This window comes from Rhodoferax sp. (genome assembly GCF_010365055.1).
In the GTDB taxonomy this organism is placed as follows: Bacteria; Pseudomonadota; Gammaproteobacteria; order Burkholderiales; family Burkholderiaceae_C; genus Rhodoferax.
Genome location: NZ_JAAFHA010000007.1, coordinates 1 through 57,481 on the forward strand (window position 1 = coordinate 1; position 57,481 = coordinate 57,481).

Consider the following 57,481-nt stretch of genomic DNA (forward strand, 5'->3'; position numbering starts at 1 on the left):
TAAAGGTTGCAGATTGACTTCCAAACCCAATCTTGGCACTTGATGCCGTTACCGGGAAGCGGGAAGTCCCTTCGTATTCGTGCAATAAGCATATTTAGCTATCTTTAACGTAGCATATTGAGACCCCCTGCAGTGCGCCCCTATTCAGTCGTCGCTTGAACAGGGCTTGGCATCCATTGACCCGGCGCTCAATGCCCCAGAATCTTCGATAAGAAGTCTTTGCTGCGCTCGTTTTGCGGGTTGTTGAAGAAGTCATGCGGATTGTTCTGTTCCACGATCTGGCCCTGATCCATGAAGATCACGCGGTCAGCCACCGCCTTGGCAAAGCCCATCTCGTGCGTGACGCACAGCATGGTGATGCCCTCGTCGGCCATGGCGATCATCACGTCCAGCACTTCCTTGATCATCTCGGGATCCAGCGCGCTGGTGGGCTCGTCAAACAGCATGATCTTGGGCTTGAGGCACAGGGCGCGCGCAATCGCAACGCGCTGCTGCTGGCCGCCCGAGAGTTGCAGCGGGTATTTCTGCGCCTGCTCGGCGATGCGCACCCGGTTGAGCTGGATCATGGTTTTTTCTTCGGCCTCTTTTTTGGGCATTTTGCCGACCCACATGGGGGACAGCGTCAGGTTTTCCAGAACCGTCAGATGCGGGAACAGGTTAAATTGCTGAAACACCATGCCAACTTCCTTGCGCACCTGGTCGATGGCCTTGACGTCGTCCGCGAGTTCGATCCCGTCCACAATCAGACGCCCTTGCTGGTGCTCTTCAAGTCGGTTGATGCAGCGGATCAGTGTGGATTTGCCCGAGCCCGACGGCCCGCAAATGACGATGCGCTCGCCTTTGGCCACGCTCAGGTCAATGTCGCGCAGCACATGGAAGTTGTTGCCGTACCACTTGTTGACCTTGTCAAAAATGATGATGGGGGAGGTGGTCTGAGTTTGAGTTTGTGGCATGTTTTTCCTAATCAGTTGGGGACAGTTCTCGCGTGTTGCATGTAGCTGCGGTCGGTCCCACAAGATTTCTTTTTTTATCTTGATTTGCTTTTGTTGACCTGCTTTTCAACCCAGTGGCTGTAGCGCGACATGGAGAAGCAAAACACAAAGTAAATCAGGGCGATAAAAATGTAGCCCTCAATCGTGAACGGGCGCCAGTTGGAGTCGGAGTTCAGCGCCAGGCTCATGGCCCCGGTCAATTCATACAGGCTGACGATGGTGACTAGCGATGTGTCCTTGAAGGTGGAAATGAAGTTGTTCATGATGCCCGGCACCACCATCGCCAGCGCTTGCGGCAGCACAATCTTGCGCTGGGTTTGCCAGTACGACAGTCCCAGCGTGGCGGCCGCCTCAACTTGCCCCTTGGGAATGGCTTGCAGTCCACCGCGAATCACTTCGGCCGAATAGGCCGCCGCAAACAGCGTGATGCCCACCAGCACGCGGATCAGCACGTCGATCTTGAAACCCTGCGGCATGAACAGCGGAAACATGAAGGACGCCATGAACAGCACCGAGATCAGCGGCACGCCGCGGATGAGCTCGACATAGATGGTGCAAAAACTGCGGATGGCCGGCAGATCAGAGCGCCGTCCCAGCGCCACCAGCAGGGCAATCGGAAACGACATCACCAGTGAGAGTGAGGCCAGCAAAATGGTCAGCGGCAAGCCACTCCAGCGGTCGGTCTCAACCCGGCTCAAGCCCAGGGTGTTGCCGTACATCAGGGCAAAGAAGACCGCCAGCACCCCCAGCCACAGCAGCGGCAGCCAGGCTTTCCAGAACATCCGAATGCAGCTGGCCACTAGCAAGCCAATCAGCAACGAGGTGGCGATGAGCGGGCGCCATTGTTCCTCAAAGGGGTAGCGACCAAACAGGATGAGGCGGTATTTCTGGGTGATCACGCCCCAGCAGGCGCCAGCACCGTCGACCCGGCAGGCCTCATAGTCCGGCCGCCAGACCGCTTTGAAGAGGGCCCAGTTCAGCAGTTGCGGTACCAGCCACAGAAAGACGGCGCCAATGACCAGCGTGGCCAAAGTCGTCTTCCAGTCGGCCAGCAGGTTGGCGCGGGTCCAGGCGACCGGGCCTTCGGTGTTGACCGGGGCAGGGCGCGCGGCGATCGGCTTGAAAGTGGTTGCAGTCATGGTGTGCAGGCTTGGGTTCATCGTTCTTTGATGGCGGAACGGCTGTTGTACCAATTCATCAGCAGCGCGGTGCCCAGGGAGGTCGTCAGGTAGACCGCCATCACCAGCGCGATGCACTCGACCGCGCGCCCGGTCTGGTTGAGCGCAGTGTTGGCAATGGAGACCACATCGGGGTAGCCAATGGCCACCGCCAGCGATGAATTCTTGGTCAGGTTCAGGTATTGGTTGGTCAGCGGCGGGATGATCACGCGCAAGGCTTGCGGCAGCATCACCAGGCGCATTTCCTGATGGCGGCCCAAGCCCAGGGCGGCCGCCGCTTCACTCTGGCCCAGCGGCACCGACTGGATGCCCCCGCGCACCACCTCGGCAATGAAAGAGGCGGTATACAGCGTCAAGCCCAGCAGCACGGCCAGAAACTCGGGTGTGAGCGCACCGCCGTTCTCGATCGAGAAGTCACCCTTGAAGGGTCGGTTCAATTCGGTCGGCGCGCCACCGAGCAACCAGCCCAGCAGGCTGGCCGCGACCACGATCACCAGCGGTACCCAGATCCGGCTGCGGACCTGGCCCGTGGCCTCGAACTGACGCTTGGCCCAACGGCGGTAAAACCAGGCCAGCGCCAAACCGGGAATCAAGCCGTAAGCGGCCCACAATTGCCCGATGGACCAGACCGGAATCGGGTAGTTGAGCCCGCCTTTGCTCAAAAAGAACGAGCCCAGCACCCAGGCGTCAGCGGCAGCGGGCAACACCTCGGTCAAGATCACGTACCACATCAGCAGTTGCAGCAGCACCGGGATGTTGCGAAAAAATTCGACGTAAGCCAGGCACAGCCCGCGCACCAGGGCGTTGCGTGAGAATCGCCCCACGCCCAACAAGGTGCCCAGCACGGTCGCCAGGATGATGCCCAGCACCGCGACGCGCAGCGTGTTGGTGACGCCGACCAAGAAGGCTTGCCAGTACGGTTGGGCCGAGTCAAAGGGGTACAGGCTCTCGCCAATGTCAAAGCCGGCCGATTGCGTCAAAAAGTCAAAGCCGCTCTTGATGCCGCGCACCTGCATGTTGAGCAGCGTGTTGTGCGCCAGAAACCAGACCGCGGCGCCAATGGCCAGCACGGCCATGATCTGGTAGATCAAGCCTCGGAAAGCCTGGCTGCGCCAGGACCAGTTGTTCTTCTTGGGGGGAGTTTTTGAATTCATGGTGCTTGACGTCCTGCAGCGCTTCCTGAAACAACTGGCGAGGCACCCGCACAGAGCGCCAAAAAAAAGCGCCGCTTGAATCGCCAAAGCGACATCAGGCGGCGCCGGTCAGCATGGAGCGCCGCGAATCAACGCACCGGGTAGGCGTACATCAAGCCGCCCTTGTTCCACTGGTTGTTGAGGCCACGGGGCAGGCCCAGCGGCGATGTGGGGCCGACATTGCGTTCAAAAATTTCACCATAGTTGCCGGTGGCCTTGATGGCACGCGCCATCCACTCTTTGTCAAGACCCAGCAATTTGCCGGTGTCCTCGGAGGTGCCCAGAATGCGCTGCACCACGGGGTCTTTGCTGCTGGCTTTCAAGGCGTCCACGTTGGCTTGGGTGATGCCATATTCTTCCGATTCGAGCAGGCCGTAGATCACCCACTTGACGATAGCAAACCACTCGTCGTCGCCTCGGCGCACCATCGGGCCCAGTGGCTCCTTGGAGATCAGCTCGGGCAGGATGATGTGTTCTTTGGGGTCTTTGGCTACCTTGTTGCGAGTTGAGGCCAGGCCCGACGCATCGGTGGTGTAGGAAATGCAACGGCCGGTGAAGTAAGCGTTTTCGGCGGCTTCCAGCTTTTCAAACACCACCGGTTTGATGTTCAGGCCGTTGGCTTTGGAATAGTCGGTCAGGTTCTTTTCGGTGGTGGTGCCGGACTGCACACATACCGTTTGGCCTTTGAGCTGTTTGGCGCTCTTGATCTTGCTCTTGACCGGCACCATGAAGCCTTGGCCGTCGTAGTAGGTCACCATCGTGGCGTGCATGCCCAAGGAGGCGTCGCGGGTGAGGGTGAAGGTGGTGTTGCGTGAAAGCACATCAACTTCGCCAGACTGCAACGCCGTGAAGCGCTGTTGCGCATTGAGCGGGACATACTTGATCTTGTCGGCATCACCCAAGGTCGCCGCCGCAATGGCGCGGCACACATCGACATCCAGCCCGGTCCATTTGCCAGCTGAGTCGGCAGCGCCAAAGCCGGCTAGGCCCGTGTTGACGCCGCATACCACCTGGCCACGGGCTTTGATGCCGTCCAGCGTCTTGCCGGCATGAGCGGGCGCGGCCATGAAGGCACCCAAGGTTGCCACGACAGCGGCCAGCGTTTGTAATTTGTTCAGATGCATTTGCAATACTCCAGTGGAAAATGGTGAATCAGACCAAGGATGGCGGCAGTTTTGTGCGGATTTATCCTCGACGGGAACTTTAGTCCCCCGGGCGATGGCTTCCCATCAGGGTTTACGCTTGCACCCCATGCAGAAACTCAATGACCTGATTCAAGCTTCTCGCGCGGCTGCAACTGCAGTTAAGCAAATAGTATGCCCGTGGATGTGTGATCGGAACACTTGCACCTGGATTGGCCCGTGCCCGACAATGTTCAACTTCTTGAAGGAAACCCTGCCATGTTGCTAGATACCGCCCAATCCCAACTCGTGCTGGTCGATTACCAGACCCGCCTGATGCCGGCCATTTTTGAAGGTGCGCTGGTGCTGGCCAACGCGCTGCGCCTGGCGCAAATCGCGCATCTGCTGGAAGTTCCCATTTGGGGCACCGAACAAAATCCGTCCAAATTGGGCGAGAACGCGCCCGAATTGCGTGCACTGTGCGCGCAGACCTTGAGCAAGATGCACTTCAGTGGGGTGGAAGAGGGTTTGGGCGAGTGGCTGCGCCCCCCGGCCAAGCCGGTGGCGGGCAACGCGCGCAGTCTGCCCAAGCACCTGCAAAAGCCAGTAAGCGACCCCGCAGAGCGCAACACCATCGTGATTGCCGGCTGCGAGGCGCATGTCTGCCTGCTGCAAACCGCGCTGCATTTGCTGGAAGACGAGTTTGAGGTCTGGGTGGTGACCGACGCGTGCAGCTCGCGCACCGAGCGCAACCGCGACGCCGCCTTCGACCGGCTGGCCGGCGCAGGCGCGGAGTTGGTGACGACCGAGATGGTGGCTTTTGAATGGCTGCGCAGCGCCGAGCATCCACAGTTCAAAGCCGTGCAGAATTTGATCAAATAGGGCTGCAGCCCCCGTCGCTATTGCGTGAGCAGCTATTGATTTGATATTAGTTGCAAAACGACCTCTTGAGTGACTCAACTGGCCTGCGCCAGCAACTGACCGTCTTCAATCTGGATTTGCCGCTGGCAGCGCGCTGCCAGGCGCGCGTCATGCGTCACGATCAGGCAGGCCGAGTGCTGCTGCTGATTGATGCTCTGCAATAACTCAAAGATGTTCTTGGCGCTGTGGCTGTCAAGGTTGCCGGTGGGCTCATCGGCCAGGATCAGCCGGGGCGACAAGCTCAGCGCCCGCGCGATCGCCACGCGCTGTTGCATGCCGCCCGAGAGTTGCGCCGGGCGTTTGTGGGCCGCGTCTTTCAAACCGACCTGATCGAGCAGTCGCAGGGCTTGGTCCTGCGCCTTGGCCGTGGGCCAGTTGGCGTCGATGATGGACGGCATCATCACGTTTTCCAGTGCCGTGAAGCCCGGCAGCAGGTGGTGAAACTGGAAGATGAAGCCAATGCTGCGCCCGCGCAGCGTGGTGACGGTCGCCTCATTCAGGTCGGCGGTGTCGCGGCCATCAATCAGTAATTGGCCGCTGCTGGGCCTCTCTAACAAGCCGATGATGTTGAGCAAGGTGCTTTTGCCCGAACCGGACGGTCCGGTCAGCGCGGCGAACTCGCCCCCTGAAATTGTCAGGTCAATGCCATGCAGCACCTCGGCTTCAACCGGCGTGCCTTCGCCATAGCGCTTGCGAATTTGTTTGAGTTCAACAATGGTGCCCATGCTGCTAAACCCGGATCGCCTGCACCGGGTCGAGCCTGGCCGCGCGCCGGGCTGGCAAAGCCGCCGCCAGCAGTCCGACCAGCAGCGCCAGTGCGCACGCGCCCAGCACCACCGACACATCCAAGTCCGGGCTGACGAGCAGCGAGCCGTCCGCGTTGCGCGTGATTTTGGAAAAGAATTGCAGCAGCGCCAGCGCCAAGCCCACGCCAAGGCCTGAGCCAACCGCGCCGTAAATCCCACCTTGCAACAAAAACACCGCCATGATGCGCCGCGGGCTGGCGCCCATGGCGCGCAGGATGCCAATTTCCTTCTGCTTCTGCACCACCGACACCACCAGCACACTGGCAATGCCCACGGCCACGATCACTGTGACAAAAAAGCGGATCAGGTTGTTCGACATGCTTTGGCTCTTCAAGGCGGTCAGCAGTTGCGCATTGGTTTGCATCCAGCTGTCAGCGACCAGGCCGGTCTGCGCCGCCAGTTGGCGCGCGGTTGTCTCGGCCTGAAACAGGTCCATCACACGCAAATCAATTTCGGTGATGCCACCGGGCAAGTCCAAGAGCGACTGCGCCAGCTTGATGCTGGTGTAGACCCAGCGCTTGTTCAGGTCGCGGTTGCCAATGTCGAAAATACCGGCAATTGTGGCCAGGTCGTTGCGCCCGTCCATCGCGATCAGGCGCAGTTTGTCACCGACCGTCACGCCCAGGTCTTTGGCCAGTTCCACCCCGATCACGGTGTTGGCGCCGCTGACGTCAAAGCGGCCCAAGCGCAGGTATTTGGGCATTTGCACAATGCGTTGATAGGCCTGGGCGTCGACCCCGAGCAGGTTGATGGCCTGACTCGCGTCCGCCCGCGCTGCAAAACCGGCTCCCGACAGCAACGGCGAGACGGCGAGCACACCGCTGGTTTGATTGGCCAATTGCGCCACCGCTTCCCACTGATCAATCGAGCGCAGGCGCTGCGCGCGCGGTTGCACGATGGCCGCCGTGCTGCCTGGTGGCAGCAGCGGGCGGTTGACCAACAGCGGCGGCTTCAAAACAATGTGCGCCTGGCTGCCCAGCGTGCGCTCGATGATGGAGGCCTGCAACTGGCTGATCAAGGTGGTCAGGAAGATGATCACCGCCACGCCGCCGGTGACACCGGCGAGGATCAGCACGGTTTGCATGCGGCCTTCGCGCAGGTAGCGCAGGCACACCAGAGCGGCAAACGGGAGGCGAATCGGCACGGCGAAGCTCAGCTGGTGAAGCCAGGCATGGGCGGTACGCCGGTCAAAGGCGTGCGCGTGCTTTGCTCACGCACCCGGTCGCCGTCGCGCACGTTGCTGGCGGGCAGGATGACGCGCTCACCCGCAGCCAGTCCCTGGGTGATCTCGGTGCTGCCAATGCCCTGCAAACCGGTCTGTACCCGCACTTCTTTGGCGCGGCCGGCGCGGTTCACCAGCACAAAAAGGGCGCCGTTGGCATCACGCCGAATCGCATCGGTCGGCAGCATCAGGGCGCTCTGCACCTGCGCCGTGACGATTTCGACCGACACCGTCATATCGGGGAGCAGGTAGTCCACTGTCGGCGCTACCCGCAGCTTCAAATCAACCGTGCCGCGCTGCGCATCGACCGATGGCGCGATGTAAGTGAGTTCGGCGCTGAAGTGCTGCTGCGGGTAGGCGTCGGCGCTGGCGCTGGCGGTCTGCCCCAGTTTCAGGAATTTCAGGTTCTTCTCATCCACACTGGCCTGGATGCGGGTTTCGCCGCCGCCCACCAGTATCAAGATCGCTTTGCCAGGCTGCGCAGTGTCGCCCGGGTCGGCGGCGCGGGTGATGACGGTGGCAGCTAAGGGTGCGCGCAGGCTCAACTGGTCCAGTCGGGCCGCGGCGGCTTTTTGGGCGGCCAGCGTCTGGTCGAGTCCGGCCCTTGCCAAGGCGAGTTGCGCGCCGCCGGGCGTGTCGCCCTGCGCCTGGGCGGTAGCGGCTAAGAGTGCGGCGGTGGCTGCGTCTGCCGCGCGCCGTGCTTCATCCAGGCGCGATTGCGAGACAAAGCCCTGATTGAGCAAATCTTGTGTGCGGCCCAGTTCCTGTTGCGTCTGCAAATTGGCGGCACGCGCTTGCGCCAGTTGCTGGGTGCTGACGGGGCCCTGCACGGTTTGAATCTGGCGCACACGCGCTTGCGCCTCTTGCACGGCGGCATGGGCTTGAGCCAAGGCGGCCTGCGCTTCATCGGCGCGCAGCTGCACCAGAATCTGCCCGGGTTCAACCTGATCCCCCTCACGCACGGTGATGCGCTCGATGCGGGCAGTGCTCTGGCTGGCAAGCTCGGTGCGGGTGATGTCCACAACGCGGCCGCTGGTGACCACCGATTGCTGCATCTTGCCTTGGGTGACCACCGCCACTTCGACCGGCTGCCCGCGTAGGGCAAAGGCCAGAACCCCGAAAGCAATTACAAGAAGAATACCTGCCCAGAGCGCGTGCGTACGAGTCAATTTCATGGGCCGATTGTGAGGCAGGGTGTCAAATCGCAGGTATCAGGACATCACCACAGGCCCACCTTTGGCCACGGCGCGCTGATAAGCTGGCCGTGCCTGCATACGCGTCCTGTAAGCGGCTAGATGCGGACGCCGCGCCACTTCGGCACCCCGCGCCAGCGCTGCTTCAACCGCAAAACTCATTTGAAAGTCGGCGATGCTGAGGTGTTCACCCGCAAACCAGAGATGGCGACCCAAGTGCGTTTCCATGAAGGCCAAGGCCGTTTCAATATTGGGATCGATCAGCTTAGCCTGCACTTGCGCGCACAACTGGCGGGCAATCGGGCGAACAAAAAAGGGCATGGGCTGCGTTGGAATCGTCACGAACACCAGTTTCATGACCAGCCAGTTCATGAATGAGCCTTCAGCGTAGTGCATCCAAAAACGTGCCCGGCGGTGTTGCGCAGTGCCTGGCGTGGGTTGCAGGTGGGCCAATTCGCCGTGCGCCTGCGCACCATAGCGTTCGGCCAGATACTCCAGGATGGCACCGGACTCGGCAATGGTCTCGTCGCTGTCTGTGATGACGGGCGACTTGCCCAAGGGATGAATCGCTTTCAGTGCGGCAGGCGCCAGTCGCGTCTTGGGATCACGCTGGTAGCGCTGGATCTCGTAGGGCACGCCCAGTTCTTCTAGCAACCACAGCACGCGCTGTGAACGGGAGGTTTCAAGGTGATGGATGGTAATCATGAGGACCATTATCCAATTCCAGCGGTGACTACAAATAGGGCGGGGCAAATCGGCACATCGATGCTGACGCCCGAAGTCAGTTTGTAGCAAGTTCAAAGTCCATAATTATGAATTCAGTTTTAAGACCCCCTGGAGACAAACAATGACAAACTATGCCGAATTCCACCGCCGTTCTCTCGAGGACCGTGACGCGTTTTGGGAAGAACAGGCCCAACTCGTGGACTGGAAAGTGCAACCAACTCAAATTTGCGACTACAGCAACCCGCCCTTTGCCAAGTGGTTTGTTGGCGGCAGCACCAATTTGTGCCACAACGCGGTGGACCGGCACTTGAAAGACCGGGCGGAGCAAGCGGCGCTGATTTTTGTCTCGACCGAGACCAACCAGGAAAAGGTCTATTCGTTCCGGGAACTGCATGCCGAGGTGCAGCGCATGGCGGCGGTGCTCCAGGACCTGGGGGTGCAAAAGAGCGACCGGGTGCTGATCTATATGCCGATGATTGCCGAGGCGGCATTTGCCATGCTGGCCTGCGCGCGCATTGGTGCGATTCACTCGGTCGTGTTCGGCGGCTTCGCCTCGGGTTCGCTCGCCTCGCGCATTGAAGACGCTTCGCCCAAAGTCATCATCAGTGCCGACGCCGGTTCGCGCGGCGGCAAGCCGGTTGCCTACAAGCCATTGCTGGACGAGGCGATTCGCCTGTCCAGCCACAAGCCAAAAGCCGTTCTGCTGGTCGATCGCGGCCTCATGACCATGAATCTGGTACCGGGTCGGGATCACTTGTGGGCGGCGCTGCGGCAAAAACACATGGCGACGGTGGTGCCGTGCGAGTGGGTTGATGCCACGCACCCGAGCTACACGCTCTATACCAGCGGCACCACCGGCAAGCCCAAGGGCGTCCAGCGCGACACCGGCGGCTATTGCGTGGCGCTGGCCGCCAGCATGAAGCATATTTACTGCGGCAACGCCGGAGAAACCTATTTCTCCACCAGCGACATCGGCTGGGTCGTGGGCCACAGTTACATCATTTACGGCCCCCTGATTGCGGGTATGGCGACCATCATGTACGAGGGCCTGCCGACGCGACCGGACGGCGGCATCTGGTGGAGTCTGGTCGAGAAATACAAGGTGACGGTGATGTTTAGCGCGCCGACGGCGATCCGCGTGCTGAAAAAGCAGGACCCGGCCCTGCTCAAGAAATACGACCTGTCATCACTGCGTGCACTGTTCCTGGCCGGCGAGCCCCTGGACCAACCCACCGCCCAGTGGATCGCCGAGGGCCTAGGGCGCCCGATCGTTGACAACTACTGGCAGACCGAGACCGGTTGGCCGATCCTGAGCATCTGCAAAGGCGTCGATGATTCGCCGACCAAGTTCGGCTCGCCCGGCAAGGCGGTGTACGGCTATGACGTCAAGCTGCTCGACGAAAACACCGGCGAGGAGCTGAAGGGTCCGAACCAGAAAGGCGTGGTCGCGATCGAAGGCCCGTTGCCGCCGGGCTGCCTGCAAACGGTGTGGGGCGACGATGCGCGCTTCGTCAGCACCTACTGGACCACCATCCCCGGCAAGATGGTTTACAGCACTTTTGACTGGGGTATTCGCGATGCCGACGGCTATTACTTCATCCTGGGCCGCACCGATGACGTGATCAACGTCGCCGGGCACCGCCTGGGCACGCGCGAGATTGAAGAAAGCATCTCGGCCCACCCCAACATTGCCGAAGTGGCGGTGGTCGGCGTGGCCGATCAGCTCAAGGGCCAGGTGGCCATGGCCTTTGCCGTGGTCAAGGACACGAGCCTGGTGGCAGACGAAGCAGGACGCCTGAAGCTCGAGGGCGAAATCATGAAACTGGTAGACGGCGACTTGGGCGCGGTGGCCCGGCCAGCGCGGGTGCGCTTCGTCACGGTACTGCCCAAAACTCGCAGCGGCAAGCTGCTGCGCCGGGCCGTGCAGGCGGTCTGTGAAGGACGCGACCCGGGTGACCTGACCACAATGGAAGACCCGGCAGCGCTGCAACAGATCAAGGACTTGGTGACGGCGTAAGTCCACTTTGGGGTCAGTGCCGAATGCCGGCAGCCCGGCCCAAGAAATTCTCAGTGGTGGCACAATTGCGCCCTGTCACCGGGCCCTTCCAGCCACAGTCGCATCCGCCAAACGGTCAAGCCGTGACGCGGAAGGTTTTTAAAAAATAGCTTTAACCAGCTCATGTTTCCCAAAGGGAAACGGAGGTCAGCGCAGTATGAGTGAAACAACGTCTCAAGGGGCGAATTCGGCATCGTCGGTCTATCAGGCCTATCAGGCCAATACCTTTCTATTTGGTGGCAACGCACCGTATGTCGAAGAGATGTACGAAAACTACCTGGCCAACCCCGGCGGTGTCCCTGACAGCTGGCGTGATTATTTCGATGCCTTACAGCATGTGCCTGCCTCTGACGGCAGCCAAGCCAAAGACGTGCCCCACCTGCCGGTCATCAATGCCTTTGCCGAGCGCGCCAAACAGGGCGGCACCAAGGTGGTGGTGGCCAGCGTCGATACAGAAATGGGGCGTAAGCGGGTCGCGGTGCAGCAACTGATCGCGGCTTATCGCAACGTGGGTGTGAGTTGGGCTGATCTGGACCCCCTCAAGAGAATTGAGCGCGAAGATATTCCGGAACTCCAGCTCTCTTTCTATGGTTTCAGCGACGCTGACCAGGAAGCCGTGTTCAACACCAGCAACACCTTCTTTGGCAAAGAAACGATGAGCCTACGCGAGCTGATGAACGCGTTGCGCCAAACCTATTGCGGCACGATTGGTGCGCAATTCATGCACACCACCGACCAGAACCATAAACGCTGGTGGCAGCAAAAGCTAGAGAGCATTCGCTCCAAGCCGAGCTTCTCGGTGGAGCAACAAAAGCACATTCTGGACCGGCTCACCGCCGCCGAAGGACTGGAACGGTTTTTGCACACCAAGTATGTTGGGCAAAAGCGTTTTTCCCTTGAAGGCGGCGAGAGTTTCATCGCCTGCATGGATGAGCTGATTCAGTCGGCCGGGGTCAAAGGCATTCAGGAAATCGTGATTGGCATGGCGCATCGCGGACGCTTGAACGTGCTGGTGAATTCTCTGGGCAAGATGCCCGCCGAACTGTTTGCCGAGTTCGACCATACCGCGCCCCAAGAATTGACCAGCGGCGACGTCAAATACCACCAGGGTTTCAGCTCTGATGTGACTACCGCTGGCGGCCCGGTGCACCTGAGTCTGGCGTTCAATCCCTCACACCTGGAAATCGTCAACCCGGTGGTCGAGGGCTCGGTGCGTGCCCGCATGGATCGCCGCGCCGACCCCTACGGCAAGCAGGTGTTGCCAGTGTTGGTGCATGGCGATGCGGCCTTCGCGGGCCAGGGCGTGAACATGGAGACTTTTGCGCTGTCTGAAACGCGCGGCTACTCCACCGGCGGCACGGTTCATATCATCATCAACAACCAGATTGGTTTCACCACCAGCGATCCGCGCGACAGCCGCTCGACGCTGTATTGCACCGACGTGATCAAGATGATCGAGGCGCCGGTCTTGCACGTGAATGGTGACGACCCGGAGGCCGTGGTACTGGCCACCCAGCTGGCGCTGGAGTTCCGGCTGGAGTTCCGCAAAGACGTGGTGGTGGACATCATTTGTTTCCGCAAGCTCGGCCACAACGAGCAGGACACGCCCGCGCTGACGCAGCCCCTGATGTACAAGAAGATCGCCGCCCACCCCGGCACCCGCAGCCTGTATGCAGCCAAGCTGGCAGCCCAAGGTTTGGGTGACACGCTCGGCGATGACATGGTCAAAGCCTTCCGCGCTGCCATGGATGCGGGCAAGCACACGGTGGACCCGGTACTGACCAACTTCAAGAGCAAATTCGCCGTCGATTGGACGCCATTTATCAACCAGAAGTGGACCGATGCTGCCGATACGGCGATTCCCATGGGCGAGTGGAAGCGTCTGGCTGAAAAAATTACGACCATTCCCGCCACCGTGACGGCTCACAACCTGGTCAAAAAAGTCTATGACGACCGCGCCGCCATGGGGCGTGGCGATATTCCGGTGGACTGGGGCATGGGCGAGCACATGGCTTTTGCTTCGCTCGTGGCCAGCGGTTACCCGGTGCGCCTGAGTGGCGAGGATTGCGGCCGCGGCACCTTTACCCATCGGCATTCGGTGATTCACGACCAGAATCGCGAAAAGTGGGATGTCGGCACCTACATTCCTCTGCAAAATGTGACGGCGAATCAGGCGCCATTTGTCGTCATCGACTCGATCCTGTCCGAAGAGGCGGTGCTGGCGTTCGAGTATGGCTACGCGTCCAACGAACCCAATACCTTGGTGATCTGGGAAGCCCAGTTTGGCGACTTCGCCAATGGCGCGCAGGTGGTAATCGATCAGTTCATCGCCTCCGGCGAGGTCAAGTGGGGCCGTGTAAACGGCATCACGCTGATGCTGCCGCACGGCTATGAGGGCCAAGGTCCCGAGCACAGTTCGGCGCGGCTGGAACGCTTCATGCAGCTCAGTGCCGACACCAACATGCAGGTGGTGCAGCCCACCACAGCGAGCCAGATTTTCCACATCTTGCGCCGCCAGATGGTGCGCAACATTCGCAAGCCCCTGATCATTCTGACGCCCAAGTCGCTGTTGCGCGCCAAGGATGCGGCCTCACCCTTGTCTGAATTTACCAAGGGTGGCTTCCAGACCATCATTCCAGAGCAAAAGGCGCTGAAAGCCGACAAGGTCAAACGCATGGTGGCTTGCTCCGGCAAGGTCTATTACGACCTGGTCAAAAAGCGCGAGGAACTCGCTGCCGACGACGTGGCGATTATTCGCGTTGAGCAGTTGTATCCGTTCCCGCACAAGGCCTTTGCGACCGAGCTCAAGAAATACCCGAATGCCACTGAGATCGTCTGGTGCCAGGACGAGCCGCAAAACCAGGGCGCCTGGTTCTTTGTGCAGCATTACATCTATGAAAACATGTTTGACGGGCAGAAACGGGGCTACTCGGGCCGTGCCGCATCGGCGTCCCCCGCCGTGGGTTACGCCCACCTGCACCAGGAGCAGCAAAAAGCGCTGGTTGAAGGCGCATTTGCCAAGCTCAAAGGCACAGTCCTGACCAAATAACGAAAGAAATACCATGGCTATCGTAGAAGTTAAAGTCCCGCAGTTGTCGGAATCCGTGGCTGAGGCCACCATGCTGCAGTGGAAGAAAAAAGTGGGCGACGCTGTCGCCGTCGATGAAATCCTGATCGACATCGAAACCGACAAGGTGGTGCTGGAAGTGCCCGCGCCCTCAGCCGGTGTGATTGTTGAAATTTTGGTGCCTGACGGCGGCACGGTGGCGGCTGAGCAGCTGATTGCCCGCATCGACACCGAAGCCAAGGCGGGTGCGACGGTGGCGCCCGCTGCAGTTGCAGCTGCCGTGGCAGCACCCGTGACCACTGCGTCTGCAGCGGTGGCGACCGGTGGTGCGATGGCCGGTGTGGCGATGCCAGCGGCTGCCAAGCTGATGGCGGACAACCAGCTCGCTGCAGGCTCGGTAGCCGGTACCGGCAAGGATGGTCGCGTCACAAAGGGCGATGTGCTGGCCTCTTTGAGTGCTCCAAAAGCAGTAGCTGCTCCGTCAATGCCAGCGCGGGCTGCGGCCACTTTATTGCCTCAAGTCGCGGCACCGGCCGTGAATCTGGGCGAGCGCCCGGAGCAGCGTGTGCCCATGAGCCGCCTGCGCGCCCGTGTCGCCGAGCGACTGCTTCAATCGCAGTCCACCAACGCCATCCTGACGACCTTCAACGAAATCAACATGGCCCCGGTGATGGACATGCGCAAGCGCATGCAGGAGCGATTCGAGAGAGAGCATGGCGTGAAGCTCGGCTTCATGAGCTTCTTCGTCAAGGCCGCGGTACATGCCCTGAAGAAGTTTCCGATGCTCAATGCCTCGGTCGATGGCACAGACATCGTTTACCACGGCTTCTTTGACATTGGTATTGCCGTGGGATCACCGCGCGGTTTGGTGGTGCCGATCTTGCGCAATGCCGATCAGATGAGCTTTGCCGATATTGAGAAAAAGATTGCCGAGTACGGCGCCAAGGCCAGAGACGGCAAGCTGGGCATGGAAGAAATGACCGGCGGCACCTTCTCCATCAGCAACGGCGGTACCTTTGGCTCGATGATGTCCACACCCATCATCAACCCACCGCAGTCGGCCATCCTCGGGGTGCACGCCACCAAGGACCGCGCCATGGTGGAAAACGGCCAGGTGGTGGTGCGCCCCATGAACTACTTCGCCATGAGCTATGACCACCGCATCATCGACGGCCGCGAGGCCGTGCTGGGGCTGGTGGCCATGAAGGAAGCGCTGGAAGATCCGGCGCGCCTGTTGTTTGATATTTGAGTATCAATTCATCCTACCCAAATAGTTCGCTTTGACCCGCAGCGCGCATTGGGTGTCTGATGCCGCGAATGTCCCCCGGCTTGTGCTTCGCCCAAGCCTCCTCCTTGACTTCGCTGCATCAGACACCCAACGCACGCCGCTAGGCGCGGTCGGGTCTTTTCAGTAATCAGCGTGGCGTTTAGTCATGGAAATTAGAAAGAAAAAATGAGCAAGCAATTTGATGTGATCGTGATCGGTGGTGGCCCTGGTGGCTACATTGCGGCCATTCGTGCTGCCCAACTTGGCAAAAACGTGGCCTGTGTGGATGAGTGGAAAAATAGCCAAGGCGGTCCGGCCTTGGGTGGCACCTGTACCAACATCGGCTGCATTCCGAGCAAGGCGCTGCTGCAGTCGTCGGAACATTTTGACCATGCCAGCCATCACTTTGCCGACCATGGCATTGCCGTCAAGGGCCTGAGCATGGACAGCGCCAAGATGGTGGCGCGCAAGGATGCCGTGGTCAAGCAGAATAACGATGGCATCTTGTACCTGTTTAAAAAGAACAAGGTCAGTTTCTTCCATGGCCGCGCGTCGTTTGAGAAAGCAGTGGATGGCGGCTACGAGATCAAGGTGGCAGGGGCCGCTGAAGAAACGCTGGTGGGTCAGCACGTCATTGTGGCCACGGGTTCCACCGCCCGGGCGCTACCGGGTGCGCCCTTTGACGAAACCCAGATTCTGTCGAACGATGGTGCTCTGGCCATGACGGCCGTGCCGAAGAAATTGGGTTTGATTGGCTCTGGCGTGATCGGCCTGGAAATGGGCTCGGTGTGGCGTCGCTTGGGCTCGGAAGTGACCATTCTGGAAGGTCTGCCGACTTTCCTGGGCGCGGTGGATGAACAGATTGCCAAGGAAGCACACAAAGCGTTTGTCAAACAAGGGCTCAAGATCGAGCTGGGCGTAACCGTTGGCGAGGTCAAAGTGGGCAAAAAGGGCGTCAGTGTCGCCTGGACCAATGCCAAGGGCGAAGCGCAGAAATTGGACGTGGACAAGCTGATCGTGTCGATTGGCCGCGTCCCCAATACCGTTGGCTTGAACCCGCAAGCCGTCGGCCTGCAACTCGACGAGCGCGGCGCCATCGTGGTTGATGGCGATTGCCGCACGAGCCTGCCCGGCGTGTGGGCGGTGGGCGACGTGGTGCGCGGCCCGATGCTGGCGCACAAGGCCGAAGAAGAAGGCGTGGCGGTGGCTGAGCGCATCGCTGGTCAGCATGGCCATGTCAACTTCAACACCATTCCATGGGTGATCTACACCAGCCCGGAGATTGCCTGGGTCGGCCGCACCGAACAGCAACTCAAAGCTGACGGTGTGGCGTACAAGGCGGGGACGTTCCCGTTCCTGGCCAATGGCCGCGCCCGCGCGTTGGGCGACACCACCGGCATGGTCAAGATGCTGGCCGACGCCAGCACCGATGAAATTCTGGGCGTGCACATCGTCGGCCCGATGGCCAGCGAGTTGATTGCCGAGTGCGTGGTGGCGATGGAATTTCGCGCCAGCAGTGAAGACATTGCACGCATTTGCCACGCCCACCCGACTTTGAGCGAATCGACCAAGGAAGCGGCGCTGGCGGTGGCTAAGCGCACGCTGAATTTCTAGATTTATAGGAAATTGGCTGCTAGCCCTCGTCCTATTTGCATAACTAGCTATCTATACGATAGCGGTTCAGGGTTGAGTTCGTGACTGTCAAACAAGCCTACCAAGCCGAGATTGCCGCCCGTGGCTACAGCGCTGACCCGGCGCAGTGGCGCGCCGTGGACGCGCTGGGGCGTTGTGCCCGTGAGTGGAGCGCGTTTCGGGCGCAGCGCTCCAATTCGCTCAAGAAACTGATCAACCGCCCCGCCATTCCGCGCGGCGTTTATCTGTACGGCGGGGTCGGACGCGGAAAAAGTTTCCTGATGGACTGCTTTTTCAATGCGGTACCGCTCAAGCGCAAGACCCGCTTGCATTTCCATGAGTTCATGCGGGAAGTGCATCGGGAACTCGCCGAGCTTCGGGGAACGGCCAATCCACTGGATGTGCTGGCGCAGCGGATGGCAAAGAAATACCGACTGATCTGCTTTGACGAGTTTCACATTGCCGATATCACGGACGCCATGATCCTGCACCGGCTGTTGGCGGCCCTGTTCAGCAACGGGGTCGGCTTCGTCACAACTTCCAATTTCAAGCCGGATGACTTGTACCCGAATGGCCTGCACCGGGAGCGCATTCTGCCCGCGATTGCCTTGCTCAAACAGCAACTCGAAGTGGTCAATGTGGACAACGGCGTCGACTACCGTCGTCTGATGCTGGAGCAGCTCGATTGCTACCATGTTCCGCTGGGTGCGCGGGCGGATGCGGCCATGACGGATGCCTTTGAGCGCCTGGCGGAAATGCCGGACGAGCATCCCCTGCTGCACATTGAGGCCCGGCAAATTCAGGCCCGGCGCAAGGCGGGCGGGCTGGTCTGGTTTGACTTCAAGACGCTGTGTGGTGGGCCGCGCTCCCAGAACGACTATCTGGAGATTGCCAGCCGCTTTCACACGGTTTTGCTCAGTGATGTGCCGCAGATGCCACCGCGCATGGCGGCCGAGGCGCGGCGTTTCACCTGGCTGGTCGATGTGCTCTATGACCGCCGGGTCAAGCTGATCATGTCAGCTGCGGTGCCGCCGCAAGAGCTGTATCTGGAAGGGCCGCTGTTGCATGAATTCCCGCGCACGGTGTCGCGCTTGAATGAAATGCAGTCTTCGGAATTCCTGGCGCTGGAGCGTCGTCTGGTCGACACCTGCTTGACCTGAACAGGCATCGGCCTCGCCCCGTGTCTGGCTTGAGGCGTCCCGCGAGTCAGCACCCCAAGGGTTCGAGCTTGACCACCACCAACGACAGATTGTCACCGCCGCCCTGACCGCGCGAGCGCGCCTTTTCAATCAAGAATTCGGTCGCTTCCCGGGCCGACAGGCTGGAAAGAATCGAACCGATTTCGTCACTGGTGAAGTAGTGCCAGACGCCATCGCTGCAGGCCATCAGAATATCCCCGGCGTGCAGTTGGCTGATAAAGTGGGTGCTGATCGGGGGGTCGCTTTCAGTTCCCAGGCATCCTAACAAGATGTTCGATTGTGGATGGACATTGGCCTGCTCCTCGGTGAGCTCGCCCCGGTCGACCAGCGCCTGCACATAGGAGTGGTCCATGGAGCGCTTGATCAGCTTGGCGCCGCGATAGTGGTAGATTCTTGAGTCGCCCGCGTGCGCCCAATAGCAGTCACCGCCCGGATTGATCAGAAAGGCGGCGATCGTGCTGTGCGGTTCTTCTTCCGACGAAACGGCGGTCAGTTTGATGACCGTATGGGCTTCCTCCACCAATTGCTTTAACGCGGCCACGGCATCATCGGTCTCGGGCGCATAGCGCTCAAACAGCTGCCGGGCCGTCATCATGACCTGGTCGGACGCCTTGCGTCCGCCGCTGCGTCCGCCCATGCCGTCCGCCAGCACGGCCAGCACACAGCCACTGACCCGCGGGTGGCTCAGCAACAGAACCTGGTCTTGCTGGTAATCGCGGTCACCCTTGTGGATGCCGGTTGATGCGGTGAGACGATAGCCTTTGGGCATAGTGAACGATCAAAAAGGAGATTTCCCCGGAGATTTTTATTAGACCGGTATTATCAGGCCTGCCCCTGCCCCCCATGTCTGCCCCATGAATCTGCAAAACCTGACCCGTGAGACCTTTGCCCCCGGTGGTTTGTTGTCGCGCACGGTTGAAGAGTTCACACCCAGAGTTGGGCAAACCGACATGGCCGTGGCGGTTGCGCGAACGATCGAGGACGGTGGGGTGCTGGTGGTCGAGGCCGGTACTGGCATTGGCAAGACATTCTCGTATCTGGTGCCGGCCTTGTTAAGCGGCACGCGGGTGATGCTGTCGACCGCCACCAAGACCTTACAGGATCAGCTGTTTGGTCGCGATCTGCCGCGTTTGATGAAAGCCCTGGGCCTGCCGGTTCGTACCGCCTTGCTGAAGGGGCGGGGCAGCTATTTGTGTCTCCATCGCCTGGCCGTCGCCCGGCAAGACGCCAGTCCTTCTGATCCCGTGCTGGCACGAACCTTGGCCAAAATCGAGGCCTGGGCGCAGCTGACGCGCAGTGGTGACCTGGCTGAGTTGCCGGGTCTGGATGAGCGCTCTCCCGTGATTGCGGTGGTGACGTCATCGCGGGACAACTGTCTGGGCTCGCAATGCCCGGAGTTTCGAGGCTGTCATGTCAATCAGGCGCGACGCGATGCCTTGGCCGCCGATGTGGTCGTTATCAACCACCATCTGTTTTTTGCTGATTTGGCGATTCGCGAGTCGGGGATGGCGGAACTGCTGCCGTCGGTGCAGACCGTTATTTTTGATGAAGCGCATCAACTTAATGAAACGGGCGTGCAGTTTCTGGGTCGGCAGTTGACGACCGGGCAGCTGTTGGACTTTGCCCGTGATCTGCTTCTTCATGGCCTGCAGCATGCGCGCGGCTTGCAAGACTGGCAGACCCTGGCATTCGATGCGGAACACGCCGCGCGCGATTTGCGACTGGTCGCGGGCCAAGCCAGCCCAGGTGCCAAACTGCGCTGGGTCGGGGCGGCACCGGACCAAGTGGATGAGTCGGCCTGGCAGGAAGCGCTTGGCGCTCTGCAGGCTGCGTGTGCCCGGGTCATGTGGGCGCTCGACACAGTGAGCGCCATCGCCCCGGATCTCATGCGTTTAAGTGAAAGGGTGAGCGTCTTTAGCGAAAAGCTGGTGTTCTTCTCAGGCCACTGCGCGCCGGACTCGGTGCGCTGGCTTGATGTTGGGGTGCAACTGCGGCTGGTTGAGTCACCGTTGGATATTGCCGACGCCGTTCAGACGCGATTGATCAAGTCGACAACCGAAGATGCTTCACAGCGTGCCTGGATATTTACGTCCGCCACCTTGGGTGCGGATGCCAAGTTGAGCTGGTTCACAGAGCCCTGCGGTTTGGCTGATGCTGAAATTCTGAAAATTGACAGCCCGTTTAACTATGGCGAGCAAGCGGTCCTGTATGTGCCACGCCATTTACCCAAACCAAGTCAGCCGGGGCACAGTGCGCAAGTGGCCGATTTTGTGGCCAGCGCGGCGTCCGTGATAGGCGGTCGCACACTGGTCCTGACAACCACCTTGCGCGCGCTGCAAGCCGTGAGCGCGGCATTACAGCGTCATTTTTCCGAGTCAGGGGCTCTGGCTATCCTGGTGCAGGGGCAGCAACCAAAACGCGAACTGATGGAACGCTTTCGCCAGGGCAAAGGCGATGGGCCGGGTTGTATCCTGGTGGCGTCAACGTCTTTTTGGGAGGGCGTAGACGTACCCGGCGACGCCTTGCAGATGGTGGTCATTGACAAACTTCCGTTTGCGCCACCCACCGATCCCCTGGTGGAGGCGCGCTCCCGGCGGCTGGTGGCCGCTAGTCGCAGCGTGTTCAAAGACTATGCATTGCCTGAGGCGGCCATGGCACTCAAGCAAGGTGCGGGGCGCCTGATTCGGCGCGAATCTGATCGAGGAATTTTGGTGGTGTGCGATACCCGTCTGGCGCTCACGGGCTACGGGAAAAAACTGCTGTCAACCTTGCCGCCGATGCGGCAAATCAGTTCAGAAGAAGAACTGGCCGACGTGCTTCAGGCGCTAGAGGCGCTTACCAGACCTTCCACCAAGGATCCGTGCTGGCTTTAAAGCCGCGGGTCAGGTACTCGGTCTGGGGATAGTTCTTTTCAAGTACCCGTTTGGCGTCGTCCCGGAGCTGGGGCAGCCCGAGTGCGTCATAGGATTTGACGATGATGAACAACGCTTCTTCAACGGCAGGCACGCCTTGGTAATCCGTGACGGCCACTTGCGCCCGGTTGATCGCTGCCACATAGGCGCCGCGGCCATAGTAATAGCGCGCCACATGCACCTCGTACTGGGCCAATGAGTTCACGATGTAGGTCATGCGCTGACTGGCGTCTGGCGCGTAGCGCGATTGCGGGAAGCGGGTAACCAGCTCCTTGAAAGACTCAAATGATTCTTTGGATGCCTTCTGGTCGCGTTCTGCCAGATCTTGCCGCGTCACGGCGGAGAACATGCCCAGATCGTCATTGAAGTTGATGATGCCTTTGAGGTAGAGGGCGTAATCAAGTGCCGGACTGGCTGGATGCAGCTTCATGAAGCGATCAAGGGTAGCCAGGGCTTGGGCCGATTCGCCGGATTTGTATTGGGCATAGGCTTTGTCAAGCTGGGCTTGTTGCGCCAAAGGCGTTCCGGCGGCACGCCCTTCAAGCTTCTCGAACAGCACGACGGCCTTGTCGTAACCGCCTGAACTCAATTCATCCTTGGCTTCGGCATAAATCTTGTTGGGACTCCAGTCAGCGGTTTGATCCACTGGCGTGAACGAACACCCGGGCAGCAGCAAAACCGCACCCGCCAGTGACCAAGCGCAGACCACCGATAATTTAGCTCGAAGCATGAGGAACAACTTTCTTGAAAATGACCGAATTGATTATATCGGGCGGGCTTGATGACGACGAACCCGAAGACCGGGCCGACTCCGGGCCTGACGTCGAGTTGCGTCAACTGTCTTTTGGTCCAGCCCAACATGGACAGCGGCTTGATCGGGCGCTGGTTGAGTTGGTGCCAGAATTCTCGCGCAGCTACTTGCAGCAATTGATCGACTTGGAGGGCGTCACGCTCAATGGGATCGTGATGACCAAGCCGTCAACGCGGGTCAGGGCGGCAGACGTTGGAATGATTGAATTGCGACCCACGCCCCAAAGTCAGGCGTTCAAGCCAGAAGCCATGGCTTTGAGCGTGGTGTATGAAGATGAGCACCTGCTGGTGATCAACAAGCCGGCGGGTCTGGTGGTTCACCCCGCGCCCGGTAACTGGAGCGGAACACTGCTCAACGGCTTGCTGGCTTACGACGCGAGGGCCATGAACTTGCCGCGCGCCGGGATTGTGCATCGGCTGGACAAAGATACCAGCGGATTAATGGTGGTGGCCCGGACGCGCCCGGTGATGGACGCCTTGATTCGATCCATCGCCGCGCGTGAGGTCAGCCGCCAGTATGTGGCGTTGGCGCATGGGCCCTGGGTGGCTAATCGTCGGATTGAAATCGACGCGCCGATCGGCCGGGATCCGCGCAACCGCTTGCGGATGGCGGCGGTGGATTTGTTCAAAAATCCTGGCAAACTGGCCAGAACCGATGTTGGGCTGCTTCAAAATTGCGATCAGGGATGCTGGGTGCGTTGTACCTTACATACAGGTCGAACTCATCAGATTCGCGTTCATATGGCAATGATCGGCCACCCATTGGTCGCCGATGTGCTGTATGGGGGACGCGTCGTCGCGGGTATGCAACGGCAGGCTCTGCATGCTTGCCGACTGGGTTTTGCCCACCCGGTGACGTTGGAGCCGATGGTTTTTCAGGCCAGCTTGCCCGTGGATTTGGAGCTTGCTTTGGTAAACTGGGGCCTCCGTTACAATCAAACATAATGGTGTGAAAGACCAACGCCCAGGCCAGCCGCCAGGGAATGCGCGGTAGATTTGTCAATCTACCTGCTGCGCCCCATGAATCCTACTAATTTTGCACCTTGAGGGTGCCATTGCCGGAGTCGCAAGACCATGAATACGGTGGCTGCCAAGCGCATCCTGGAAACCGCCCTGATTTGTACGCCCCATCCTTTGCAGTTGCGCGATATGCGCGTGCTGTTTGATGATCGCTTGGGTTTTGACACGCTCAAAGTCTTGCTGCAAGAACTCCAGCAAGACTGGGCTCAGCGCGGGGTTGAACTGGTCAACGTGGCAAGCGGCTGGCGTTTTCAGAGTCGGCCTGAAATGCGCGAGTTTCTCGAGCGGTTGCACCCGGAAAAGCCGCCGCGCTACACCCGCGCCACGCTCGAAACGCTGGCGATCATTGCCTATCGGCAACCGGTAACTCGCGGGGACATCGAAGATGTCAGGGGTGTCACGGTGAATTCTCTGCTCATCAAACAGCTTGAAGACAGGGGCTGGATTGAGGTCATTGGTCATCGGGAAACCATTGGGCGACCCGCACTTTTTGCGACGACCAAACTCTTTCTCGATGATTTGGGGCTTGCATCCCTGGACCAGTTGCCCTTGCTCGATACATCGGAGCAGCGTACGGACGCGATCGCTACGCTCCCGTCGGGTGGCGCTGGCGCGCAATCTGAACTGGATATGCCGCCGCCGCTCGACGAGGGCGTGACTGACGAGGGGCTTGCGCTGCAAGCCATCGCGACGGGCGACCTAAGTGCTGATGGTGAATTATTTTTCTTGAACAGGACAGAACCATGACCGTAGACAACTCTGATGGGCCAACCGAAGCCAACGCGGACGCTTATCAGCAAGCTGATAAGCCGATTGTGGAAACAAATATCACGGCAACAGCCCAGGCGAGCCTTGGGGAGGAGCCCAAGGCAAAACCAGACCCGCAGTCCTCATTTGCGGGTCAACTCAAGCCCATGCCGATGACTGCGGAAATTCGCTTTGAAGATGTGGTGTCCGGGCAGTTTGACGCCGAAGAAGAGGGCGTAGACACCGCTGTTCTAAAGCGGGTGCTGGCACCCTTGGCTGAGACACCCAAGTTGCACAAGGTCTTGGCCCAAGCGGGGATGGGGTCGCGCCTCGAAATGGAACAGCTGATCATGGAAGGGCGCATTACCGTCAACAATGAGCCCGCGCACATCGGGCAACGCATCCAGTTTGGGGATCACGTGAAGGTCAACGGCAAGCCGATCAGGTTTCGAATTGATGCGCCACCGGCACGGGTGATCGCGTACCACAAGCCGGTTGGAGAAGTGGTCACCCATGACGATCCGCAGAATCGCCCGACCGTGTTTCGCCGATTGCCCAAATTGTTTCAGGGCAAGTGGCAATCGGTTGGACGGCTCGATCTCAATACCGAAGGCTTGCTGCTGTTCACCAGTTCGGGGGATTTGGCCAACAACCTGATGCATCCCCGCTTTGGCCTGGAGCGGGAATACGCCGTCAGGGTGTTGGGGGCATTGAACAAGGAAGAGAAGCAACGTTTGCTTGACGGTGTCAAGTTGGACGATGGAGTTGCCCAATTCGGCTCGATTGAAGCGGGCGGCGGCGAGGGCGCCAACTGTTGGTACCGGGTCACAATCGCTGAGGGGCGGAACCGCGAGGTGCGCCGCATGTTTGAAGCAGTTGGGCACGCGGTGAGCCGATTGATCCGAATTCGTTATGGCGCCATGATGCTGCCGCGCGGCCTCAAACGGGGTGCCTGGATGGAGCTCGATGAGGGCGATATCAAGTCACTGATGCAGGCCGCGGGGCCGCGAAGTTCCAGCGTGCAGGGGAATGCGGCGGCTGAGGGCGGCGTCGAGACTTCGCGTCGTGACGGCCCCGAGCAAGTCCCTGGGTCAGGAAACCGGCGCCGGGGCAACCGTGGCAATGGTGCGCGCAGCTCTGGAAACGGCCAACGCACTGCGCCAGCGGGCGGTTCGCCCAGGGGTGGCGCAGGTTTTTCACAGGGTTCGGGGCAGCCTCGGAGTAAACAAGGACAGACCGGGGACCGTCAAGCGGGTGCCAGTCAACCCGATCCAATGAAGACGGCTTTTGGCTATATCGGCGCCGACAGTTTTACCCGGCAACGACAGGATCTGGGGCAACGGGGCGGTGGCAATGGTTCTGGCGGCGGTCAACGTCGCGGTGGACGGGGCCGCTAGGCTAAAATGATCGGCTTTGCCCGGTGGGCACAATCTCCTACTCAAGTTCAGGAAAACAATCATGACTATCGAACGTACGCTTTCCATCATCAAACCGGACGCAGTGGCCAAAAATGTGATTGGTCAAATTTACGCCCGCTTTGAAGCCGCCGGTTTGAAGGTGGTCGCCGCCAAAATGGCGCATTTGTCGGCGCGTGAGGCGCAAGCGTTTTACGCCGTGCATAAAGACCGTCCTTTTTTCAAGGATTTGGTTGACTTCATGATCTCAGGCCCGGTCATGATTCAGGCGCTTGAAGGCGAGAACGCTGTGCTGAAGAACCGTGACCTGATGGGTGCGACTGACCCTAAGAAGGCGGCCCCTGGCACCATTCGCGCAGATTTTGCCGACAGCATTGATGCGAATGCGGTGCATGGCTCTGATGCCGCTGAAACCGCCGCCGTGGAAATCGCGTTCTTCTTTCCCGGCATGAATGTTTACAGCCGGTAAATCAGTCAATGACGGCCAATCTGCTTGATTACGACCTTGATGGGTTGGCTGTTTTTTGCGAACGGCTGGGTGAGAAGCGCTACCGCGCCGTCCAGTTGTTTCGCTGGATTCATCAAAAAGGTGCCTCCAACTTTGATGATATGAGCGATCTTGCCAAGTCCTTGCGCGAGAAGCTGAAAGTCTGCGCTCAGGTGAAGGCGCCAAATATCATTTCCCAGCACATCTCGTCAGACGGCACGATCAAATGGTTGTTCGACGTCGGTGGCGGCGATGCAGTTGAGGCCGTTTTTATTCCTGAAGAAGATCGCGGCACGCTGTGCATTTCGTCGCAGGCCGGGTGTGCCATGGGCTGCCGCTTTTGCTCTACAGGACACCAGGGCTTTAGCCGGAACCTTAAGACCGGTGAAATCATTGCGCAACTCTGGTTTGCGGAGCATTATTTGCGCAAGCACTTGCAGCGCGATGATCGGGTCATCTCCAACGTTGTCATGATGGGGATGGGTGAACCCCTGCAGAATTACTCTGAGTTGGTGCCGGCATTGCGCGCCATGCTCGATGATCATGGCTATGGTCTGTCCCGTCGGCGGGTGACAGTTTCCACTTCGGGTGTGGTCCCGATGATGGATCGTTTAGCCCAGGACTGTCCGGTCGCACTGGCCGTGTCCCTGCACGCGCCCAATGATCTGTTGCGCGACGACTTGGTGCCGCTCAACAAGAAATACTCGCTGGCCGAGTTGTTGAATGCCTGCAATCGTTATCTCGCTCACGCGCCGCGCGACTTCATTACCTTTGAATATTGCATGTTGCAGGAGGTGAACGACCTGCCAGAACATGCCCAGCAGTTGGTAAGACTGGTTCACCATTATTCAAGCGGTGGTGTTTGGTGCAAGTTCAATTTGATTCCCTTTAACCCGTTCCCTGCCTCTGGGTTAACGCGATCGACACCGCAGCGCATTCTGGCCTTTGCCAAAATTTTGAGCGACGCAGGTATCGTGACCACCATACGCAAGACGCGCGGCGATGACATAGACGCTGCATGCGGACAACTGGCCGGTGAAGTGAAAGACCGTACCCGTGTCGGCGAGCGTATTGCGCGACAACGCACCTTCATGCTCAAGCCGGTGTCAGAATTTAGCAATCAGGTCAAGGAGAACTGAAGCGTGTCAATGAATAATTCAGGATGGGTTCAAATTGGCAAGCGCCTGTTCTACGCTTGTTTGCTTGTCACTGGGTTGGCCAGTATTTCGGGCTGCGCTTCAAAAATGGCGGGTGTTGGCCCAACAGGCAGTGGGGTCGAGATGATGACTGCTTCGGATGAGCCGGACGCCCGCAGGCGCGCTCGTATTCGGCTGGAACTTGCGGTCGGCTATTTTGAACAGGGTCAAACAACGATCGCACTCGATGAACTGAAACAGTCCATCACCGCGGATCCGACTTTCGGTGAAGCCTACAACTTGCGTGGTCTGATCTACATGAGGCTTAATGATTTCCGGTTTGCAGAGGAGAGTTTCAGGAAGGCGCTAAGTATCAATCCACAGAATTCAAATGTCGTGCATAACCTCGGTTGGTTGTTATGCCAGCAGGCGAGATACCCTGAATCGATGCTTATGTTTTCGCAGGCGCTTTCAAATCCGCAATATGGGGAGCGAGCCAAGACCTTGATGGCGCAAGGCTTGTGTCAGATCGGGGCAGGGCAGACCGCCGACGCAGAGCTTAGCCTTTTGAAGTCCTATGAGTTTGATGCGGGCAACCCGATTACGGCTTACAACTTGGCCAAATTGCTGTTTCAGCGCGGTGATTTTGTTCGTGCTCAGTTCTACGTGCGACGTCTCAACAACAGTGAATTGGCCAATGCGGAGTCACTGTGGCTGGGGGTCAAGGTAGAGCAACGCATGAACAATCGCGACGCCATGCTGCAACTTGGTACGCAACTACAGAAACGTTTTCCGCAGTCTCGTGAAGCGTCTTCCTATCAGCGGAGTGCCTTTGATGAGTGAGAGTGTTTTGCCTGTCACTGAAGATGCGATCGATGCCCCTGATGCATTCGTGCCAGTGTCGGCTGGTGCGATGCTACGAACGGCGCGCGAGGCGCAAGGCTTGCACATTGGTGCATTGGCTGTTGCTCTCAAGGTTCCGGTGGGCAAACTTGAAGCCCTTGAAGCTGACCGCCTTGATTTGTTGCCAGATATCGTCTTTGTCCGCGCCTTGGCAGCCAGCATTTGTCGCACATTGCACGTTGATGCGGCACCGATCCTGGAAAAACTGCCACGGTCGGCGGCGCCGCTACTTAAAACCGATGAGTCTGGAATCAATACACCATTCCGTCCTTCGAGTGATGGCCTGGGCTTGCCGTTTTGGCATCAACTCTCTAAGCCATTTGTTCTTGCCGTGCTGGCGTTATTGATGGGCATCGCGGCACTTGTTTTGTTTCCTTTTATCCCTCGCACCGAAGTCGCTGGTGCGCTGCAATCCACGACGGCTGTCACGACTGTGCGATTTTCAACGCCAGATTCACCGCCCACTGAAGAGGCGATGCCCGCTGACGCTGCCGCATCAGGTCTGGCAGACAGTTTGATTCCATCCGGCTCGGAATCTCCGTCGGCCCCGATTCCAGACATCGCTGCGCCTTCCGATCCATCGCCAGTATCTGCTACCCCGCTGTCGACCGACATCGTACCAGGCTCGGGTGCAAAAACTGGCCTGCTTATCTTCACGGCTCGAGGTTCCTCATGGATAGAGGTGATTGATGCCAGCGGGGTCGTTCAGGTGCGCCAGACGCTGAGTGATCGCGAAGTAGTTGGTGCTTCCGGGGCTTTGCCGTTGTCGGTGGTGGTTGGTCGGGCTGATGCCACCGACGTTCAAGTGCGCGGCAAGTCTTTTGATTTGACGGCCATTGCAAAAAATAATGTCGCTCGTTTTGAGGTGAAGTAGTGCAATTTAAATTACCCATTGAATCTGCCGCACCCAAAGCGCGGCAATCCCGTCAGGCGAGGGTCGTCTGGAATTCACGGGTGATCACCGTCGGCGGTGACGCTCCAGTGCGGATTCAATCCATGACCAACACCGACACCGTCGATGTCATTGGCACAGCGATTCAGGTCAAGGAGTTGGTGCGCGCCGGTTCTGAAATGGTCCGTCTGACTGTCAATACGCCCGAAGCAGCGCAGGCCGTGCCGCACATTCGCGAGCAACTTGACCGCATGGAAATTGATGTTCCCCTGATTGGCGATTTTCATTACAACGGCCACCGACTGCTGACTGACTATCCAGCCTGCGCGCAGGCCTTGTCCAAGTACCGGATCAACCCAGGCAACGTCGGCAAGGGCGACAAGCGCGACAGGCAATTTGGGCTAATGATAGAAGCAGCGATGCGCTGGGACAAGCCGATTCGTATCGGCGTGAACTGGGGTAGCCTGGATCAGGAGTTGCTGGCGAGCCTGATGGACGAGAACAGTCGTCGTCCCGAGCCCTGGGGTGCCAAGCCGGTGATGTATGAAGCCTTGATTACGTCCGCGGTCGAGTCGGCCCGACATGCCGTCAACATGGGCATGGATGCAAGCCAGATCATCCTGTCGTGCAAGGTCAGTGGGGTACAGGATCTGATTTCCGTTTACCGTGAACTGGCCAAACGCTGCGACTACCCGCTTCATTTGGGTTTGACCGAAGCTGGCATGGGCACCAAAGGTGCCGTGGCCTCTGCCACCGCGCTTTCCATTTTATTGCAGGAGGGCATCGGCGACACCATTCGCGTGTCCTTGACGCCGCAGCCGGGCGAATCCCGAACGCAGGAAGTCGTGATTGCGGCTGAGATTTTGCAGGCGCTGGAGCTCCGGTCATTTGTCCCCAGTGTCACGGCCTGTCCTGGTTGTGGCCGCACCACCAGCACGACGTTTCAGGAACTCACACAGCAGATTGAAGGCTATCTGCGGGCCCAAATGCCCGTCTGGCGTGACAAATATCCGGGCGTGGAAAAGCTCAAGGTGGCGGTCATGGGTTGTATCGTGAATGGACCGGGGGAAAGCAAGCAAGCCGACATTGGCATCAGTTTGCCCGGTACGGGGGAAGCCCCTGCCGCGCCGGTCTTCATTGATGGAGAAAAGCGCCTGACCTTGCGCGGCGACGCTATTGCCCAAGAATTTCAACAGATAGTTGAGACCTATGTTGAAAAGCGATTTGGTGTGCAAACCGCAACTGAATCGTCTTGATTGAACCCATGAGTAATAAAGAGATTACAGCGAAATCAGAGAAGTTGACGGCCATCAAGGGCATGAACGATGTGTTGCCACCAGATTCTGCTGCTGTCGAGTGGCTGGAAGCCAAGGTGCGGGCCTTGATGGCGTGCTACGCGTACCGCAACATTCGCACGCCCATTGTGGAGCGCACGCCACTGTTCATTCGCGGCTTGGGTGAAGTCACTGATATCGTCGAAAAAGAGATGTATTCCTTCGAGGACAGTCTCAATGGGGATCTGTTGACGCTACGACCTGAAGCAACTGCCGGTGTGGTGCGTGCAGTGGTGGAGCATTCCATGCTTTACGACGGCGGAAAGCGGCTGTATTACATCGGCCCGATGTTTCGCCATGAGCGACCCCAACGTGGTCGCTATCGGCAGTTTGATCAAATTGGCGCCGAGGCTCTTGGGTTCTCTGGCCCCGAGGTGGATGCAGAACTAATTTTGCTGGCCGTGGCGCTGTGGAGGGATTTGGGTTTGATAGACGTTCAACTCGAACTCAACAGTCTGGGTCAGCCGCACGAGCGCCTTGCGCACCGGCAAGCGTTGATTGACCACTTTGAGCGCCACGCGGATGTGCTCGATGAAGATGCCAGGCGCCGCCTCTACAGCAACCCGCTTCGGATTCTCGACACGAAAAACCCGGCCATGCAAGCCGTGGTCGAGTCGGCACCCAGCCCGCTTGACTTCTTGGGCGAGGCGTCACTCGCCCACTTCAATACATTGAAGACCATTTTGGATGCCAACGGCGTTGCCTACATTGTCAATCCACGCCTGGTTCGCGGCATGGATTACTACAACCTCACGGTATTCGAATTCACGACCGATCGCCTGGGTTCCCAGGGAACGGTATGTGCCGGTGGTCGCTATGACTATTTGATCGAGCAACTGGGCGGCAAGCCTGCACCGGCGGTCGGCTGGGCTCTAGGCGTTGATCGGGTGCTTGAGCTAATCCGGGAACAGGGCTTGGGCTGTGTCCTGCCACCGCTCGATGCCTATGCCATCGTGCCTGATGTTGAGGCTCTGCCTGTGGTACTGCGGACACTGCAAACGCTGCGGACGGCAGGAGTCAGCGTTCAGATGCACACCAGCTCGGGTGACGGGATGGGCAGCATGAAATCCCAATTCAAGCGCGCTGATGGCAGTGGCGCGCGGTTTGCACTTATTTTTGGTGCCGATGAAATGGCCAAGAACCTGGTCACAGTTAAATCACTGCGTGATGGCAGTGGCGCGCAAGTCAGCCAATCGTTGACAGACGTGCTGGGCTGGTCATCCACCCTACAATCACAGGCTTAACCAAAATATCTCATGGCAAAACAATTAGATCTCGAAGAACAAGAGCAACTTGATGAACTCAAGCATTTTTGGAAGTCCTACGGTAATGCGATTACCTGGGCTCTGATTGTGGTGTTGGGCGCGTTTGCCAGCTGGAATTTCTACCAGTATTGGCAGCGCAGTCAGGCCACGCAGGCAGCTGCCATGTTTGACGAAGTCGAGCGTGTCGTGACGGCGGCAGATGCCGCAAAAATTGACCGGGCTTTTGCGGACATGAAAGACCGCTTTGCAGCAACCACTTATGCGCATCAAGCCGGGCTTCTGGTCGCCAAGCATTATTACGATGTGGGCAATGTGGATGCGGCCAAGTCGGCATTGACTTGGGTCGTGGACAAGAGTTCGGATCCCGGCTATCAAGCCGTTGCAAAGTTGCGACTCGCCGGCTTGTTGATGGACTCAAAAGCTTTTGACGAGGCATTGACACAACTGAGTGGATCTTTCCCGGCCAGCTTCGAAGCACTGGTGGCAGATCGCAAAGGTGACATCCTGTTGCTGCAAGGCAAGAAGCAAGAGGCGATTGCGGAATACGAAAAGGCGTTCAAGAGTTTTGATCAGCGTACCGAGTACCGGCGCTTGGTGGAAGTCAAATTGAACTCGCTCGGGGTTGATCCTTTCGCGGGCAGTCCTGCAGCGGGGTCGACAAATGCTGACGCTGGGCCTGTGGCTAACGCACCGATATCGGAAGGGACAAAGTGAAGTTTGATGTTCTATTGACTGCGGCCGCCAAGTTCGCCGCATGCACAGTCATGGTGGGTTCACTCATCGGTTGTTCAAGCACGCCAGATAAACCCAAACCAGCCGAGTTGGCGCCCAACGCGGGTCTGTTGGGCGTACGCCTGGCATGGACCTCGAAAGTGGGGGTCGTCGACTTCCCGCTGGATGTCAAAGTTGACGACGGCGCCGTGGCGGTGGCCAGTTCGGATGGCGTTGTGGCCTCATTCGACGCTCGCACGGGCGCAGACCTATGGCGCACGAATATCGGTAGCCAAATCGCAGCGGGCGTGGGAAGCGATGGCAAATTTGCCGCCGTGGTGACGCGTGGAAACGAGTTGGTCACGTTGGATGGTGGACGTGAGATTTGGCGTCAAAAGCTATCGGCCCAAGGCTTTACGGCACCGCTGGTGGCGGGCGGGCGCGTCTTTATTTTGGCCGCTGATCGTTCGATTACGGCTTTTGATGGTCTGTCGGGGCGCAAACTCTGGGTTCAGCAACGCCCCAGCGAGTCCTTGGTGCTGCGTCAAGCAGGTGTCTTGCTGGCCGTGGGCGATACGCTGGTGGCTGGCTTGTCGGGACGACTGGTCGGTATCAGTCCCGCGAATGGCGCCATTCTGTGGGAAGCCCCCATTGCCTCACCGCGCGGCACCAACGATATTGAGAGGTTGGTAGATTTGGTGGGACGTGTCAGTCGCGATGGCGATGTGGTTTGCGCGCGTGCCTTCCAGGCGGCAGTTGGATGTGTCAATGCATCACGTGGCACCTTGGTTTGGACCAAGCCAGCGTTGGGTCATGTGGGCATTCATGGGGATGACAAACAAGTCTACGGCGTTGAAAGTGACGGCAAAGTCATGGCGTGGCGACGTATCGACGGTGAGCGTGTCTGGGTGTCTGAACGTCTGCGCTATCGCAGTCTGACGGCCCCGCTGGTTGTGGGGCGTTCGGTTGCTGTGGGCGACGATGCGGGCCTTGTTCATTTGCTCTCCCGTGAAGACGGCTCTGCCCTGACGCGCGTCGCGACCGATGGTTCAGCCGTGGTTGCTGCACCGGTGCTGGCTGCGGGCACGCTAGTCGTCGTCACTCGCAGTGGTGGCGTTTTCGGTTTTGTGCCTGAGTGACTGGGTAGTTAGTAGCGGTCGGATTCCATAAAATGAAACCTGTATTGGCCCTGGTCGGCCGCCCCAATGTGGGCAAATCGACCCTGTTTAACCGGCTGACCAAGTCGCGGGACGCCATCGTGGCGGATTTCGCCGGACTGACGCGTGACCGTCATTACGGGAACGCGAAGCAGGGCAAGCACGAGTTCATTGTCATCGACACCGGTGGTTTCGAGCCCGATGCTGCCAGCGGCATCTTTAAGGAAATGGCAAAGCAGACAACGCAGGCCGTGGCCGAAGCCGATGTGGTGATTTTTGTTGTGGATGCGCGGGAAGGTATTTCGGCGCAAGACCATGAGATCGCCAAGTATCTTCGCCGCCTTGGCAAGCCCTGTGTGCTGGCGGCCAACAAGGCCGAGGGCCTGCTGGCAGGCGCCCAGTTGGTTGAATTCTTTGAGTTGGGTCTTGGTGAGGTCCATGCGGTCTCTGCGGCGCACGGCCAGGGTATTCGCACGCTGGTGGATTTGGCCCTGGCGCCGCTTCATTTGGAAGAAGTGGACGACGCTGATGAGCAACACGACCCTGGTGTCATCAAGTTGGCCGTGGCCGGTCGCCCCAATGTCGGCAAGTCAACCTTGATCAATACCTGGCTGGGCGAAGAGCGCCTGGTGGCATTTGATTTGCCAGGGACAACGCGGGATGCGATTTCTGTGCCCTTTGAGCGCAATGGCCAAAAGTTTGAACTGGTGGATACCGCCGGCCTGCGGCGTCGGGGGAAAGTATTCGAGGCCATTGAGAAATTCTCGGTCGTCAAAACCCTGCAAGCCATTGAGTCATCCAACGTTGTATTGTTGTTAATTGATGCCACGCAGGGCGTGACAGATCAGGACGCTCATATTGCCGGCTACATTCTTGAAAATGGCCGGGCAGTGGTGCTCGCGGTGAATAAATGGGATGCAGTGGATGAATACCAGCGCGAACTTGTCAAACGCTCAATTGAGACCCGTTTGCCGTTCTTGAAATTTGCCACCATGCACTTGATATCGGCCACAAAAAGGCAAGGGCTGGGGCCGCTTTGGGCGTCTATTGCACAAGCCTATAAGGCGGCCAACTGCAAAATGTCGACACCGATATTGACGCGTCTGTTGTTGGAGGCGGTTCAGTTTCAAAGCCCCAAACGTTCAGGCATGTTTCGCCCGAAGCTGCGCTACGCCCACCAGGGCGGCATGAACCCGCCGGTGATTATCATTCATGGTAATTCGCTGGAGCATGTGACCGATGCCTATAAGCGTTTTCTGGAAGGACGTTTCCGCAAAGAATTTGACCTGGTCGGCACACCGATGCGCATCGAGTTCAAATCATCAAGCAATCCCTACGCAGACAGAGCCTCCGCTTAAATACTGGCAGGTCGGGCTGTCTTTCTACGAACCCAGATTCGGTCTTCGTCTGCTCGCGGAGCAGACAAGCGGAGCCCAATTCATTGTGGGTTTATGGTTTTCCGTCCAGCGGTAGCGACTTGCTGTGTTATCGTCAATACTTCTTTAATTTTTGAACACGGAGAATATCGTGAGCAACAAAGGTCAGTTACTCCAGGACCCTTTTCTCAATGCATTGCGTCGAGAACATGTACCTGTTTCCATCTATCTGGTCAACGGAATCAAGCTGCAAGGTCAGATTGAATCTTTTGACCAGTATGTCGTGTTGCTGCGCAACACGGTCACGCAAATGGTTTACAAACACGCGATTTCCACCATCGTGCCGGGGCGTGCTGTGAATTTCTCAACCGGTGAGGGTGACGAACCTGCAGCCGCCTGATCGTCAGTCTGCCCCGACCCTGCTGGTCGGGGTCGATTTCGGACACCCCAATTTTGATTCTGAGCTCGCCGAGCTGGGCTTGCTGGCGCAGACGGCAGGACTGAACCCGGTCGCCCGGATCACCTGCAAACGCAAAGCGCCCGATGCTGCCTTGTTTGTGGGCAGTGGCAAAGCCGACGAAATCAAATTGCTGGCCACCCAGTCTGGCTCGGTTGAGGTGCTTTTTGACCAGAGTCTGAGCCCGGCGCAGCAGCGCAACCTCGAACGTCATCTTGAGCTGCCGGTGAACGATCGCACGCTGCTGATTCTTGAGATATTTGGCCAGAGGGCGCGCAGTCACGAAGGTAAGCTTCAGGTCGAATTGGCACGAATGCAATACCTGAGCACACGCTTGGTGCGCCGCTGGTCGCATCTTGAACGTCAGAGCGGCGGCATTGGCATGCGCGGTGGGCCCGGTGAGAGTCAGATCGAACTGGATCGCCGGATGATTGGCGACAACATCAAGAAGATCAAAGAGCGTTTGCTCAAGGTCAAGAAACAGCGGCAGACGCAAAGGCGGCAGCGCGAGCGCCGTGATGCCTTCAACATTTCCCTGGTCGGGTACACCAACGCCGGAAAGTCCACACTGTTCAATGCCTTGGTCAAGGCCAGGGCGTACACGGCAGATCAGCTGTTTGCGACCCTTGATACCACCACGCGTCAGTTGTATCTGGGTGAGGCCGGACGTTCAGTGTCGCTGTCAGACACCGTGGGGTTCATCAGGGACCTGCCGCACGGTCTGATTGATGCATTTCAGGCGACACTACAAGAGGCGGTCGATGCTGACTTGCTGCTGCATGTGGTCGATGCCGCCAGTCCTCAATTTCTGGAGCAAATAGCCGAGGTGCAGCGTGTGCTGGGTGAAATTGGCGCAGCTGATATTCCGCAGATATTGGTTTTCAACAAGCTTGACGCCATTGACCCGGCACAGCGTCCATGGCAGCTGGAAGATATTTTTGATTTGAACGGGGTGCCAACGCCGCGTGTATTTTTGAGTGCCAAAAATGGTGAGGGTGTTGCCACGCTGCGCCAGCAGCTGGCGCGCACGGCGAGCATGGGCGCCTTGCCGGAAACCGGTGCTGCGTAATTCCCTGAATGTCATGAGGTGGCCGGTGAATTGGTCACAATGGGTTAACGATACTCGAGAGAACTTTGAGATGAAACTTCATTCACACACCTTGCGCTGGGCCCTTTGGCCTGAGCGAATTCGGGGGATGTTTAATCTGAATGACCCCAGATGGGGGCGCGGTGATGACAAACCGACGGACGCGGGCGACCCCGGCGCCGAGCCAGAACGCCAAGACACCAAAGCACCCGATACGCCTCCCAGAAATGACAACCAGCGCGGTCAGAAGCGCGGCCCTAACCAGGGCCCGCCAGACCTCGACGAGTTGTGGCGCGATTTCAATCGTAAATTGGGCGGCTTGTTTGGCAATGTGAAAAACCCGATCCGTGGCGGTGCGGGTGGCGGCATGGGGGGCAATGGCTCCGGTGGCGGTTTTCAGCCTGACATGAAGAGCGCCGGGATAGGCGTTGGCTTGATTGTTGGCGTGGTACTGCTGATCTGGCTGGGAACCGGCTTCTTCATTGTGCAAGAAGGTCAGCAAGCGGTGATCACCCAGTTTGGCAAATACCGATCTTCGGTAGGCGCCGGCTTTAATTGGCGTCTGCCTTACCCGATTCAACGGCATGAACTGGTTTTTGTGACCCAGATTCGCTCGGTGGATGTCGGGCGCGACACGATCATCAAGGCCACCGGCCTGCGAGAGTCTGCGATGTTGACCCAAGATGAAAACATTGTCGAAATCAAATTTGCAGTCCAGTACCGACTCAATGATGCACGCGCCTTCCTGTTTGAAAGCAAGGATCCGACTGCAGCCGTGGTCCAGGCAGCGGAGACTTCGGTGCGTGAAGTGGTTGGCAAAATGCGCATGGACAGTGCCTTGTCTGAAGAGCGCGACCAGATCGCGCCGCGCGTGCGCGCCATGATGCAGAATATTCTCGACCGGTATAAGGTCGGCATTGAAGTAGTTGGCATCAACTTGCAGCAAGGGGGTGTACGTCCACCTGAGCAGGTGCAGGCCGCTTTTGATGATGTGCTCAAAGCCGGCCAAGAGCGCGAACGGGCCAAGAATGAAGCCCAAGCTTATGCCAACGACGTGGTGCCACGGGCCATCGGTTCTGCCTCACGACTGAAGGAGGAGGCGGATGCATACAAGGCAAGAATTGTGGCGCAGGCACAAGGTGACGCGCAGCGTTTCCGCTCAGTCCTGACGGAGTATCAAAAAGCACCACAGGTCACACGCGACCGCATGTATGTGGACACCATGCAGCAGATATACAGCAGCGTCACCAAGGTCATGATTGACTCGCGACAGGGTTCCAACTTGCTGTACCTGCCACTCGACAAGATCGTCCAGATGACGGGGCAGGGCGCCGATGCAGCTGTGTCGGCGGTGCCTGTGACCGTACCAGGGAACTCGTCAGCCGTTCCTACCCTTGATGCGCGTGCCCGGGATGCTGCCCGTTCCCGTGAACGTGATACCCGCTAGGAGCTCCGCATGAACAGACTAGGCCTTATTTTTTCCACTTTTCTGGTGGCGCTGGCGCTTGCCAGTTCGATGCTGTTTGTTGTGGATCAGCGGCAGTTCGGTATCTTGTACGCCTTGGGGCAGATCAAGGAAGTCATTACCGAGCCGGGTCTTAACTTCAAGCTGCCGCCACCCTTTCAAAATGTTTCGTACATTGACAAGCGCTTGTTGACCCTGGACAGCACCGACAACGAACCTATGCTGACGGCGGAGAAGCAGCGCGTTGTGATTGATTGGTATGTGCGCTGGCGCATTTCAGAGCCGACTGAATACATCCGAAATGTTGGCACGAACGAATCGGCTGGCGCCAGTCAGCTTAATCGTGTCGTGCGCAATGCCTTTCAGGAAGAAATCAACAAACGCACTGTGAAGGAATTGCTGTCAGACAAGCGCGAGGCATTGATGACAGATGTCAAGAGCCAGGTGCTCGCTGAGGTGCGTGGTGCCAAACCCTGGGGTGTGGATGTGATCGATGTGCGCATCACACGTGTCGACTACGTTGATGCGATTACCGAATCAGTTTACCGGCGCATGGAAGCCGAGCGTAAACGGGTGGCCAATGAATTGCGTTCAACCGGCGCGGCCGAGGGTGAAAAGATTCGCGCCGACGCCGATCGTCAGCGCGAAATCACGGTGGCCAACGCTTATCGTGACGCGCAGAAGATCAAGGGCGAGGGCGATGCCGAGGCTGCCGGCGTCTACGCAGAATCGTTTGGGCGCGATCCGCAGTTTGCGAAGTTCTATCGCAGTCTGGATGCCTACAAAGCGAGTTTCAACAAGAAGAGCGATGTGATGGTGGTCGACCCTGCCAGCTCTGAGTTTTTCAAAGACTTCCGTGGCAATGCCGCCCCCGCAGCAGGCAAGAAGTGAGATAAGAAGAAGCCAGTTTGAATGCTGACACTTTCTGGCTGGCCATGGCCCTCGTTCTGGTGATCGAGGGCTTTTTTCCGTTTGTATCTCCGGCACGCTGGCGCCAGATGTTTCTGCAGATTCTTCAATTGAGCGACGGCCAGCTGCGTTTTTTCGGCTTATGCACCCTATTCTCCGGTGCACTGCTCATTTGCTGGCTGCTGTGACCGATTCTGGTCCCATAGCCCGGTAAAATCACCTTTTTAACAGCTCCCCAAAATCACATGTCTGCTTGGGTCCTGCCGGATCACATTGCCGATGTCTTGCCGTCTGAAGCGCGGCACATCGAAGAACTTCGTCGCAACCTGCTGGATACCGCGCGTTGCTATGGCTATGAATTGGTGATGCCGCCCCTGCTGGAGCATCTTGAATCGCTGCTCACCGGCGCTGGCGCGGCGCTGGACCTGCAAACTTTCAAATTGGTCGACCAGCTCTCCGGTCGCATGATGGGCTTGCGGGCGGACAGCACACCGCAAGTCGCCCGCATCGACGCCCACCTCCTGAATCGTCCGGGCGTGACGCGTTTGTGCTACTGCGGCCCGGTATTGCACACACGCCCTGGCGCACCCCATGCCAGTCGGGAGCCGCTGCAATTCGGCGCTGAGATCTACGGTCATGCCGGGTTGGAGGCTGATCTTGAGATATTGACGTTGGCACTGGACTGCCTCAAAGTGGTCAAGGTGGCATCGCCCAGCGTGGATCTGGCCGATGCACGCATCGTGCACGCGCTGCTCAAGGGCGTGCCGCTCCAAGGTGTCCAAGCTGAGCAAATTTACGCCGCACTGGCAGCCAAGGATGCCAGCGAATTGGCCGTCTTGACCAAGAGTTTTCCAGCGCCGTCGCGTCAAGGCCTGTTGGCATTGATGCAACTCTACGGCGATGAAAAGGTGCTGCTTGAGGCTGAAAAAGCACTCCAGCCCTTGCCCGCTGTGCGTGAGGCGCTATCAAACTTAAAGTGGCTGGCGGGTCAACTCGACGGCGCCAAGGTCAGCTTTGATCTGGCTGATCTGCGCGGTTATGCCTACTACACGGGCACTCGGTTTTCAATTTACGCGGCTGGCGCCAGTGATGCCTTGGTTCGCGGTGGCCGCTATGACGAGGTCGGTGCGGTGTTTGGCCGTAATCGCCCGGCTGCGGGATTCAGCCTGGACGTCAAGGCCCTGGTCGGCGTGCTGCCAGCGCGGCCCTTGCGCGCGGCGATCCGTGCACCGTGGCCGGATGCCGCTGACTTAGCGCGGGCCATCACGTCCTTGCGTGCGCAAGGCGAGACCGTAGTCTGTGCCTTGCCAGGCCATGAAAGTGAAGTTGATGAGTTCCATTGCGATCGCGAGTTGATCTCGCGCAGCGGGCAATGGACCGTGACACCTATTTAAGAACAACTGAAACGAAAGCAAAGAAATGATAGCAACCAAAGGACGTAATGTCGTGGTCGTGGGCACCCAGTGGGGCGACGAGGGCAAGGGCAAGCTGGTCGACTGGCTGACCGAAAGTGCGCAAGGGGTGGTGCGTTTTCAGGGCGGCCACAACGCCGGCCACACCTTGGTGATCCACGGCGTCAAGACCGCGCTGCATCTGGTGCCCAGCGGCATCATGCGTGCGGGCGTCAAGTGCTACATCGGCAATGGTGTGGTGCTGTCGGCGGCCAAGCTGTTCGAAGAAATCGAGGCGCTGGAGAAGGCGGGGGTTGAACTGCGTTCACGCCTGCGCATCAGTGAAGCCTGTCCACTGATTTTGCCGTTTCATGCTGCGCTCGATGTCGCGCGTGAAGCGGCGCGCGAGCAAGGTGGCCAGGCCAAGATCGGCACCACCGGGCGTGGTATTGGCCCGGCCTACGAGGACAAAATTGCGCGGCGCGCCCTGCGCGTGCAAGACCTCAAGTTCCCGGAACGTTTCGCGCGCAAGCTGCACGAGTTGCTGGACTTGCACAACCATGTGCTCACCAGCTATCTCGGTTCTGTCGCGTTTGATTTTGGCGCCACGCTGGCGCCATACATGGCAGACGGCAAAGTACTGTTTCAACCGGTGTTTGACGAAGCCATGCGGCATGCCGAGCAGCTCAAACCGATGATGGCTGACGTGTCGCGCGAACTCAATGAGGCCCATCTCAAAGGTGCCAACTTGTTGTTTGAAGGTGCGCAAGGCACGCTGTTGGACGTCGATCACGGCACCTACCCCTACGTGACATCGAGCAACTGTGTGGCGGGCAATGCGGCGGCCGGTTCCGGTGTCGGCCCGGGCATGTTGCATTACGTCCTCGGCATCACGAAGGCCTATTGCACCCGTGTCGGTGGCGGTCCGTTTCCGACCGAACTGGACTGGGAAGTCAAGGGCACTCCGGGTTACCACATGAGCACCGTTGGCGCTGAAACCGGCGTCACCACCGGCCGCAGCCGGCGCTGCGGCTGGTTCGATGCGGCCTTGCTAAAGCGTTCAGCCCAGGTCAACGGCTTGACGGGGCTGTGCATCACCAAGCTCGATGTGCTCGATGGCCTGAAAGAACTCAAGCTCTGCACGGGTTACCAGCTTGATGGTGAATTGACGGATATCCTGCCGATGGGCGCTGATGACATTGAGCGCTGCACACCGGTTTACGAAACAATTGCCGGCTGGAGCGACAACACCGTGGGCGTCACCCAGTTTGACAAACTGCCAACCAACGCGCGCCTGTATTTGCAACGCATTGAGCAGATCACCGGCGTGCCGATTCACATGGTGTCCACCGGGCCTGACCGTGAACAGACCATCCTGATGCGTCATCCCTATCTGGCGGATTGACTCTGTCAGATGGCAATTGTCAAATAACTTAGGCAAAATTGACCTCTAGCCCCCGTGTTATATACGTAGTAAGCTATTAATTTAGGATTAAATTCATGTTGACTGAAGACGGCAAGCACCTGTACGTGAGCTATGACGAGTACCACAACCTGATCGAAAAGCTGGCCATCAAGATTCATCAATCAAACTGGCCGTTCGACACCATTTTGTGTCTGGCCCGCGGCGGCATGCGTCCTGGTGACATCCTGTCGCGCATTTTTAGCAAGCCGCTGGCCATCATGTCCACAAGCTCTTATCGCGCGGATACCGGTACCGTGCAGGGGGACCTGGACATTGCGCGCTTCATCACCACTCCCAAAGGCGAAATTGCCGGCAAAGTGCTGCTGGTGGATGACCTGGCAGATTCAGGGCAGACGCTCAAGGCCGTCATCAACCAGCTCAAGACCAATTACAGACCCATCACCGAGTTACGCAGCGCGGTGATCTGGACCAAGGGCTTGTCCACCTTCACGCCCGATTATTCGGTGGAGTTCCTACCCACCAATCCCTGGATTCACCAGCCTTTTGAGGGCTATGACGCCTTGCGCCCGGAGCAGTTGATCGAAAAGTGGAGCGTTTAACAGTTCACCTGACGTAGCGGAACTGACCATGGCCGACCTCACCACCACGCTGATTCACCACGCCTACGTGCCGCCTGCAGGCTTTGCCGCGCCGCAACCGGGCGTGTTCAAGGCCTCTACGGTCATCTTTCCCAATGTGGCGGCGATGCGCAACTTTGAGTGGAAGGACAAGACCGCCTACACCTACGGTCTGCATGGCACGCCCACCACTTACATGCTGGAAGAGCGTCTGTGCACGTTGGAGGGCGGCCTGCAATGCCTGCTGCTGCCCAGTGGGTTGGCGGCTATCGCCAATGTGGCCCTGTCGCTGCTGCGTACCGGTGACGAAGTGCTCTTGCCAGACAACGCTTATGGCCCCAACAAAGTTTTGGCCGAGGGCGAACTCAAGACCTGGGGCATCACGCACCAAACCTATGACCCGATGAATCCGCAGGACCTAGCGGCCAAAATCGGCCCGCGCACGCGCCTGGTCTGGCTGGAAGCGGCGGGCTCCGTCACGCTGGAGTTTCCGGATCTGCGCGAACTGGTGCGCCTGTGTCAGGCCCGTGGTGTGCTGACGGCCCTGGACAACACCTGGGGCGCCGGGCTGGCCTTTGCGCCGTTTGACCTGACGCCCGGCGCCAGCCCCGCCCTGGGCGTTGATATCTCGGTGCACGCGCTGACAAAATACCCCAGCGGTGGCGGCGACGTGCTGATGGGCAGCGTCATCACCCGTGACGCTTCACTGCACATGAAGCTCAAGCTTACCCACATGCGCCTGGGGCTGGGCGTGGGCGCCAACGATGCCGAAGCGGTGTTGCGGGCACTGCCCAGCATGGCGCTGCGCTACCGGGCACACGACGAAACCTCACGCGTACTGGCGCGCTGGTGCCAGACCCGCAGCGAATGTGTGCAAGTGCTGCATCCTGCGCTCATCGACTCGCCTGGGCATGGACATTGGCTCGCGCTGTGTCAGGGGGGGCCGGGCGGCGCGGCGGGCCTGTTCAGTATTATTTTTGACTCCAAATTCAGCCAGGACCAGATCGATGCGTTTTGCAACGCGCTCAAGCTGTTCCGGCTGGGCTACAGCTGGGGCGGGCCCATGAGCCTGGTCATGCCTTATGAGCTGGCATCGATGCGCAACGCCTGGCCGCCCTACCTGAAGCAAGGCACCCTGGTGCGCTTTTCGGTCGGTCTGGAGGCAGTCGCCGATCTGCAGGCCGATCTGAAGCAGGCCCTGCAAATGAGCATGGCCTGAGCCAAGCCTGGACCCACCTGTAATCTCCTGGCCGGCAGACCACCACCCCACTATGAAAACCGTCACCAAGTCCGTCCTCATCTGGTACAGCCGGGCCGAGATGTATGTGCTGGTGACCGACGTGGATCAATATCCAAAATTTTTACCCTGGTGTGATCGCGCGCGCGTCGTCACGGGTGACGAGGCCGGCATGACCGCGGAGATTGGCATTTCTTTCAGCGGCATCCGTCAGACCTTCACCACGCGCAACACGCATGTGCCGGATCGACAGGTGGCCATCCAGTTGGTAAACGGCCCGTTTTCAAGACTGGATGGTGAGTGGAATTTTGTGCCTATTGGCGATGATTCCCAACGGGCTTGCCGGGTGGAGTTGACACTGCACTACGGATTTGACAACGCCACGCTGGGAAAACTGGTAGGCCCGGTGTTTGACAAGATCGCGGCCAGTATGGTGGACGCTTTCGTCAAGCGGGCCAAACAAGTCTATGGCGAGTGAGGCTCGCCTTCAAATCACGGTGGTCTATTCGCCGGCCGCCCGCGATGTGCGCGAGGTCGTGCTGCAACTGAGCGCAGGCACTACGGTGTTACAGGCCTTGCAGACGAGTGGGTTGTTACAACTTTTCCCGGTGCTTGATCCATTGACCCTGGTGCTGGGCGTGTGGGGTCATAAGGCAAGTCTGACTCAAGTGCTCCAAGACAATGATCGGGTCGAGATTTATCGCTCGCTCAGCGTGGACCCCAAGGTGGCGCGCCGGGAGCGCTTTGCCAGCCAGGGCGCTCGCAGCGCCGGGCTCTTCGTCAAGAGACGAGCAGGGGCCAAGGCAGGCTACTGAGTTGGCGACCCATGCTGCCTCTTGATCTGGCTATTGGCAGTCAGAAGTCACGATGGCCTGAATACGCTTCACCTCGATGGCGCGGGCAGCGTCATCAAGCACCTCGCGTTCGCCTTTTTCGTTGACGCGGCTGACTCGCACGCCGGAATCAAAATTGGCTTTGGCTTGTTTGGCGCGCGCGCAGTTTTCAACTTTGGCTTTCACAACCCTCTCTTGCTCGGCTTGGCGTTGGGCGGCCTGCGCTTCTTCTGCTTTCTTCTTCTTGTCAGCCAGCTCTTTGTCGATGCCGCTGAGTTTGGGCGCACTGGCCGCCATTCGCGCCGCCGTGGCTGCGGTGGCGGGCGCCAGCGCAGGCGGGGAGGTATCTGCAGTCGCCGGGGCTCTGCCGCCCATGCCCGGACGTTTCAAAATATTCTTCTCCAAGACGTCGGAGGGAGGTGCGCGGTCGCTGAACACCTTGCGTCCATCCTTGTCAGTCCACTGCCACTGCGCTGACGCTGCCAGCGAAACCAGGCATGCAAGAAGAATCAAGATTTGCCGGATATTTTTCATGGCTGAAGTTTAGCGCGCAGCCGGTGCGTCTGGCGGGGGCTTACCCGCATAAATGACGTTTGCGCCAGCCGCTGCGACTGCGAGACGCGCCAGTGGCGCGGGTACAATCCGCCATTTGGAGCCTTGACCATGCGCCTTATCGGCAAAGCGCTCACCTTCGACGATGTCTTGTTGGTGCCAGCGTACTCCCAAGTCCTACCCAAGGACACTTCTCTCGCCACCCTTTTCACCCGCAATATTGCGCTCAACCTGCCCTTGGTCTCTGCTGCCATGGACACGGTGACCGAGTCGCGTCTTGCCATTGCCATCGCGCAAGAGGGTGGCATTGGCATCGTCCACAAAAACATGACGGCGCAGGAGCAGGCGGCGCAAGTGGCCAAGGTGAAACGCTATGAGTCCGGCGTGCTGCGCGACCCGGTGGTTATCACGCCGCAGCACACCGTGCGCCAGGTGATGGACCTGTCGGCGCAACTCGGTGTCTCCGGTTTTCCGGTCTGTGACGGCGGCAAGGTGGTCGGTCTGGTGACGGGGCGTGATCTGCGCTTCGAGACCCGTTACGACCTGCCCGTGAGCCAGATCATGACGCCGCGCGACAAGTTGATCACCGTGCCTGACGGCACCACCATCACACAGGCGAAGGTGTTGCTGAACCAATACAAGATTGAGCGTCTGCTGGTGGTGAACGACGCCTTTGAGCTCAAGGGACTGATCACCGTCAAGGACATCACCAAGCAAACCAGTTTCCCCAACGCCGCGCGCGATGCCCAGGGCAAGCTGCGCGTCGGCGCCGCCGTTGGCGTGGGCGAGGGCACCGAAGAGCGTGTAGAGGCCCTGGCGCGTGCGGGGGTTGATGCCATCGTGGTGGACACCGCGCATGGTCACAGCAAAGGCGTGCTCGACCGGGTGCGCTGGGTCAAGAAGAACTTTCCGCACGTTGATGTGATTGGCGGCAACATTGCGACCGGTGCCGCAGCGCTGGCGCTGGTCGAGGCCGGCGCGGACGCGGTCAAAGTCGGCATTGGTCCAGGCTCCATCTGCACCACCCGCATCGTGGCGGGGGTGGGCGTGCCGCAAATCATGGCGATTGACAGCGTGGCCTTGGCGCTCAGAGGCACTGGCGTGCCGCTGATTGCCGACGGCGGCATTCGCTTCAGTGGCGACATCTCCAAAGCCATTGCCGCGGGGGCCAGCACCGTCATGATGGGTGGCATGTTCGCGGGCACCGAAGAGGCACCCGGTGAAGTGATTCTGTTTCAGGGCCGCAGCTATAAGACCTACCGCGGCATGGGCTCCATCGGTGCCATGCAACAGGGCAGTGCGGACCGCTATTTTCAGGAGTCTCCAACTGGCAACCCGAACGCCGACAAGCTGGTGCCCGAAGGCATTGAAGGCCGCGTGCCCTACAAGGGCACCATGGTCTCTATCGTGTACCAAATGGCCGGTGGCTTGCGCGCCAGCATGGGCTACTGCGGTTGCGCCACGCTTGAAGAGATGCAAAACAAGGCCGAGTTTGTGGAAATCACCACCGCCGGTATCCGCGAAAGCCATGTCCACGACGTGCAGATTACCAAAGAAGCACCGAACTACAGAGCCGAGTAATTGCGGGACAGACCGCCGTTACGCGAAGCGAACAAGCTCTGTCCTCAACTGATTAGAGATATGCATCAAAAAATCCTCATTCTTGACTTTGGCTCGCAGGTCACCCAGCTCATCGCACGACGCATCCGCGAGGCCCATGTGTTTTGCGAAGTGCATCCCTGTGACGTCACCGACGACTGGGTGCGCGCCTATGCCCGTGATGGCAAGCTCAAGGGCATCATCCTGTCGGGCAGCCACGCCAGCGTCTATGAAGACTCGACCGACAAAGCGCCGCCTGCGGTGTTTGAACTGGGCGTACCGGTGCTGGGCATTTGCTACGGCATGCAGACCATGGCGCACCAGTTGGGCGGCATTGTCACCAGCGGGCACCAGCGCGAGTTTGGTCCGGCCGATGTACGCGCGCATGGTCACACCGCCTTGTTAGAGGGCATTCAGGACTACAAGACGCCTGAGGGCCACGGCATGCTGCAGGTCTGGATGAGCCACGGTGACAAAGTCACCGAGTTGCCGCACGGCTTCAAGCTGATGGCCTCTACTTCCAGTTGCCCGATCGCTGGCATGGCCGATGAAGTGCGGCATTTTTACGGCGTGCAGTTTCACCCCGAGGTGACGCACACCAAGCGCGGCGCGGCGATTCTGGAACGTTTTGTGCTCGATATCTGCGGCGCCCGGGCTGACTGGATCATGGGCGACTACATCAGCGAAGCGGTGGAACAGATCCGCGCCCAGGTCGGCACCGAAGAAGTGATTTTGGGACTCTCCGGCGGGGTTGATTCCTCCGTCGCCGCGGCCCTGATTCACCGCGCCATTGGCGATCAACTGACCTGCGTGTTCGTCGATCACGGCCTGTTGCGCCTCGACGAGGGCGATCTGGTGATGGAGATGTTTGTCGGCAAGCTGCACGCCAAGGTGATTCGCGTCGATGCCGCCGACCAGTTCCTGGGCCAGCTCGCAGGCGTGAGCGAGCCGGAAGCCAAACGCAAGATCATTGGCCGTGAATTTGTCGAAGTGTTCAAGGCCGAGGCCGCCAAGCTCAAGGGCGACCAGTCGCGCCACGTCGCCTGGTTGGCGCAAGGCACGATTTACCCGGACGTGATCGAGTCCGGCGGTGCCAAGAATAAAAAAGCGGTCGTCATCAAGAGTCACCACAACGTGGGTGGCTTGCCAGAGCAACTCGGCCTCAAGCTGCTCGAACCCCTGCGCGAGTTGTTCAAGGACGAAGTGCGCGAGCTCGGCGTGGCGCTCGGTTTGCCCTATCACATGGTGTACCGGCATCCGTTTCCCGGCCCCGGTTTGGGGGTGCGGATTCTGGGCGAGGTCAAGAAGGAATACGCCGACTTGCTGCGCCGGGCCGATGCCATCTTTATCGACGAACTGCACAACTTTATCGACGAGGTATCGGGCAAGAGCTGGTACGACCTCACCAGCCAGGCTTTCACGGTGTTCTTGCCGGTCAAGAGTGTCGGCGTCATGGGTGACGGCCGCACCTACGACTATGTGGTCGCCCTGCGCGCGGTGCAGACCAGTGACTTCATGACCGCCGACTGGGCCGAGTTGCCTTATGCGCTGCTGAAAAAAGTGTCGAGCCGCATCATCAACGAGGTGCGCGGCATCAACCGCGTGACTTATGACGTGTCGAGCAAGCCCCCTGCCACCATTGAGTGGGAATGATTTTAGGTCTTTCGGTAGCTTTCGCGGACTATCGGAAAAGTAACTTAACCAATTGATTTATATATGTTTATATCACTAAATCTATCGACACCTATTGACGGCAAGCGAAACTTTTTGTCGGTAATTCTGACGGTAATGAAAACTAGGCAAGTCATCAAAAAATATTTACCGTCTGACTGCTTTCCGCACTGACGGTAAAAAATAATAGAAAAAGCTAGTATTCATGCGGGTTTCAGAGCATTCTGTGTCTTTCGAGCCGTTGACGGTAAAATTACCGTTCTCAGGAGGACGCACCAATGCTGACCGATACCACACTGAAGAACCTCAAGCCCAAGGACGCGCCCTACAAGGTGACGGACAGGGACGGCATGTATGTCACGGTCTCGACGGCGGGTACCGTCACGTTCCGTTATGACTACCGGATCAATAGCAGGCGCGAGACGCTGACGATTGGCCGCTATGGGCCAGGCGGTCTGTCGCTGGCCCGTGCACGCGAAAAGTGCATCGACGCGAAGCGGACAGTTTCGGAAGGACAGTCCCCGGCGCAGGAAAAGCAGCGAGAGAAACGGCGCCTGTCGGAAGCCAAAACCTTCCAGGAATTTACCGACGAGTGGTACGAGGGTGCCCGGATGGCCGACAGCACGCGGTCGATGCGCAAGAGCATTCTTGACCGGGACATTCTGCCTGTGTTCAAGAGTCGCCTGCTGAGTGAGATCAGCCCTGACGACCTGCGCAATCTGTGCAACAAGGTGAAGAGCAGGGGAGCGCCAGCAACGGCAATCCATGTCCGCGACATCATCAAGCAAATCTACGATTTTGCCATCCTGCACGGCGAGAAGGTGGCCAACCCTGCCGACGACGTTGGGCCATCGTCGATCGCCACTTTCGTGCCACGGGATCGAGCGCTGTCGCCGTCCGAGATACGCATCATGCTCAAGCAGTTGGAGTACGTCGCTTCGTACCCGACCATCAAACTGGGACTGCGGCTGATCTTGCTCACGCTGGTGCGCAAAGGCGAACTCATCCACGCGACATGGGATGAGATCGACTTCGAGAATGCACTGTGGACTATCCCTAAAGCCCGCATGAAGGCCGCCAAGGCCCACAACATCTACCTGTCGCAGCAGGCGCTCGACATCATGATCGCACTGCGCACCTGCGCCGGTGGCTCCAAATACCTGCTGCCTTCGCGCTATGACGGCGACAAGTGCATGTCGAACGCCACGCTGAACCGTGTCGCGCAGATAGTCGTGGAACGGTCGAAAGCGAAGGGTCTGCCAATCGAAAGTTTCTCGGTGCATGACCTGCGCCGCACCGGTTCGACCATCCTCAACGAGCTGGGCTTCAACAGCGACTGGATCGAGAAGTGCCTAGCCCACGAAGATGGCCGCTCGTCACGCGGGGTCTACAACAAGGCCGAATATGCGGAGCAGCGCCGTCACATGCTGCAAGAGTGGGCCAACATGATTGACGCCTGGGTGGCAGGTGAGTCGCACACGCCGACACTGCTGCCACCATCGATGAAGCTCATCACAACACGGGCGCTGATTTGACCGGACGACGCTTGCGCTGACGCACGTCAGGTGAGGGAGCTCGCTTCAATTGCGATGTGTCAGAGGCCTGTCGTCGTGCTACCAGCCAGGTTTCCACTTCCGTCAAATCCCACACCACACACCGGGCGGTCAGGTTAAACCGTCGGGGAAATTCCCCTCGGCGTTCCATGTCGTAAATCGTGGTGTCTGCCAATGGCACGATTTGGCGCAGTTCGGTTCGACGGATCGTGCGTCGGAATGGCAAGGGATTTGCCACGACGAGTTGCGACAAGCTGCGGCCTTGAGGCAGATTGTCATTGTCATTGTTGTTTGAGTTTCCGGTTGGCATCATTTGATCTATGCGGCCCATGATTGGCTCCATCATCAGTGTGGCCGCCACCGCTTGAGACGCAGCGTCCATTGTGTAAGTGCAATGTCGTCATATTGGCCTTTCCGATATCTATTGAAAACTCGCTCAGGCGTGTATGGGCGTAAGCCGGTCGTCTGATCGCCTAAGGGTGCGACGCGGGTTTCGTCAGCGCTACCGGCGCACCATTCGCCGACGTCTTCCTGAACCCCCGATCCCGCGCCATGAACGCTTCCAGCATGTGCGGAATCAGTGTCGCCGCATCGACCGCCTCGCCATAGGCCTGTGCATGCAACGCCGCGTAGCGGTCGAGGTCAACCTTGAGACTGACGGGGCAAGCAAAGGTCAGCTTCGTGACCTCCTGCCTTGGCAGCGGCCCGAGTCGCAGCTTGTTCGCACTCATCGCGATGTCTTTATGTTGAAGAACATTGGCTGATACGGCCGCAGCACCAGATCTCGGTTCACGATGATTCGCACCGACAAACCGGGGCGCTCGGTCAGCGTCGGCTGGATGTTTATGTTGCGGCGAGTCATCTCCTGACCCACCTGGTTCACCGAATCCTTCAGGCTGTCGCGCCCGGCGATCACCACTCGATCACCGCTATTGCGGTTCTCCGGCGCGGCCAGCTCGGCACCGACACCCAGCAGCGTGGTCAACGCAGCCCCTGCGAAGACGCGATCCCAATGCCAATCGACACCATCCTCCAGGCCCGCGTAGCCAGCCGGGTCGGAACCCACCAGATTGTCGAGCTGGAACGACGACGTGTCCGGCAGGATCACCCGATTCCAGACCACCTGTACGCGGCTTTGCCCGTAGCTGACCTGGCTGCTGTACTTGCCCATCAGCCGCGCCCCCTGCGGGATTAGCAAAAACTTGCCGGTAGCTGTGTCATAGATCGGCTCCGTCACCGTGGCGATCACGTCCCCCGGCAGATCAGACTTGATGCCCGTCACCAAGGCCGCCGCAATCACCGTGCCGGCCATCACCTGGTACGGCGACGCTGGCATTTGTAGATTTCCGGAATTACGGGTTTGCGTAGAACCGGCTTTGGACAGAAACGCCTCCTTCTGATCCTGCCGGTTCTGCACTGTCGTCGGATCGGCGGGTTGAGCCGCCGTCGAAGCCGGCCCCGCAGCCAGAGGGTCAAAAGCCGCATTCGCGTTCAAGCCTTCAGCGAGTGCGACCTGCGCTGGCGTGGCAGTGGGAGTAGCAGCGGCAGCTCGCTGACCGCTCGAACGGAAGAACACCGACGACCCCACCGCCGCTTCAACCTCCTTCAAGCGCGCCAGTCGCTCGGCTTCCGCCGCATCGTGTCCAGGTTGCTGCTGGCCGTAGCCCTGCGCCCTCTGCTCAGCCTTGAGCACGGGGCCACCCAAGTCGCCCGGCAGCGGCGCACCGAGCTGCGGCACCTCAACTGGCAGCTTAGGCGGCAGTTTGGAATAGTCCGTCGGCAATTGGGCCAGCCCTTCGGAGCGCGCCACGCGATCGACGTTGTACAGCTCAGTCTGTTCCGCGCCGCCACGGCGCTGCTTTGATTGCAGCGACCAGAAGGTCGCACCGAGCACGGCGACGGCCAGCCCGCCGACGAGTGCGGCCAGCATGCGCCTGTTCAAGCGGGTCACCGGACGCGGCTGGGCACGCAATGTCACGTTCTCGGGGGGCACTTTCGGGGCCGTGTGCGGTACGTTTGGCACAGGCATATCAGGGGCATTGTCCTTGCTCATATTCAGTTCCTCCGCGTGCTACCCGCGATGCCATCGGTACGCTCAATGCGCACCACATCGCCCTTGTCTGCACCCAGGCGCAACTCAGCCGCGCCAAACAGCCGATCCACGATGTAGTACGGCGAGCGGAAGCGGTAATTCACGAGTTGCCCGTCACCCTGCGCGCCGATGACGAACAACGGCGGCAATTCGCCTTGCGCGATACGACTAGGGAACTGGATATAGACCTTCTCGCCGTCGTCGAAGGCGCGTAGCGGCTTCCATGGCGGATTGCTGCCGCTGATCGCATAGCGGAAGCGAATCTTCTCCAGCGACAGGCCCGCATCCACCGGCGCGCTAACCTGAGCCGCCTGAGCCTGGCGCTGCAAGGCCAGCATGCGATCCTTCGGATAGTCCCAGGACACCGATGCCATCCACGTCTGTGGTGTCGAGGTCAACTCGACTAGGTAGGTGCGCCGACTCGTGGTCACGACCAGGTTGGTCTTGATGCCGCTGCGTGTCGGCTTGACCAGCACGCTCACGCGCAGGTCTGCGCCAGCACCGCTGGAGGTGTCGCCCACGATCCAGCGCACGGTATCGCCGGCGGCCACCGTCACCAGTTCCTCGCCCGGCTGCAGCGAGATCACCGTCACCCGGCCCGGACTGGCATAGATCTGGTACAGCGCACCATCGGTGAAGGGCCAGACCTGGATCGCATTAATGTAGCCCTCGCGGGTTGGTGCCATGCGCGCTTCCAGATTGGCGCGGGAAACGCGCAGCTTCTCGTCGGCAGGCTCAGGGACTGGTTTTGCCGACACCTCATCCGGCAACGCTTTCAACTGCTCGGGCAGCGGCAAGGGTTGTGAAACCGCCACCACCTCCACTGGTTTGGGCAATTCGGGCAAGGCCTGCGCCTGCACCGGTTCATCCAGCGTGATGACGGGTGGCGGCTTGCCCTGCGTGGCACAGCCAGTGATCGCGATGGATGCGGTCACCAGTACAGATACAAAAACGTAAATGCGTAAAGATGGTTTCATGGCTTGGTTCCTTCTGAAGAATCGAGTTCACGGCTCCACGACAGTCCATTGACGTAGATGCCCAGCGGATTGCGGCGCAGCTTCTCTTCGGTGCGCGGCGGCTGCAGGACGATGGAAAGCACGGCGGTCCAGCGCTCCAGCCCGGCCGCCGCGCCATTGACGTAGCGGCGTTCCGTCCAGCGCACCTGGAACGACGCATCGCTGGCGCGCACGACGCTGTTGACCTGCACCGTCACCGACTCCTTGCCGACACGCGCAAACGGATCGTTGGTGCGCGCGTAGTCGTTGAGCGCGGCAGCGCCGCGGTCGGTCGTGTAGTCATAGGCATCGAGCCAGTTCTGCCGCACGACGATGGGGTCGATGGACAGCGAGCGCACCAGCGTGATGTAGCGCGCCAGGTGGTGCGCCGTCTGCGCATCGTTGGGTTTGTACGGCGTGGCCGCTTCGCCCACGGCGCGCACCTGCCCGCCGTTGTCCACCTCCACCACATAGGGCGTGACGATGGACTGTGCCGAGCGCCAGACCAGGCCGCCCGCCATCAGCAAGGCCAGCACCAGACAGCCAAAGGCCATCAGCCGCCAGTTTTTCGCCTGCACGCGGGCCGAGCCGATACGCTCGTCCCACACCTGTTCGGCGGATTGGTACGGAGTGGCAGGCTGTGGCGTTTCCGCGTAGCGCACCAAAGGTCGTTTGAATCGCATGAGATGTTCTCCTTATGAATCCGAGGGATCGCGTAAGCTGAGTGCACTGCCCGAGCCGCCGCCGTCGCCACCGCGCAGCGTGTGGGCGACAGTTGTGGCGGCGTGCGAAAGCTGTTGCTTGCGATGCAGGCGCTTGGCCCACGCGGGTTGTTCCGTGTTGGTTGGGGCCGCGTCAGCGCCGCCCTGGGCGGCCGGGCTGCTGCTGTTACTGGCAGTGCCGCTGGCCCCGCCCCCGGATGTCGGGGCATCCGGCCTGAAGGCCGCCGCAGCCCGGTCCTTCATCGACTGGGCACCAGCGGCCACCTTTTGGCCAACGGACTGCGCACCTGTCTTGGCGACGTTACTCAGGCCGGCCGCTGCGCCCTTGAAGCCGCCTCCAGCACCCGCAGAACCCGCCTGGAAGGCGGACTTCGCGCTGCTCGCCGTGGAAGCCATCGTCGAGGCCATCGAACTCGTGCCGCTCGCGGCCATCTTGGCGGCGGCAGGCGCCATGCGCGCACCCGCTGCCACGGCGCCACCAACGCCGGTGGCCGCAACGCCCACGGCAACCGCCGCACCGGCCACACCCAGGGCCGTGCCAGCAACTGCACCCGCACCCAACTGCGGCGCACCGGACACCAGCCCCGTGGCGATGCCCGGCCCGAAGATGCCCAGCGCCAGCAGCGACAGCGAGGCCAACATCACCACCAGCGCGTGGTCGATGGAGGGCTCACCCGGCGTCGTCTGAAACTCGGCAAACAGGCCTGTGCCAATGCCGACGATCACCGCCAGCACCAGCACCTTGATGCCCGACGACACCACGTTGCCAAGCACCTTTTCCGCGAGAAAGGCCGTCTTGTTCCACAGCGCGAACGGCACCAGTACGAAACCGGCAAGCGTGGTCAGCTTGAATTCGATCAGCGTGACGAAGAGCTGCACCGCCAGCACGAAGAAGCTGGCGATCACCACCAGCCAGGCCAGAAACATGACGACGATGGCATCGAGGTTCACGAACACCTCGGGAAATCCCGCCATGTCGCCGATCTGCACCAGGATTGGCGCGGCGGCATCAATGCCCACCTTGGCCAGTCGCCCCGGCTGCAGGAACTCGGCCTGCGTGATGGTTGAGCCCGATGCCACAAGCCCCAGCCCCGCGAATGACCGGAACACGATGCCGGCCAGTAGATTGAAGTTGCCGATGATGTAGGCGAAGGCACCCACGTACAGCACCTTCTTGATCAGCTTGCCCATGATGTCGTCGCCGCCACCGCTGGCATGGCTCATGGCCCAGAACAGGCCAGCCAGCGTCATGTCGATCGCCACCAGCGTCGCGGTCAGATAGGCCACTTCGCCGTGCACCAGGCCGAAGCCCGAGTCGATGTAGTGGGAGAAGACCTGCAGGAAGTGGTCGATGACGGAAACGTCGTTCATGGCCCCGCCCTCAGTGGCTGTAGAAATCCACGGCCTGCGGCGTGTACGGCGTGCCGTCGCCCAGGAAACGCCGCCGCACCTCGCGGGCGCGCTCGTTGGCCGCCGCCTGGCGTGCCAACTCCAACGCTGACGCGCGATCCTGCGTGATCTGCAACTGCTGCCCCTGGATCGCCTGACGCGCCTGCAGTGCCAGCAGCTGGTTGGTTGCCTGCGTGGCTTGTAGGGCACCCACCGCCGACTGGCTGCGGTTCACCAGGTCAGTCAACGTCTGCTCGTCGGATGTGAAGTTCTGCACCGCCTGCGCCTGCACCTTGGTGGCCGTGCGCAATGCTTCGAGCGAATTGCGCCAGCGGCCACGCGCATCGAGCGCCATCTGCGTGCCACTGGTCGCCGCCGTGTACGACTCCGGGTACAAACGTCGGAACTCGCTGTCCATCTGCGACACGTTGAAGGCCAGCCCCTGTGCCTGCTGGATCAACTGGTTCGAGGCCGACAGCGCGGCGCGCAGTTCGGCCAGTGCGCTGAAGTCGAGTCCGGTCAGGTTCATGGCGTCATTGCGCAGGCTCTGTGCCTCGTTTTGCAGTTGCCTGATCTGGTTGTTGATCTGTTCCAGCGTGCGCGCGGCGGTCATGATGTTCTGTGCGAGATTGCTGGGGTCGATCACAACCCACTGCGCATGCGCGGCAGGCAAAGCGCCCAATAATGCGGCGGTAGCGATGGCAAGCAAGGTCTTTTTCATGGTGTGTTCTCCTGTGAAATGGATGGAAAGGACGGGATAAGGTCGGCGGCCCAGTCGAGGCCGCGACGGCGCAGCCATGCGGCTGCGAAGTCGGAGGAAGCGCCGGTGGGCGCAATGGATGACGACAACGCATCGCCCACCTTGTCGCAAATTTTGTCAATATCGCGCTGATCCTGCGGTGTCGAGGCACCGGCAAAGGCCAGGGTGACCGGCCCCAAGTCGAGATCGAACAAGCGATTGCCCAGACGTGACTGGTAGTAGTAGTCGCGTTTCGGGATGGCCTCGGCGATCAGGGTGATCTGCCGTGCATTGAGGCCAAAGCTTTCGTAGATCACCCTGATCTGCGGTTCCGTCGCCTGTGGATTTGGCAGGAAAATGCGGCTCGCGCAGCTCTCCACGATGGCCGGGGCAATGCTCGAATCCTTGATGTCTGCCAGCGACTGCGTGGCGAAGATGACGCTGACGTTCTTCTTGCGTAGGGTCTTCAACCACTGGCGGATGCGGGCAGCGAACACCGGGTCGTCGAGGAACAGCCAGGCCTCGTCGAGGATCAACAGCGTCGGTGCGCCGTCAAAGCGTTCGTCGAAGCGCGCGAACAGATAAGACAGCACGGCCATCGTCGCGGCCTTGCTGTGCATCAGGTCTTCCATCTCGAAGCCCTGCACGTCGGCAGAGCCTAGTCGATCATGGTCGGCATCGAGCAGCTTGCCGTGTGCGCCGCCCAGCACATACGGCTGCAAGGCCTGGCGCAAGGCGTTCGATTGCAGCAGCACGGAGAGGCCGGTCATCGTGCGCTGCTCCACCGGCGCGCTGGCCAGGCTGTTCAGCGCGGACCACACCGCATCCTTCTCGGTAGGTCCGACCGCCACGCCTTCCTGCAGCAATCGGCCTTCGATCCACTCCGATGCCCACGCCCGGTAGCCGTCCTGGTCGATGCGCGCCAGCGGCTGGAAGGCAATCGTCCCGGCTGCGCCGCCATCGGCGCCCAGGTCATAGTGCTCACCGCCCAGGCCCAGCACCGTGGCCCGGATCGAGCGTCCCATGTCAAAAGCCAGGATGCGCGAGCCGGGATAGCGCCGGAACTGCAGCGCCAAGGTGGCCAGCAGCACCGACTTGCCCATGCCGATCGGCCCCACCACCAGGGTGTTGCCCACATCGCCGATATGCGTGACCAGCCGGAACGGCGTCGCGCCATCGGTGCGTGTCACGATCAGCGGCGGGCCGTCGAGGTGGGCATTGCGCTCCTGCCCCGCCCATACCGCCGACACCGGCATCAGGTGCGCGAGGTTGAGCGTCGAGATGATGGGTTGGCGGACGTTGGCGTAGGCGTTTCCGGGAATCGAAGACAGCCAGGCATCGACCGCGTTCAAGGTCTCCGGGATAGTCACAAAGCCCCGGCCTTGAATCACCCGTTCGACCCTTCGCAGCTTCTCGTCGGCCGCGCCGGCATCCGGGTCAAGCACCGTCACGGTCGCGGTGACATAACCGAAGGCGACTTGATCGCTCCCCAGTTCCTGCAACGCGGCATCGGCATCCGCCGCCTTGTTCGAGGCATCGGTATCCACCAGCGGGCTTTCCTGCTGGAAGATGGTCTCGCGCAACAGGGCCACGACGTTCTTGCGCTTGGAGAACCACTGGCGGCGCAGACGTGTCAGTTCCCTCTCGGCCTCCGATTTGTCCATGCACAGGAAGCGTGTGGACCAGCGGTAGGCAAAACCCAGGCGGTTGAGGTCATCGAGCAGACCCGGCCAAGTCGAGGTCGGGAAACCGCGTACCGAGGCCACACGCAGGTGCTGGTCGCCCAGCATCGGGGCCAAACCTCCGACCAGCGCGCAATCGGCCAGCAAGGCATCGAGATGAAACGGGTGCTCCGGCACAGCGAGCTGATAGCGGCGGATCGAGACGGTCGCATGCAGGTAGGTCAGCGTCTGACTGTCATCCAACCAGGCTATTTCTGGCATCACGCCGTCGAGCAGGTCGAAGAAGCGGTCCGTCTCCGATACGAACGATGCCAGCCGCTCACGCCA

Annotated in this window: 51 protein-coding genes and 1 pseudogene (1 of these 52 cut by a window edge); 33 read left to right on the forward strand and 19 right to left on the reverse strand. The window is 59.6% G+C overall.

Translation table 11 applies throughout. The annotated features are described in order from the left end of the window. Positions 1–188 precede the first annotated feature (188 nt). The 4 genes from GZ093_RS03275 to GZ093_RS03290 all read right to left on the reverse strand — a co-directional run bounded on the left by GZ093_RS03275 (position 189) and on the right by GZ093_RS03290 (position 4,487). Positions 189–953 (reverse strand): amino acid ABC transporter ATP-binding protein, encoded by a 765-nt coding sequence (locus GZ093_RS03275; protein WP_296482036.1) that lies wholly within the window; start codon positions 951–953, stop codon positions 189–191. 74 nt (positions 954–1,027) lie between these two features. Continuing rightward, positions 1,028–2,131 (reverse strand): amino acid ABC transporter permease, encoded by a 1,104-nt coding sequence (locus tag GZ093_RS03280; RefSeq protein ID WP_296482037.1) that lies wholly within the window; start codon positions 2,129–2,131, stop codon positions 1,028–1,030. Between the two features lie 17 nt (positions 2,132–2,148). After that, complete coding sequence (locus tag GZ093_RS03285; protein ID WP_296482042.1) at positions 2,149–3,324, reverse strand: ABC transporter permease subunit; 1,176 nt, start codon at positions 3,322–3,324, stop codon at positions 2,149–2,151. Positions 3,325–3,452: 128 nt separating this feature from the next. Next, positions 3,453–4,487, reverse strand: coding sequence for an amino acid ABC transporter substrate-binding protein (locus GZ093_RS03290; RefSeq protein WP_296482045.1), 1,035 nt, complete (start codon positions 4,485–4,487; stop codon positions 3,453–3,455). 276 nt (positions 4,488–4,763) lie between these two features. Here GZ093_RS03290 and GZ093_RS03295 point away from each other — a divergent pair, with 276 nt between their 5' ends. After that, positions 4,764–5,366, forward strand: a complete 603-nt coding sequence (locus GZ093_RS03295; protein ID WP_296482049.1) for an isochorismatase family protein — start codon at positions 4,764–4,766, stop codon at positions 5,364–5,366. 74 nt (positions 5,367–5,440) lie between these two features. Here the strand turns inward: GZ093_RS03295 and GZ093_RS03300 are convergent, their stop codons facing one another. From GZ093_RS03300 to GZ093_RS03315, 4 genes are read right to left on the reverse strand one after another with little or no spacing between them, the layout of a single operon-like run. Next, positions 5,441–6,130 carry an ABC transporter ATP-binding protein gene (locus GZ093_RS03300; protein WP_296482051.1) on the reverse strand — a complete coding sequence of 230 codons (690 nt, stop codon included), beginning with the start codon at positions 6,128–6,130 and terminating at the stop codon, positions 5,441–5,443. Positions 6,131–6,134: 4 nt separating this feature from the next. Beyond that, complete coding sequence (locus GZ093_RS03305; RefSeq protein WP_296482054.1) at positions 6,135–7,355, reverse strand: ABC transporter permease; 1,221 nt, start codon at positions 7,353–7,355, stop codon at positions 6,135–6,137. A gap of 8 nt (positions 7,356–7,363) precedes the next feature. Beyond that, a complete protein-coding gene (locus GZ093_RS03310) occupies positions 7,364–8,608 on the reverse strand; it encodes an efflux RND transporter periplasmic adaptor subunit (RefSeq protein ID WP_296482057.1) in 1,245 nt (414 codons plus the stop codon). A gap of 36 nt (positions 8,609–8,644) precedes the next feature. Further along, positions 8,645–9,331 carry a glutathione S-transferase gene (locus GZ093_RS03315; protein ID WP_296482060.1) on the reverse strand — a complete coding sequence of 229 codons (687 nt, stop codon included), beginning with the start codon at positions 9,329–9,331 and terminating at the stop codon, positions 8,645–8,647. Between the two features lie 97 nt (positions 9,332–9,428). Here GZ093_RS03315 and GZ093_RS03320 point away from each other — a divergent pair. From GZ093_RS03320 to zapE, 5 genes and pseudogenes are all read left to right on the forward strand, one after another. Beyond that, positions 9,429–11,369: pseudogene (locus GZ093_RS03320) on the forward strand (propionate--CoA ligase); the annotation flags it as partial. Between the two features lie 196 nt (positions 11,370–11,565). After that, positions 11,566–14,457, forward strand: a complete 2,892-nt coding sequence (locus GZ093_RS03325; protein WP_296482063.1) for a 2-oxoglutarate dehydrogenase E1 component — start codon at positions 11,566–11,568, stop codon at positions 14,455–14,457. A 13-nt stretch (positions 14,458–14,470) separates the two neighbouring features. Further along, positions 14,471–15,724: a 2-oxoglutarate dehydrogenase complex dihydrolipoyllysine-residue succinyltransferase gene (gene odhB, locus GZ093_RS03330; RefSeq protein ID WP_296482066.1), complete on the forward strand. Its 1,254-nt coding sequence runs from the start codon at positions 14,471–14,473 to the stop codon at positions 15,722–15,724. A 204-nt stretch (positions 15,725–15,928) separates the two neighbouring features. Further along, positions 15,929–17,356, forward strand: a complete 1,428-nt coding sequence (gene lpdA / locus GZ093_RS03335) for a dihydrolipoyl dehydrogenase (protein WP_296482068.1) — start codon at positions 15,929–15,931, stop codon at positions 17,354–17,356. An 80-nt stretch (positions 17,357–17,436) separates the two neighbouring features. Further along, positions 17,437–18,534: a cell division protein ZapE gene (gene zapE / locus GZ093_RS03340; protein ID WP_296482071.1), complete on the forward strand. Its 1,098-nt coding sequence runs from the start codon at positions 17,437–17,439 to the stop codon at positions 18,532–18,534. Between the two features lie 46 nt (positions 18,535–18,580). Here zapE and GZ093_RS03345 read toward each other — a convergent pair whose 3' ends face one another. Beyond that, on the reverse strand, positions 18,581–19,342 hold the full coding sequence (locus tag GZ093_RS03345; RefSeq protein ID WP_296482075.1) for a protein phosphatase 2C domain-containing protein: 762 nt from the start codon (positions 19,340–19,342) through the stop codon (positions 18,581–18,583). An 85-nt stretch (positions 19,343–19,427) separates the two neighbouring features. Here GZ093_RS03345 and GZ093_RS03350 point away from each other — a divergent pair, with 85 nt between their 5' ends. Next, positions 19,428–21,446: an ATP-dependent DNA helicase gene (locus GZ093_RS03350; protein ID WP_296482078.1), complete on the forward strand. Its 2,019-nt coding sequence runs from the start codon at positions 19,428–19,430 to the stop codon at positions 21,444–21,446. On the opposite strand, the gene GZ093_RS03355 is transcribed toward GZ093_RS03350, so the two are convergent. After that, complete coding sequence (locus GZ093_RS03355; RefSeq protein WP_296482081.1) at positions 21,409–22,215, reverse strand: outer membrane protein assembly factor BamD; 807 nt, start codon at positions 22,213–22,215, stop codon at positions 21,409–21,411. The two genes, GZ093_RS03350 and GZ093_RS03355, sit on opposite strands and share 38 nt — an antisense overlap. A gap of 20 nt (positions 22,216–22,235) precedes the next feature. On the opposite strand from GZ093_RS03355, the gene GZ093_RS03360 reads away from it, so the two are divergent. The 23 genes from GZ093_RS03360 to GZ093_RS03470 all read left to right on the forward strand — a co-directional run bounded on the left by GZ093_RS03360 (position 22,236) and on the right by GZ093_RS03470 (position 44,142). Beyond that, positions 22,236–23,240: an RluA family pseudouridine synthase gene (locus tag GZ093_RS03360; RefSeq protein ID WP_296482084.1), complete on the forward strand. Its 1,005-nt coding sequence runs from the start codon at positions 22,236–22,238 to the stop codon at positions 23,238–23,240. A 129-nt stretch (positions 23,241–23,369) separates the two neighbouring features. Then, positions 23,370–24,062, forward strand: a complete 693-nt coding sequence (gene scpB, locus GZ093_RS03365; RefSeq protein WP_296482087.1) for an SMC-Scp complex subunit ScpB — start codon at positions 23,370–23,372, stop codon at positions 24,060–24,062. Further along, entirely contained in the window at positions 24,059–25,459 is a 1,401-nt protein-coding gene (locus GZ093_RS03370) for a pseudouridine synthase (protein ID WP_296482095.1), read from the forward strand. The genes scpB and GZ093_RS03370 overlap by 4 nt, the downstream gene beginning before the upstream one ends. Before the next feature lie 61 nt (positions 25,460–25,520). Continuing rightward, positions 25,521–25,946: a nucleoside-diphosphate kinase gene (ndk, locus tag GZ093_RS03375; protein ID WP_296482098.1), complete on the forward strand. Its 426-nt coding sequence runs from the start codon at positions 25,521–25,523 to the stop codon at positions 25,944–25,946. An 8-nt stretch (positions 25,947–25,954) separates the two neighbouring features. Next, positions 25,955–27,103 (forward strand): 23S rRNA (adenine(2503)-C(2))-methyltransferase RlmN, encoded by a 1,149-nt coding sequence (gene rlmN / locus GZ093_RS03380; RefSeq protein WP_296482103.1) that lies wholly within the window; start codon positions 25,955–25,957, stop codon positions 27,101–27,103. A gap of 3 nt (positions 27,104–27,106) precedes the next feature. Then, positions 27,107–27,943 (forward strand): type IV pilus biogenesis/stability protein PilW, encoded by an 837-nt coding sequence (pilW, locus tag GZ093_RS03385; protein ID WP_296482107.1) that lies wholly within the window; start codon positions 27,107–27,109, stop codon positions 27,941–27,943. Further along, the gene (locus GZ093_RS03390; protein WP_296482109.1) at positions 27,936–28,877 is read left to right on the forward strand and encodes a helix-turn-helix domain-containing protein; all 942 of its coding nucleotides are present in this window, start codon (positions 27,936–27,938) and stop codon (positions 28,875–28,877) included. Before pilW ends, GZ093_RS03390 begins: the two co-directional genes overlap by 8 nt. Continuing rightward, on the forward strand, positions 28,877–30,151 hold the full coding sequence (gene ispG / locus GZ093_RS03395) for a flavodoxin-dependent (E)-4-hydroxy-3-methylbut-2-enyl-diphosphate synthase (protein ID WP_296482110.1): 1,275 nt from the start codon (positions 28,877–28,879) through the stop codon (positions 30,149–30,151). The genes GZ093_RS03390 and ispG overlap by 1 nt, the downstream gene beginning before the upstream one ends. Positions 30,152–30,159: 8 nt before the next feature. After that, the gene (gene hisS / locus GZ093_RS03400; protein WP_296482112.1) at positions 30,160–31,473 is read left to right on the forward strand and encodes a histidine--tRNA ligase; all 1,314 of its coding nucleotides are present in this window, start codon (positions 30,160–30,162) and stop codon (positions 31,471–31,473) included. 12 nt (positions 31,474–31,485) lie between these two features. Continuing rightward, complete coding sequence (locus GZ093_RS03405; RefSeq protein ID WP_296482113.1) at positions 31,486–32,208, forward strand: tetratricopeptide repeat protein; 723 nt, start codon at positions 31,486–31,488, stop codon at positions 32,206–32,208. Further along, positions 32,205–33,344: an outer membrane protein assembly factor BamB gene (gene bamB / locus GZ093_RS03410; protein WP_296482115.1), complete on the forward strand. Its 1,140-nt coding sequence runs from the start codon at positions 32,205–32,207 to the stop codon at positions 33,342–33,344. Before GZ093_RS03405 ends, bamB begins: the two co-directional genes overlap by 4 nt. A gap of 32 nt (positions 33,345–33,376) precedes the next feature. Then, positions 33,377–34,720 (forward strand): ribosome biogenesis GTPase Der, encoded by a 1,344-nt coding sequence (gene der, locus GZ093_RS03415; protein ID WP_296482119.1) that lies wholly within the window; start codon positions 33,377–33,379, stop codon positions 34,718–34,720. Between the two features lie 151 nt (positions 34,721–34,871). Next, positions 34,872–35,138 (forward strand): RNA chaperone Hfq, encoded by a 267-nt coding sequence (hfq, locus tag GZ093_RS03420; protein WP_084795487.1) that lies wholly within the window; start codon positions 34,872–34,874, stop codon positions 35,136–35,138. After that, on the forward strand, positions 35,116–36,264 hold the full coding sequence (hflX, locus tag GZ093_RS03425) for a GTPase HflX (RefSeq protein WP_296482130.1): 1,149 nt from the start codon (positions 35,116–35,118) through the stop codon (positions 36,262–36,264). The genes hfq and hflX overlap by 23 nt, the downstream gene beginning before the upstream one ends. Positions 36,265–36,334: 70 nt before the next feature. Then, positions 36,335–37,729: an FtsH protease activity modulator HflK gene (hflK, locus tag GZ093_RS03430; protein WP_296482133.1), complete on the forward strand. Its 1,395-nt coding sequence runs from the start codon at positions 36,335–36,337 to the stop codon at positions 37,727–37,729. Between the two features lie 9 nt (positions 37,730–37,738). Beyond that, a complete protein-coding gene (gene hflC / locus GZ093_RS03435) occupies positions 37,739–38,638 on the forward strand; it encodes a protease modulator HflC (protein WP_296482136.1) in 900 nt (299 codons plus the stop codon). Positions 38,639–38,655: 17 nt separating this feature from the next. Beyond that, positions 38,656–38,844, forward strand: a complete 189-nt coding sequence (locus GZ093_RS03440) for a DUF2065 domain-containing protein (RefSeq protein WP_296482139.1) — start codon at positions 38,656–38,658, stop codon at positions 38,842–38,844. Positions 38,845–38,901: 57 nt separating this feature from the next. Further along, the gene (locus GZ093_RS03445) at positions 38,902–40,050 is read left to right on the forward strand and encodes an ATP phosphoribosyltransferase regulatory subunit (RefSeq protein ID WP_296482142.1); all 1,149 of its coding nucleotides are present in this window, start codon (positions 38,902–38,904) and stop codon (positions 40,048–40,050) included. Positions 40,051–40,075: 25 nt separating this feature from the next. Further along, a complete protein-coding gene (locus GZ093_RS03450) occupies positions 40,076–41,452 on the forward strand; it encodes an adenylosuccinate synthase (RefSeq protein WP_296482145.1) in 1,377 nt (458 codons plus the stop codon). Between the two features lie 95 nt (positions 41,453–41,547). Continuing rightward, positions 41,548–42,072 carry a phosphoribosyltransferase gene (locus GZ093_RS03455; protein WP_296482147.1) on the forward strand — a complete coding sequence of 175 codons (525 nt, stop codon included), beginning with the start codon at positions 41,548–41,550 and terminating at the stop codon, positions 42,070–42,072. Between the two features lie 28 nt (positions 42,073–42,100). Further along, entirely contained in the window at positions 42,101–43,309 is a 1,209-nt protein-coding gene (locus tag GZ093_RS03460; protein ID WP_296482149.1) for a PLP-dependent transferase, read from the forward strand. 52 nt (positions 43,310–43,361) lie between these two features. After that, entirely contained in the window at positions 43,362–43,805 is a 444-nt protein-coding gene (locus GZ093_RS03465) for a type II toxin-antitoxin system RatA family toxin (RefSeq protein WP_296482152.1), read from the forward strand. After that, on the forward strand, positions 43,795–44,142 hold the full coding sequence (locus tag GZ093_RS03470) for an RnfH family protein (protein WP_296482155.1): 348 nt from the start codon (positions 43,795–43,797) through the stop codon (positions 44,140–44,142). Before GZ093_RS03465 ends, GZ093_RS03470 begins: the two co-directional genes overlap by 11 nt. 30 nt (positions 44,143–44,172) lie before the next feature. On the opposite strand, the gene GZ093_RS03475 is transcribed toward GZ093_RS03470, so the two are convergent. Then, positions 44,173–44,694, reverse strand: a complete 522-nt coding sequence (locus tag GZ093_RS03475; RefSeq protein ID WP_296482157.1) for a DUF4124 domain-containing protein — start codon at positions 44,692–44,694, stop codon at positions 44,173–44,175. A gap of 129 nt (positions 44,695–44,823) precedes the next feature. Between GZ093_RS03475 and guaB the strand changes: the two genes are divergently transcribed. The 3 genes from guaB to GZ093_RS03490 all read left to right on the forward strand — a co-directional run bounded on the left by guaB (position 44,824) and on the right by GZ093_RS03490 (position 49,517). Then, the gene (gene guaB / locus GZ093_RS03480; protein ID WP_296482160.1) at positions 44,824–46,293 is read left to right on the forward strand and encodes an IMP dehydrogenase; all 1,470 of its coding nucleotides are present in this window, start codon (positions 44,824–44,826) and stop codon (positions 46,291–46,293) included. A gap of 60 nt (positions 46,294–46,353) precedes the next feature. Further along, positions 46,354–47,964, forward strand: a complete 1,611-nt coding sequence (gene guaA / locus GZ093_RS03485) for a glutamine-hydrolyzing GMP synthase (RefSeq protein ID WP_296482163.1) — start codon at positions 46,354–46,356, stop codon at positions 47,962–47,964. A gap of 296 nt (positions 47,965–48,260) precedes the next feature. Further along, positions 48,261–49,517, forward strand: a complete 1,257-nt coding sequence (locus GZ093_RS03490; protein WP_296482166.1) for a tyrosine-type recombinase/integrase — start codon at positions 48,261–48,263, stop codon at positions 49,515–49,517. Here GZ093_RS03490 and GZ093_RS03495 read toward each other — a convergent pair. The 8 genes from GZ093_RS03495 to trbE form a co-directional block, all read right to left on the reverse strand. Further along, positions 49,495–49,866, reverse strand: coding sequence for an AlpA family phage regulatory protein (locus GZ093_RS03495; RefSeq protein ID WP_363260113.1), 372 nt, complete (start codon positions 49,864–49,866; stop codon positions 49,495–49,497). The two genes, GZ093_RS03490 and GZ093_RS03495, sit on opposite strands and share 23 nt — an antisense overlap. A gap of 142 nt (positions 49,867–50,008) precedes the next feature. Continuing rightward, positions 50,009–50,266 carry a DUF2274 domain-containing protein gene (locus GZ093_RS03500; protein WP_296482169.1) on the reverse strand — a complete coding sequence of 86 codons (258 nt, stop codon included), beginning with the start codon at positions 50,264–50,266 and terminating at the stop codon, positions 50,009–50,011. Then, positions 50,263–51,588 carry a TrbI/VirB10 family protein gene (locus GZ093_RS03505; protein WP_296482170.1) on the reverse strand — a complete coding sequence of 442 codons (1,326 nt, stop codon included), beginning with the start codon at positions 51,586–51,588 and terminating at the stop codon, positions 50,263–50,265. The genes GZ093_RS03500 and GZ093_RS03505 overlap by 4 nt, the downstream gene beginning before the upstream one ends. 2 nt (positions 51,589–51,590) lie before the next feature. Then, positions 51,591–52,604: a P-type conjugative transfer protein TrbG gene (trbG, locus tag GZ093_RS03510; RefSeq protein WP_296482173.1), complete on the reverse strand. Its 1,014-nt coding sequence runs from the start codon at positions 52,602–52,604 to the stop codon at positions 51,591–51,593. Next, a complete protein-coding gene (trbF, locus tag GZ093_RS03515) occupies positions 52,601–53,305 on the reverse strand; it encodes a conjugal transfer protein TrbF (protein WP_296482178.1) in 705 nt (234 codons plus the stop codon). The genes trbG and trbF overlap by 4 nt, the downstream gene beginning before the upstream one ends. Positions 53,306–53,317: 12 nt before the next feature. Next, on the reverse strand, positions 53,318–54,715 hold the full coding sequence (gene trbL / locus GZ093_RS03520) for a P-type conjugative transfer protein TrbL (RefSeq protein ID WP_296482182.1): 1,398 nt from the start codon (positions 54,713–54,715) through the stop codon (positions 53,318–53,320). A gap of 10 nt (positions 54,716–54,725) precedes the next feature. After that, on the reverse strand, positions 54,726–55,454 hold the full coding sequence (gene trbJ, locus GZ093_RS03525) for a P-type conjugative transfer protein TrbJ (RefSeq protein WP_296482185.1): 729 nt from the start codon (positions 55,452–55,454) through the stop codon (positions 54,726–54,728). Then, positions 55,451–57,481, reverse strand: the 3' portion of a protein-coding gene (gene trbE, locus GZ093_RS03530; RefSeq protein WP_296482188.1) for a conjugal transfer protein TrbE. It continues 447 nt past the right edge of the window; 2,031 of the gene's 2,478 nt are visible here — the last part of the coding sequence; its start codon lies beyond the right edge, outside the window; it ends in the stop codon at positions 55,451–55,453. Before trbE ends, trbJ begins: the two co-directional genes overlap by 4 nt.

Bases quoted from the DNA above. Each gene is read 5' to 3' on its own strand.
- GZ093_RS03275 (WP_296482036.1), bottom strand. From the start codon at position 953: ATGCCACAAACTCAAACTCAGACCACCTCCCCCATCATCATTTTTGAC.
- GZ093_RS03280 (WP_296482037.1), bottom strand. From the start codon at position 2,131: ATGACTGCAACCACTTTCAAGCCGATCGCCGCGCGCCCTGCCCCGGTC.
- GZ093_RS03285 (WP_296482042.1), bottom strand. From the start codon at position 3,324: ATGAATTCAAAAACTCCCCCCAAGAAGAACAACTGGTCCTGGCGCAGC.
- GZ093_RS03290 (WP_296482045.1), bottom strand. From the start codon at position 4,487: ATGCATCTGAACAAATTACAAACGCTGGCCGCTGTCGTGGCAACCTTG.
- GZ093_RS03295 (WP_296482049.1), top strand. From the start codon at position 4,764: ATGTTGCTAGATACCGCCCAATCCCAACTCGTGCTGGTCGATTACCAG.
- GZ093_RS03300 (WP_296482051.1), bottom strand. From the start codon at position 6,130: ATGGGCACCATTGTTGAACTCAAACAAATTCGCAAGCGCTATGGCGAA.
- GZ093_RS03310 (WP_296482057.1), bottom strand. From the start codon at position 8,608: ATGAAATTGACTCGTACGCACGCGCTCTGGGCAGGTATTCTTCTTGTA.
- GZ093_RS03315 (WP_296482060.1), bottom strand. From the start codon at position 9,331: ATGATTACCATCCATCACCTTGAAACCTCCCGTTCACAGCGCGTGCTG.
- GZ093_RS03325 (WP_296482063.1), top strand. From the start codon at position 11,566: ATGAGTGAAACAACGTCTCAAGGGGCGAATTCGGCATCGTCGGTCTAT.
- odhB (WP_296482066.1), top strand. From the start codon at position 14,471: ATGGCTATCGTAGAAGTTAAAGTCCCGCAGTTGTCGGAATCCGTGGCT.
- lpdA (WP_296482068.1), top strand. From the start codon at position 15,929: ATGAGCAAGCAATTTGATGTGATCGTGATCGGTGGTGGCCCTGGTGGC.
- GZ093_RS03345 (WP_296482075.1), bottom strand. From the start codon at position 19,342: ATGCCCAAAGGCTATCGTCTCACCGCATCAACCGGCATCCACAAGGGT.
- GZ093_RS03350 (WP_296482078.1), top strand. From the start codon at position 19,428: ATGAATCTGCAAAACCTGACCCGTGAGACCTTTGCCCCCGGTGGTTTG.
- GZ093_RS03355 (WP_296482081.1), bottom strand. From the start codon at position 22,215: ATGCTTCGAGCTAAATTATCGGTGGTCTGCGCTTGGTCACTGGCGGGT.
- GZ093_RS03360 (WP_296482084.1), top strand. From the start codon at position 22,236: ATGACCGAATTGATTATATCGGGCGGGCTTGATGACGACGAACCCGAA.
- scpB (WP_296482087.1), top strand. From the start codon at position 23,370: ATGAATACGGTGGCTGCCAAGCGCATCCTGGAAACCGCCCTGATTTGT.
- GZ093_RS03370 (WP_296482095.1), top strand. From the start codon at position 24,059: ATGACCGTAGACAACTCTGATGGGCCAACCGAAGCCAACGCGGACGCT.
- ndk (WP_296482098.1), top strand. From the start codon at position 25,521: ATGACTATCGAACGTACGCTTTCCATCATCAAACCGGACGCAGTGGCC.
- rlmN (WP_296482103.1), top strand. From the start codon at position 25,955: ATGACGGCCAATCTGCTTGATTACGACCTTGATGGGTTGGCTGTTTTT.
- GZ093_RS03390 (WP_296482109.1), top strand. From the start codon at position 27,936: ATGAGTGAGAGTGTTTTGCCTGTCACTGAAGATGCGATCGATGCCCCT.
- hisS (WP_296482112.1), top strand. From the start codon at position 30,160: ATGAGTAATAAAGAGATTACAGCGAAATCAGAGAAGTTGACGGCCATC.
- GZ093_RS03405 (WP_296482113.1), top strand. From the start codon at position 31,486: ATGGCAAAACAATTAGATCTCGAAGAACAAGAGCAACTTGATGAACTC.
- der (WP_296482119.1), top strand. From the start codon at position 33,377: ATGAAACCTGTATTGGCCCTGGTCGGCCGCCCCAATGTGGGCAAATCG.
- hflK (WP_296482133.1), top strand. From the start codon at position 36,335: ATGAAACTTCATTCACACACCTTGCGCTGGGCCCTTTGGCCTGAGCGA.
- hflC (WP_296482136.1), top strand. From the start codon at position 37,739: ATGAACAGACTAGGCCTTATTTTTTCCACTTTTCTGGTGGCGCTGGCG.
- GZ093_RS03445 (WP_296482142.1), top strand. From the start codon at position 38,902: ATGTCTGCTTGGGTCCTGCCGGATCACATTGCCGATGTCTTGCCGTCT.
- GZ093_RS03450 (WP_296482145.1), top strand. From the start codon at position 40,076: ATGATAGCAACCAAAGGACGTAATGTCGTGGTCGTGGGCACCCAGTGG.
- GZ093_RS03455 (WP_296482147.1), top strand. From the start codon at position 41,548: ATGTTGACTGAAGACGGCAAGCACCTGTACGTGAGCTATGACGAGTAC.
- GZ093_RS03460 (WP_296482149.1), top strand. From the start codon at position 42,101: ATGGCCGACCTCACCACCACGCTGATTCACCACGCCTACGTGCCGCCT.
- GZ093_RS03465 (WP_296482152.1), top strand. From the start codon at position 43,362: ATGAAAACCGTCACCAAGTCCGTCCTCATCTGGTACAGCCGGGCCGAG.
- GZ093_RS03470 (WP_296482155.1), top strand. From the start codon at position 43,795: ATGGCGAGTGAGGCTCGCCTTCAAATCACGGTGGTCTATTCGCCGGCC.
- GZ093_RS03475 (WP_296482157.1), bottom strand. From the start codon at position 44,694: ATGAAAAATATCCGGCAAATCTTGATTCTTCTTGCATGCCTGGTTTCG.
- guaB (WP_296482160.1), top strand. From the start codon at position 44,824: ATGCGCCTTATCGGCAAAGCGCTCACCTTCGACGATGTCTTGTTGGTG.
- guaA (WP_296482163.1), top strand. From the start codon at position 46,354: ATGCATCAAAAAATCCTCATTCTTGACTTTGGCTCGCAGGTCACCCAG.
- GZ093_RS03490 (WP_296482166.1), top strand. From the start codon at position 48,261: ATGCTGACCGATACCACACTGAAGAACCTCAAGCCCAAGGACGCGCCC.
- GZ093_RS03495 (WP_363260113.1), bottom strand. From the start codon at position 49,866: ATGGGCCGCATAGATCAAATGATGCCAACCGGAAACTCAAACAACAAT.
- GZ093_RS03500 (WP_296482169.1), bottom strand. From the start codon at position 50,266: ATGAGTGCGAACAAGCTGCGACTCGGGCCGCTGCCAAGGCAGGAGGTC.
- GZ093_RS03505 (WP_296482170.1), bottom strand. From the start codon at position 51,588: ATGAGCAAGGACAATGCCCCTGATATGCCTGTGCCAAACGTACCGCAC.
- trbG (WP_296482173.1), bottom strand. From the start codon at position 52,604: ATGAAACCATCTTTACGCATTTACGTTTTTGTATCTGTACTGGTGACC.
- trbF (WP_296482178.1), bottom strand. From the start codon at position 53,305: ATGCGATTCAAACGACCTTTGGTGCGCTACGCGGAAACGCCACAGCCT.
- trbL (WP_296482182.1), bottom strand. From the start codon at position 54,715: ATGAACGACGTTTCCGTCATCGACCACTTCCTGCAGGTCTTCTCCCAC.
- trbJ (WP_296482185.1), bottom strand. From the start codon at position 55,454: ATGAAAAAGACCTTGCTTGCCATCGCTACCGCCGCATTATTGGGCGCT.